Here is a 55189-nt window from a genome sequence, read left to right as displayed (position 1 = left end):
CAGGCGCAGGTTCTCGATGTCGTGGCTGAGCGCGTCATGCAGGGGACTGCGGTGTTCCCCGTGCTCGGTCAGGGTGTCCTCGCTGGAGATCGTCACCAGGTAGCGGGACCGCAGTTCCCGCTGAAGGTCCGGCCAGCCCCGGTACCCCAGGTGCTGGGCCGCGCGGACCACAGTCGAATTGTTGACGTCGGCCCGCTGGGCGATCTCCGCAATATCTGCATAGGAGGAAAGCTGCGGGTTGCGCGCAATAACATCCACCACCCGGCTCTGGGCCTTGGACAGCGGAACGTCCGGAAGCGCATCGCCGAGCCATGCGAGGGAGGGAGTGGCCGCGCCGGTTCCTGTGCTGGCTTCCAGTCCCGCGGTGTTGGCGTTCAAGTCAGGCCTCTTTCTTTGGACAGGATGTGCAGTGTGCGGGATCTATCACCCGGATCGGACTGCAAGGCTGATTGCATTAAATGTACTCTGCAATTTCGTTTGCGAAAAGAGTTTCTTGCGCTGTGACCGGTGGATCCGCTCCGAGCGTCCATTGCAGCGGGGGCCGGTCCGCGCCACCATGGGGGTATGAGCACCGAGATTCCGGGCACAGGGGAGCTGAACCTGCCCCAGGCGTTCCTTCTTCTGGCCACGAATGACAAGGACGGCGAGCCGGAGGTGCCGCAGAGCGTGCTCAGGGCTGCGCTGTCCGGCGCAATCCTGGCCGAGCTGGACCTGCTGGGCGCAATCCAGCTGCAAGGGAAATACGTCAGGGCTACCGGAGCCCCTCCGCAGTCTGACTTCCTCCACCAGTGGGAGCTGATCCACGACAAGTCGCGGCCGCACGGTCCGCGGCGGTGGGTTGTCATGCTGGAAAGCCGCGCCGAACTGCGCCGTGTCTATGAGGGGATGGCTGCTCTCGGCGTCGTGACCCATGTGGGAGAAAAGCATCTTGGCGTCTTCACCACCACGCGCTACCCGGAGAAGGACCATGCTCCGAAGGCGGCACTCCTGGCGAGGATCGAAAGCATACTCAACGGATCGCCGTCGGATCCCAGAACTGCCGCGCTGATCGGCCTGCTGCACGCGGCGGGGCTGATGGACAAGCTTTTCCCGGGGGCGGGGCCCGCCCGGATCCGGGAATTGGCCGGAGACCATTGGCCCTCCCGTGCGGTGCGGGATGAGCTTCGCATGATCCGGCTCGCGGAGGCGGAAGCTGCCACGTAGTGGGCCACTCTCTTGCAGGAAACGCAGGCTGCTGATTTACTGCGAGCACGGTTCCCTAAGCAAACGGGTCCGGGTGCCTAGCGCGCTGCCATCGGGGGACCACCTGTCGGAGGGGTTATGGCTGGGGAACATCGCGACGATTTAGTGATGCAGTCGCTGCTGCTGGACGAGATCGGCCAGTCGGTCATCGGCATGGATGGCGACTGGCGCATCACGTACTGGAACCGCGCGTCGGAGCGGCTGTACGGGCTGGCCGCGGATAAAGCGCTGGGGCTGAAGATCACGGACCTGGGCCTCATCGGCGGTGCCGTAGGGCGGGGCGGAGGCGCCACCGACAGGGAAATCGCGAACAGGGTGGCCCGCGGCGGTGACTGGGCCGGTGAACTGTGGACCCGCCACAGCACGGGCCGCGAATTTCCGGTCCACGCGACAGTCAGCCGGATCAGGGGGCGGCACACCGTACCCGTGGCCGTCGTGGCTATTTCGAAAGACATCACGGACCGCAAGCACACCGAGGCCATCCTGCGCAGGCTCTCCGCCATGGTCGAATCCTCCGGCGATGCCATCATCGGCGCTGACCTCACCGGGAAGATCACCAGCTGGAATGCGGGGGCGGCGAGAATGCTCGGCTGGAGCTCCTGGGAGGCTGTGGGACGCAGCCACGGGCTGGTGACCGCCGACGACGGCGCCTACTTCGGCACGGAGGTCACCACCCGTTCGGGGGACGGGGCGTTCGTCACCGGTGTGGAGGCGCGGTGGCGCTGCAAGGACGGGTCGGTGATCGACGTCGAACTGACCGTATCCCCCGTCTACGACCAGGACGGCATCCGCGTGGGGGCATCCGCCATCGCCAGGGACATCACGGAGATCCAGCGCCTGAAAGCCGCGGCCGATGCCGAACGTGAGCGGCTGCTGGCTGCCCAGGAGATGGCCCACGTAGGAAGCGTCGAACACACGGTGGCCACCGGGGAGACGTGGCATTCGGAGGAATTCGACCGGATCCTCGGAATGCCCGCGGACGGGCCAAAGGACAGGGAAGCCATCCTGGCGCGGACGCACCCCGAGGACCGGAACCGTGTCCGCGAAGTGTGGAAGAGCCTGGACCACGGACTTGGCTTCGCCGACTTCGAGTACCGGATCATCCGGCCCACCGGCGAACAGCGGTGGCTGCACTCGCGGATCAGGAGCATGAAGAGCGTCGACGGCAAACCGATCCGGTTCCTGGACACGGTCCTGGACATCACGGACCGGAAGAACGCTGAACAGATCCTGGAGTGGCAGGCGCGCCACGATGCCCTGACCGGCCTGCCGAACCGGTACATGGTCACCGAGGTACTGCAGGGTTTCCTGAACCGGGCCGCCCGGCCCGTGGTGATGTTCGTCGACGTCGACCGGTTCAAACTGATCAACGACGGCATCGGCCACAGCGCCGGCGACACCATTCTGGTGCTGCTGGGTGAACGGCTGAAGGCCGCCGTCCGCTCTGGCGACACGGTGGGCCGGTTCGGCGGCGACGAATTCGTGGTGATCTGCGAGAACCTGCAGATGGGCGGGGCCCAGGCCCTGGCCGAAAGGATCCGGGATGCGACCCGGCAGCCGTTCGACGTCGACGGCCGGCAGATCTACCTCAACGTCAGCGTGGGGATCGCGCTGGCGGACGGGGAAGATACCGCAGAATCGATGCTGCAGGGGGCCGACGCCGCCATGTACCGGGCCAAATCCGCCGGCGGGGATTCGTCCGCGATTTACGACGTGCGCATGACCGGACGTGCCACCGGGCGCCTGGACCTCGAGTCCGATCTCCGGCTGGCCTTGGAACGCGATGAGCTGTCGCTGAACTACCAGCCAATCATCGACGTTTCCACCGAAGGCTCCGTCGGCTTCGAGGCGCTGCTGCGCTGGCACCATCACGAGCACGGCCCGATCATGCCCGATGCCTTCATCCCCATTGCCGAGGAGACGGGCCTGATCCTGCCGATCGGTGCCTGGGTGCTCCGCGAAGCGCTGCGCCAGGTGCAGCAGTGGCGCACGCAGGTTCCGGGGGCGGAGAACTTCACGGCGGCAGTGAACATTTCCGGCCGCCAGCTCGTGGCCGACGACTTTCCCGACATCGTGGAGGCGGCCATCCGCGACACCGGCATCGACCCGGCCGCCGTCCACCTGGAAATCACCGAAACCGTCCTCATGGACCAGCCGGACCTGCCCAAGGAAACCCTGCAGCGGCTGGCCCGCCTGGGCGTGGGCCTGTCCATCGACGACTTCGGCACCGGATACTCCTCGCTGAGCTACCTCAAGTGGCTCTCGGCCCGCACACTCAAAATCGACCGCACCTTCGTCGAGGAGCTGGGCACCGACCCGCACGGGGCCACCATCATCGAACTGGTCCTCGGCATGGCAGAGAGCCTGCGGCTGGATGTAGTGGCCGAAGGCGTGGAGACGGCCGTCCAGCTGAGCGAACTCCGCCGGCTGGGTGTGCGCCTCGCGCAGGGGTACCTGTGGAGCAAGCCGCTGCCCGCCGAGCGAATCCCGGCCTGGCTGCAGTCCCACCCGGCCAGGCTCCCCGCCGCGATTTCCGCCGCCCAGGCTGCCGCCGTGGGGATGTCCGCGGAGGAGCCGTTGCCACGCGTCGGCTGACGCTAGGTTTCTGCTCCGAGTTTTTGTCCGGATGTTGGCCGCTTAACGCCCGGAAGTCGCGACAAATGGACAAAAACTCCAATGGCGGGGCGCGGTTACAGGTGCGCGGCGAGGTGCTCACCTACTGCGAAGGCCCGGGTGATGGCCGAGCCCAGGGTTGCACCGCCGCCGGGGTAATTATTGCGGAAAACCCCGGCTGAGACGTTGCCCGCCGCGTAAAGTCCGGGGATCGGCTGCCGGTGCCTGTCCAGGACGCGGCCGTCGAAATCGGTATCCAGACCGCCCGAGGTTCCCAGCACGCCGGCGGAAATCCGGACCGCGTAAAACGGAGCCGAGCGGAGCGGCGCTAAGCACGGGTTGGGGGTGTTGGCGGCATCGCCGAGGAAGCGGTCCTGGGGCGTGGCGCCGCGGTGGAACTCCGTGTCCACTCCCTCCGAAGCGTCCTCGTTGAACCTTGCCACCGTGGCAGCCAGCCCGACGGGATCGATGCCCACCTTCCCGGCCAGTTCCTCCAGCGAGGCCGCCGCCGTCATCCAGTCAGCCGGAACGCCCGCGGCGGCACCTGCCACCGGGTACTTCGACAGGTATGCCGCATCGAACACGAGCCAGGCCGGGTTGTTCTGCTTGCGGCCGGTCAGCGGGTCAATGGAGGCGAAGACGCGGCAGGCGTCGTGGTAGTTCAGCGCCTCATTCACGAAGCGCTTCCCTGCCGCGTTCACGGTGATCGAGCCGGGAAGGGTCATTTCCACGTTTCCCATTCGGCCAGACCGCACGCCGTCGTACTCGTGCGCGGCCTCGGAGATCACTGGCACTCCCCAAATGGCGGTCATGTCCGCCACCGCGGCGCCGGCCTTCAGCCCCAGCTCCAGGCCGTCGCCCTCGTTGGACGGTGCGCTGATGGGGGTCACCGGAAACGGCAGGAACGCCTGGCGGAGCCGGGGGTTCCACTCGAAACCGCCGGAAGCGAGCACGACGGCGGCGGCAGACACGGCCCTTCCGGCTGCGGCGCCGCCGAGGGTCACCGCCCACTTGTCCCCATCGCGGGCCAGGTCCCCGACCGGCGCGGAGACCGCAATCTCCACGCCGCGGTCCAGTGCGCTCGCCAGGAGCGACCCCACCAGGGCGCCGCCCATAGTCCGCACGCCCGTGGCGGCACGCCGGGCCAGGAGCTCCGGATCCGCCGCCCGGCCGTTGAGCCGGTCGCGCTCCGTCATGGTCAGCAGCGGAAAATACGACGACGGCCGGATCGCCTCCGCGAGGCCCGGGTACCCCGACGGGTCGAAGGCATCGTTGTCCAGTCCGCGTCCGCCGTCGGCCGCACCCTGCCATTCCATGTGGTAGTCCGGGCGGGCGATCGGCGTCAGCGAAAGCCGGGTTTCGGCGTCGAGATATGCGACGGCGCGCGGAGCCGTGCTGACGTACCACTCCACCTCCGCGCGGGTTAGCACGTGCCCGGCGGCCGCCGTGAGGTAGGCGACGCCGTCCTCGTGGCTGTCCCGGTAACCGGCCTGCCGGGCGAGGTGGTTGTTTGGTGCCCACATCACGCCGCCGCCGGCGGCCGTGGTGCCGCCGAGCAGCGGGGCCTTCTCGGCCACCAGCACCCTCAGCCCGGCGTTAGCCGCCCGGATCGCGGCGACCAGGCCGGCCGCGCCGCTGCCCGCGACCACCACGTCGTAGGCGCCCGAGATGTTCCCGGCGGGGGTGAGCAGCGGGCCTTCCGCTGCGCTGCTCACGCCGCCGCTCACGCCCGCACTCCCGTGAGCGCGTCAGTTCCCGCCTCGTGGGCGGCGTGCGAGGCAAGCATGTCCACCACGATTTTGCCCACCGGTTCGGTGCGGCTGCGCATCAGTTCGAAGGCCTGCTGCAGGTCCCCGAAGCCAAAACGGTGCGTCATCAGGGCCCGGGCCTGGTTCCGGTGGTTGGCCAGCAGTTCCAGCCCGGCCGGGATGAGGTTCAGGCTATTCCGGCTGCCCAGCAGGTCGATCTCCTTGAAGGGGACGGCATTCATGGGGACGGACGCGGTCCGCGCCGAGATCCCCACCTGCACGATCCGTCCGGCGCTCGCCACCAGGCGGATGGCGGTCTCCAGGGAGGACGGAACACCCGTAGCCTCAATGACCAGCTCCGGCCCGGACGTGTCCGTCAGCAAATCCAGACGTACGCCCTGGTCAGCGCCCGGGAAGTCCAAACGGGGATCCACCAGCAGGGTGTCCACGGCCCCGAACACGGAAGCCAGCGCCAGCCGGTCCGGCTGGGTGTCGGCGCAGACGACGTTCACGCCCAGATCCGTCAGGTACAACGTGGCGAGCAGCCCGATCGGGCCGCTGCCCAGCACCAGGGCCGTTTCCCCCGCGGCCGGCCGGCCCCGGTTCACCGCCTGGATGGCGATGGACGCGGGCTCGGCCATGGCGGCGAGATCCAGGTCGAGGCCGTCCGGCACGGGGCACAGTTTCTCCACCGGCACTCTGACAAGTTCCACGAGTGCGCCGTCCGAGTAACAGCCGATGCAGCCGATGTTCTCGCAGACGTTGAACCTGCCCAGCCGGCAGGGGCGGCACTGCCCGCAGTAGAGCATCGGACTGACGGCAACGCGGTCACCGGCGAGGATGCCTGCGTCGTTGGTTCCCACGGACTCCACGACGCCGGCGAATTCATGGCCCTGGATGACGGGCAGCCCGGCCGGATAGTCGTCCTCCCAGATGTGCAGGTCGGTGCCGCAGAGGGTGACGTTGTGGACGCGGACCAGGGCGTAGCCGGGCTCGAGGGCCGGCGCCGGAACGTCCTCGTACCGAATGGTCTCTTTGGCGACGGTGCGCGCGATCAGCATGGCGTGCCCCTAATTCCGCGCGGCGCCGGCGGCTGCGTCGGCACCAAAGAAAATGTTCCACTGCCGGATGCTGCGGTGCTCCACAAGGCCGTTGAGGTAGAACGGGTCCCGGTCCATCAGCGCCTCGGCGTCGGCCTTCGAGTCAGCCTCGATGATCAGCAGCGCGCCCGGATCCTCCTCCGGCCCGAAAGGACCGCTCTTCACCAGCGTGCCGGCGTCGAACTGCTCCTGCAGGAATTCGACGTGACGGGGGCGGTGTTCGTCCCGGCCGGCGGACGAGTTGGCGGCGTAGGCGTAGGTGACGGCGAAAGTTCCCATGGGGTGTGTCCTCATCGTTGAGCGGGTGGATGTTCACTCCATCGTGGCCACCGGGATTGTGCCGCGTCCAACACTTATTTGGTCAATGAGTATGTGCGGAAAACACATAATGTACGACGGCGGGAGGCCGGGTTGGGTGCCTCGGCCGGCCTGGGTGCCAGGCAGTGGAGACCGGCTCAGCCGGACGGCGTCGGGAGGACTTCCTCGGCGACGGCCAGGGCGAGTGCCAAGGCGGGGGACATGCCGGCCGGGTTCCAAGCGAGGCCTGATTCCAGCAGCGGCGCGGTGCCGGTCAGCGGGATGAACACGGTTCCGCCCGGCATGATGCTCGCGACGGAGGAGGGCATGAGGCTCACCCCGACGCCGCCGGCGACGAGCGAGAGCGCGGTGTACGGATCCGTGACTTCCTGTGCCACCCTCGGCCTGAACCCGGCGGCCGCGCAGGCGGCGAAGATGGCCTCGCGGAGAGTGGATCCCTGCGCCGCGCGCATGGTGACAAAACCGTCGTCGGACAGTTCGGCGAGCCCGATCGCCGGCCTTTCGGCCAAAGGGTGGTCCACCGGCACGGTGGCGCCCAGCTGTTCGAGGGCGATGGTGCGGGTGGCCAGTGCGCCTGCATCGAGCGGCAGCCCCACGAACGCGAGGTCCAGCGAACCGTTGCGGAGCTGCTGCAGGGCGTCCTGGGTCAGCAGGCCTCCGGTGAGGGTCAGGTCCAGGGACGGGTAGCGGTGCCGGAGCGCCCGGGTCAGCGGGGGAAGGGTCCGGTGGTTCAGCGCCCCCGAAAAGCCGATGCTGAGCCGGCCGTAGAACGTGCCCGGTTCGGTGACGGCGGAGCGGCGGGCGAGGTCAAGCTCGTCGATGATCCGGCGGGCGTGGGGGAGAAAGGCGACACCCGCCGTCGTCAGGGCGACCGAGCGGGTGCTGCGCTCAAACAGATCCGAGCCGAGTTCCTTCTCGAGCTTCCTGATGGTCTGGCTCAACGGCGACTGGGCCATGCGGAGGCGCTGGGCTGCCCGGCCGAAGTGAAGTTCCTCGGCCACGGCGAGGAAAGCCTCGATCTGCCGAAGCTCCATCCAGTTCCCCCTCTGCTCCCTAAGCGGCAGATGGTGCCCTCAGCAATTTGAGGGCACCATCTGTTCGTACTTTCGCACGGAGTTTTTGTCCAGCTAATGGCCGCTAAAGGGCCTCCAAGTGGCGTTACGTGGACGAAAACTCCAGTCCCGGGCGGCTAGCGGACGGGGTTGCCCAGCTGCCGCAGCGGGGTCTTGTGGGTTTCGCGGGCCCAGTATGCGCCGGCCACCGCCAGCAGGGACGACGCCGCGACGATCCAGGCGGCAGGGCCCCAGTTGGCCTTGTCAGCGCCGACCAGCGCGGTGCCCAGCAGGGGAGTGAAGCCTGCGCAGAGGATGCCGACCTGCAGGCCGATGGCCATGCCCGAGTAGCGGACCTTCACGTTGAACAGCTCAGAGAACCACGCCGGGTAGATGGCGTTGGACATCGAGTAGGTGCCCGCGGTGATAAGGGTGCTGGTGAGGAAGATCATCGGGATGTTGCCGGTGGAGATGACGGAGAAGTAGACGAAGATCATCAGCCCGGATCCCAGCACGCCGGTGATGAACACCGGGCGCCGGCCGAAACGGTCGGAGAGCCGGGCCATCAGCGGCTGGCTGAACACGGCGATGATGTTGCCCAGGATGCTTACCCACAGCATGGTGGAGGCCGGGACGCCGACGGAGACGGCGTAGGCGAGGCCGAAGGACTGCATGAACGTGTTGGTGACGGTTTCGAAGGACATCAGCGCCACCTGGAAGAACTGCGCCGGGTGCGTCTTGAACATCTTGGCGAAGGGGAGCTTCACGAGTTCCCCATGGTCGTGCTTTTCCTCGAAGACCTCGGGCTCCTCGAGGGAGCGCCGGACCAGGTACGCGACCACCAGCACCACGAGGGACAGCCAGAACGGGATGCGCCAGCCCCAGGCGAGGCGGTCCGCCTCGCTCATGGCGGCCACAGGGAGGAAGGCCAGGGAGGCAAGAACGATGCCCGCGGAGATGCCGCTCATGGCGAAGCTGGCGAAGAAGCCGCGGCGGCCTTCCGGTGCCTCCTCGGTGGACAGGGCGGAGGCGCCAGCGGTTTCCGCGCCGGCGGAGAGGCCCTGCATGAGGCGCAGGAGCACCAGCAGGGCGGGCGCCCAGTAGCCGGCGGCGTTGAAGTCCGGGAGCACGCCGATTAGGAACGTGGCCGATCCCATGAGCACCAGGGTCAGGACGAGGGTGTTCTTGCGGCCGATCTTGTCCCCAAGGTGGCCGAAGACGACGGCGCCGAAGGGGCGGGCCACGTAGGCCACTCCGAAGGTGGCAAACGAGGCGATGAGGGCGACCGTGGCATCGCCTGCCGGGAAGAAGATCTTGGAGAAGACCAGCGACGCCGCGGTGGCGTAGATGAAGAAGTCGTAGTACTCCAGCGCGCCGCCAAGGAAGGCGGCGAGGGCGGCCTTCTTGGCGCGCTTGAGCTGGTACTGCTTCGCCTCAGCGGTCTGGGTAGGGGCGAGATCGGTCATTGCAGGGGTCCTTCCGCACTGAAAGACGGGGTCCGAATTGGTAATTGTGCGTATCGCGAACAGGCGTGCGATATGCGACTAGAAAAAAGTCTAGCGCACAGTGAAGTGACTCACAATCCGCATTTGGTGGGCCCGCTCCCGGCGGGGCGGCGGCCCGTATTCTTGATAGGTCAGGAACAGCGCGCAGCTTGAGGTGCAGGAGCCCATGGACGAACAGCCGGCCTACTTTGTGAAATCGGTCGAAAAGGCGTTCGACGTGCTCCGCGCCTTCACTCCGGGCACTCCCCGGCTGACCGTGTCCCAGGTGGCCGCGGCTGCGGACACGACCCGGGCTTCCGCCCGGCGGTTCCTGCTCACCCTGGCCGACCTCGGCTACCTGCGGGCGGACGGGGCGCACTTCGAGCTGACAGCGCGCTCGCTGGACATCGGCCGGTCCTTCCTGGCCAACCTCGAGCTTCCGGCCATCGCCGACCGGCATCTGAAGGCCCTCGCCGCGGAGCTGAACGAAACCACCTCCCTCTGCATCCTCGACGGCGCCGACGTCGTGTACGTCGCCTGCGTGCCCTCGCCCCGGCTCCTCAGCGTCACCATTACCGTGGGCACCAGGTTCCCGGCCTGGGCCACCTCCATGGGGCGCGTGCTGCTTGGGGCCCTGACCGAGACGGATCTGCAGGCCTACTTCGAGACCGTCCGGCTGCAGAAGCTGACAGAGCACTCCGTTGCAAGCCTGGACCAGCTGCGGGCGGAAATCGACCGGGCCAGGTCCAGGGGCTGGGCCATGGTGTCGCAGGAACTGGAAGAGGGGCTGCGCGGCGTGGCCGTACCGGTGTGCCGCGGCCACGACGTGGTGGCGGCCGTCAACGTCTCCCTGCAGACCCACCGTTCCCCTGCCGAGGACATTGAAAAGTCCGTGGTGCCGCGCCTGCAGGAGGCCGCCCGGCAGATCGGCCTGGACTACGGCGGGGACGCGTCCGGGCTGCGGCGGGCCTGATGGCCAACTCGCCCTCCGGCGAATCCGTCATCCAGCGTGTGGTGAAGATCCTGGATGCCTTTTCGAAAGGCAGGCCGCGGATGTCGCTGAGTGAACTGGTCCGCGCCACGGGCATGTCCAGCAGCACCGCGCACCGGTTGGCCAACGACCTGGTGGACAGCGGGCTGCTGAACCGCAGCGAAGCGGGCGACTACGGCGTCGGCATGAAGATGTGGGAACTGGCGTCCCGCAGCAATCCACTGGAGGAATTCCGACGCCGGGGCCTTCCGTTCCTGGAGGGCGTCCACGCCGCCGTCCGGGAACAGGTGTCGCTCTCCATTCCCGACGTCGGTTCCGGCACCGTGCTGTACCTGGAGCAGCTGGACCGGCATGGCACCGCCACCAATCTTGCCGCGGTGGCCGGCCGGCTCCTGATCCACAACACTTCGTCCGGCATGGCCATGATGGCGCACATGCCGCGCGACGTGCAGGAGCGGTTCCTGGCCGGGCCGCTGGAGAAAACCACGACGGCCACGGAGACGGACCCCGCGCGCCTGCGCGCCCAGCTCGCCCTGATCCGGGAACGCGGCTACGTCCGGATGGCGGGCGTCCTGGTGGAAGAAAACACCGCCTACGCCGTCCCCGTCTTTGGTGAGGGCAACAGCGTGATCGGGGCCATCGCCGTCGTAATTCCGACGGCGGACGAGGACCCTAAGGTGGTTCTTCCCGTTTTGGTGGCCGCGGGGCGTGGCCTCTCCCGGACCATGGGCGCGGAGCGCCGGCCTTACGGCACGCGGCCCTGGCTGCAGGGCGCCTGACGCCGGCCTTACGGCACGCGGCCCTGGCTGCAGGGCGCCTGACGCCGGCCTTCCGGGCCCTTTTCCACCCGGCTCCCGGGACAGCAACGTCCCGTTGAATGGGAAATTTCACCGCGGCGCTTTTCCCTGCTCCTAGTGTTTTCCTCCAGAGCGGCAGCCACCGGACACGGTGCACGCCCACCACTTTTGGCCCCACCAACTTCGGTGCCGGCCACCCTGGAAACTCAATGAGGAGAACCTATGGGACACGTCCAGCCCCCAACCCCCGCTGCGGAGACCGCCGTCCTGGAACGCACGGACAGCCACCCGGCGAAGACCCCGCGGAAAGCCGCGCTGGCTTCCTTCCTGGGATCCACGCTGGAGTACTACGACTTCTTCATCTACGGCACGGCAGCAGCACTCGTGTTTCCGAAGATCTTCTTCCCCGGCGGAGACCCGGTGGTTGCCCTGCTCGGGGCGATGGCCACGTTCGGCGTCGGCTACCTGGCTCGGCCGCTGGGCGGCGTCATCATGAGCCACTTCGGCGACAAGATCGGCCGCAAGCAGGCGCTGATGATCACGCTGGTGATCATGGGTGTAGCTTCCCTCGGCATCGGCTTCCTGCCCACCTATGACCAGATCGGCTACTGGGCCACGGCACTCCTGCTGGCGGGCCGGCTGGCGCAGGGATTCTCGGCCGGCGCCGAGGCCGCGGGCGCCTCAACCCTGACCATGGAACACTCCCCGGAGGGACGGCGCGGCTTCTTCACCAGCTTCGTCATGACCGGCTACGCGTCCGGCATGGTCCTCTCCACGGTGGTGTTCATCCCGCTCGCCGCCCTCCCGGAGGAGCAGCTGCTGGGCTGGGGCTGGCGCGTCCCGTTCTGGCTGTCTGCCGTGGTGCTCCTGGTCGCCTACTGGATCCGCACCCGGCTTGAGGAGCCGCCCGTGTTCGAAGAGACCGTGGAGGCGAAGAAGCCCAAGGGCATTCCGGCGGCCGAGGTGCTGAAAACCCAGTGGCGCGACGTCCTGCGCGTGGCCCTGGTGATGCTGTTCTCCGTCATGCAGACCACCTTCACCGTGTACGCGCTGGCCTACGCCACCGGCAAGGGCATCGGCCTGGACCGGACCCTGATGCTCACGGTCAACGCACTCACCATCGGCCTGTCCATGTTCACCATCCCGCTGGCCGGCATCATCTCGGACCGCATCGGCCGCAAGAAGGTGCTCCTGGTGGGTTCCCTCGGTTGCGCCGTCACCTCATTCGGCTACTTCTGGGCCATTAGCGAGCACAACATCGCCCTGATCTTCGTCTTCGGGTTCCTGAACATGTCCGTCTTCTACTCCTGCTGGAACGGCGTCTGGACGGTCTTCTTCCCCGAGATGTTCCCGGCACCGGTCCGCTACTCCGGGATGGCCATCGGCAGCCAGGTGGGCCTCATCCTCACCGGCTTCGCCCCCGCCATCGCCACCGTCCTGGCCCAGCCGGGCCCCGGCGGCTGGATCCCGGTGGCGCTCTTCACCGTGGCCTGCCTGGCAGTCTCCGCCATCGCCATCGCCACCGCCCACGAAACCCACAAGACTCCTCTCGAGGACCTTGGCCTGCCGCGCCAGCGCCGGATGTCCGCCTGACCCGCCCCCACCCGTCCCCGTCCCCGCCCGTCCTGCCCCGCGAAGAATGAAAGTTGGAACCATGACTCCGTCAGCAACCGCCCCCCGAACCTACCGAGCCGGAATCGTGGGCTGCGGCGCCATCTCCCGCAACCACCTCGAGGCCTTCGGCGCCCTGGACAACGTCCAGGTGGTGGGGGTGTGCGACATCGACCTGGAGCGGTCACGTGCCACCGCGCGGGCTTGGAATGTGCCGAATGCGGTGGACACCGTGGAGGAGATCCTGGCGCTGGGCGTGGACATCGTCTCGGTCTGCACGCCCCACCCCACCCATGAGGAGGTGGTGCTCAAGGCCGCGGCAGCCGGGGTGCACGTGCTGTGCGAAAAACCGATCGCCACCCGGATCGACTCGGCTGAGCGGATGGTGGCGGCATGCGAGGAGGCCGGCGTTCAGTTCGGGGCACTGTTCCAGCGCCGTTTCTGGCCGGCCGCACAGCGGATCCGCTCCGCCATCGACGACGGAACGCTGGGCCGCCCGCTCATTGCCCAGTGTTCGGTGATGCTGCACCGCGCGCCGGAATACTACAACCGGGACGCGTGGCGCGGCACCTGGCAGAACGACGGCGGTGGCGTGCTCATGACGCAGGCTATCCACCAGATCGACCTGCTGCAGTGGTACCTGGGCGACGTGGCAGAGGTCTACGGGAAGGTCAACACCTACCGCCACGGCGGCTACATCGACGTGGAGGACTCTGCCACGGCCGTCATCACCTTCACCTCCGGTGCCATGGCAACTCTGGAAGCTTCGACGGCGGTGTCCCCCAACCTGGGCATCCAGCTCCGGATCACCGGCGAAACGGGGGCTTCAGCTTCGCTGACCGAGTTCCCCGAAGGCAGCGACGGCCGGCTGGACCTGTGGGCCGTGGGGGAGAAGATCACCGTGGAGCCCGTCCACCCCGAGGGCGTGGAGCCCAACATTGACCTGTCCACCATCAACGGCCAGCTGATTCCGCACCACACCAGCCAGGTCCGCGATTTCGTGCAGGCCCTGGACGCCGGCACCGAGCCCGCCATCACCGGCAAGGACGCCCTCAAATCGCTGCGGATCCTGCTCGCGGTCTACGAATCCGCCCGCACCGGGCGCCCCGTCCGTTTCGCTGACAGCGAGGTTCCCGCCGGCGTCGAAGTTCCGGCGGACGTCGAAGCCCGCGTTCGAGCGGAAGCGGCGGGCTGACCCATGACCGAGCACAGCACCCGTTACGCTTCCCGCCCGCTAACCCTGGGCCGGAACGGCCGAACCCCGCGGACCCTCCGCAACCGGCTCGCCTCCGCACCGATGGAACGCAACTACGGCACGGTGGACGGGCACATCACCGAGCAGTACATCGACTATCTCGTCACCCGGGCCAGAGCCGGCCTGGGGCTGGTCACCACCGAAGCCACCTACGTGCGGGCCGACGGCAAGGGCCGCACACACCAGCTGGGCCTGCACACCGACGCCATGATTCCCGGGCTGCGCAGGCTCACCGACGCGCTGCACGCGGAAGGTGCGCTGGCCGCCGTCGAACTTAACCACGGCGGCCGGACCGCCCAAACTGCGGTGTCCGGGCACAAGAACGTGGCGCCCTCGCCGGTGCCGTGTGCGGTGGCCGGCGGGGAGGTTCCGCGGGAACTGACCGCCGCGGAATGCCATGACCTGGTGGAGTCCTACGCCGCGGCGGCCCGCCGGGCCGTGGCAGCCGGCTTTGACGTAATCAACATCCATGGCGCCCACGGCTACCTGATTCACCAGTTCATGTCCCCCACCTCCAACCACCGGACGGACGAGTTCGCCGCGCCGGAGCACTTCCTGAACCTGGTCATCGACGCCGTCCGCGATGCTGCGCCCGATGCCATTGTGGGGGTCCGGGTGTCTGTCATCGAGGGGCCGGCGGAGGGCATCAGCGCCGCAGACCAGGTGGCGATCATGGCCAAGGCGCATCTGGACCAGCTTGACTTCCTCGACCTGTCCGCCGGCAGCTATGACGCCGGCGAATGGATCGTGCAGCCCGGGGAGTGGAAGCCGGGCCTGCTCCGCGACCATGCCGCGGCGTACCGGCAGTTCGGGCTCCCGCTCGGCATGGCCGGCAGGCTGAACTCGCCGGCCGTCATCGAGGAGGTCCTCGGCGCCGGCGTCTGCGACTTCGTCAGCCTGGCCCGCGCCATCCACGCGGACCCCGCCTTTGTGGGCGGCGTGCTCCGGGGCGAGGCGTACCGCCCGTGCATCGCGTGCAACGTCTGCATCGACACCCTCGGGCAGGGGCAGGTCACGTGCACCGTCAACCCCGCCGTGGGGCGCTCGCGGGTACCCGTTCCGACGCCGGCCGTGCGGCCGGGTGCCCGGGTGGCCGTGGTGGGCGCCGGGCCCGCGGGCCTCACCGCCGCCCGGGAACTAGCCCTGGCAGGTGCGCAGGTCACCGTGCTCGACGACGGCGCCCGGCTTGGCGGGCAGTTTGCCCTTGCGGAACAGATGAAGTCCACCCCGGACTTCCACCGGTTCACGGACTGGTCCGCGGCCGAGAACGAACGGTTGGGTGTTGACGTCCGGCTGGGCAATCACGTGGATCCCGGCGGCGTAGATGCGCTGGTCCGGGAAACGGGTGCCGATGCCGTCGTGCTGGCCACCGGCGGGACACGCCAGCCGGCAGGTTTCCCGGGCTCCGACCTGCCCGGAGTGACGGACGTCCGGGACTGGCTCGCCGCCCATCCGGAGGTGCTACACGCCGACGGGCCGGCCGGCGGCGACGTTCCCTATGCCGTGACCATCTGGGGCGCCGACTCCGTGGCCATGAGCGTCGCCGATACCCTCGCGGACCGCGGCACTGCCGTGCTGCTGGTGGGACCGCAGGAGGTCCTCGCGCCGGAATCCGGCCGGCGGGCAAAGATCCTTGCCGTACCGCGGCTCGAACAGAATCCGCAGGTCCGGATCCGGCTCGGTGCCACCATCGAGGAATACGACGGCACCCGGATCCGGGTCGCCAGCACGGCGCGGGACGGGTCCGCCTCCGAGTGGCTGGACGCGCCGGGGAGCCTGCTGGTGTCCCCTTCGGTGCTGCCGCTCGACGGCTCCGTCCCGGCGGAGGGCCGCGAAGCAGACATGGCCCAGGCGGCCGGCGTGCCGGTTGCGTTCGCCGGGACCGTGGTGGACCGGGCCCCCGCGATCGCCTCCAACGCGGTGAAGAGCGGGTACGACGCCGCGCAGCACATCGCCACGGCACTTGCCGCCAGCCCCGCTGCGCCCGGGTCCGAACCCGCAGGCCGCCCCTACGAACCCGTCGAACTCAGCATTAACGGAGCAGTATCATGAGCGCACCGCGCCGTCTGCTGGGCCTGGCCCAGCTGTCCCTCCTCAACACCGCCCCGCCGCGGTTGGTGGCCGTGGCCGCGGAAGCCGGCTTCGACTTCATCGGCGCCCGTGTCCGCGCTGTCACTCCCACCGAGCGCCCGTACGACCTTCAGCCCGGGTCCCCGATGCTGAAGGAAACGCTGGGCCGGATGGCCGACACCGGGGTCACGGTCCGCGACATCGAGTTCCTGCTGCTGGATGGCACCGACCAGCGCGATGCCTGGCTGGCCATGATGGAGGCGGGGCAGGCCCTCGGCGCGGCATCGCTGACCGTGGCCGCGTCCGATCCGGACGTCGCACGCCTTGCCGACACCCTGGCCCACATGACCGAGGACGGCCGCAGCTACGGCATCGTCCCCACCCTCGAGCCCATCTCCTACCAGGCGGTGAACTCCATTCCCGCCGCTGTCGCCCTGGCCCGCGCCTCAGGCTGCAGCATCGTGGTGGACGCGCTCCATCTGAACCGCTTCGGGGCGGTCCCGGGGTCCGCGCAGTGGCAGGACCTTGAGGCGAACCTCGGCCTGGTGCCGCTGCTGCAGCTCTGTGACGGCCCGACCGCACGTCCGGCCGACCGTGCGGCGCTGGTGACGGAGTCCCGCTCGGAACGCGGTGTTCCGGGCGAAGGAGACTTTGACTTGGCCGCCCTCGTCAATGCTTTCCCCGCCGATGCTCCGGTGAGCGTCGAGGTGCCGTCGGACAGCACCCTGGCCCGGCTGGGGGAGCCGGCCTGGGCACGGAAACTTAAGGCCGCCGCCGGCGCCGTGCTGCAGGCGGCGGACAACCTTCAGAAAGCAGGAAGCAAATGAGCCGGGAAGTTCAGCAAAGCCATGAAGTCCAGGAAAGCCCGGCAGTACGGGACAGCATGACGGCGGAACTGGCGCCCGGCGTCGGGATTCCCCTCATTGGCCTGGGCACCTGGCCAATGACCGGTGAGGCGGCCGCCGACGCCGTGGCCCGTGCCATCGCCAACGGATACCGGCACATCGATACGGCCGAAAACTACAACAATGAGGAAGCCGTGGGCGAGGGAATCCGCCGCAGCGGCATCGCCCGCGGGGACCTGTTCGTCACCACCAAGTTCAACAGGCAGTGGCACGGCAGAGCTGGTGTGCGAGAGGCCTTCGGCGCGGCAACCCGGCGGCTTGGCACCGAGTACCTGGACCTCTTCCTGATCCACTGGCCGAATCCTGCCCAGGGCCGGTTTGTCGAGGCAGCGGAGGGGCTCACCCGGCTGGCCGGGGAGGGGCTGATCAGGTGCTGGGGTGTTTCCAACTTCAAACCGGCCCATCTGCGGGAGCTGCGGGCGGCAGGACTGGAAATACCGGTCAACCAGGTGCAGATCGATCCCGAACACCAGCAGCCGGACCAACTGGCCTTCCACCGCGAGCACGGCATCGTCACCGCCGCGTACAGCCCTCTGGGCCGCAACGGCGGCTTCCTCTCGGCCCCTGCCGTCACCGGTCCGGCCGGGGAACACTGCAAGACACCGGCGCAGGTGGTGCTCCGCTGGCAGGTCCAGTCCGGCCGGGTTGCCATCCCCAAGTCCGCCGACGACCGGCGGCAGCGCGAAAACCTCGACGTCTTCGGCTTTGCACTCACGGAGGCGGAAATGGCCGGCATCGATGCCCTGGACACAGGCGCGCCGACGCGGCTCGACTCGGACGAATTCGGACACTGAAAGAACCACTGGAGCAAAAAATGACTCACCCGACTGATACGACAGCGCCCTCCGTGGCCGCAGCCAATGCGCCGGCTGGCGAAGACCTGCTTTCCAGCCTGGACTGCGACGTCCTGGTGGTGGGCTCCGGCGCGGGCGGCCTGGCCGCCGCCGTGACGGCCGCCTACCACGGGCTGAAGGTTGTGGTGGTGGAAAAGGCGGACGTGTGCGGCGGTGCCACGGCGTGGTCGGGCGGCTGGGCCTGGGCTCCGGGCAATCCGCTGGCCCGGGCTGCCGGCGTCAGCGAGGACAAGGAGACCTTCCGGGCCTACCTGCGCGGTGTCCTGGGGGCCGACTACCAGGCCGACCGGGTGGACGCCTTCCTGGAGGCGGTCCCGCACATGGTGGGCTTCTTCCACGGGAAGACGTCGCTGCAGTTCGTCCCGGGTGCCAGGATCAACGACATCTATGGTGGCCTGCCCGGTGCCGGGACCGGGCACCGCTCGGTGGGGCCTAAGCCCCTGAATGCCCGGCGGATCCGTCCGGCGGTGCGTGCCAAGCTGCGGCACCAGCTGTATGAAACCTCGTTCCTGGGAATGGGCATCATGGCGGGGCAGGACCTGGGCAGGTTCCTGTCCGCGTCCCGGGGCAACCCGCGCGGTCTCCTCCATGCAGGCTGGCGCTTCGGCCTGCACGTCCTGGACCTGGTGACGCACCGGCGCAACATGCAGCTGGTCAACGGCACGGCCCTGACCGGCTGGCTGCTGCAGTCAGCAGACCGCTTCGGCGTGGACGTCCGCGTCTCCACCCCGGCCCGGCGCCTGCTGACCGACGGGGCAGGCAAGGTGACGGGCGCCGTCGTCGGAACCCCTGAGGGGGAGCTGCGGATCAACGCCTCACGCGGGGTGGTCCTGGCCGCCGGTGGCTTCCCGCAGGATGTGGAGCGCCGGAAAGAGCTGTTCCCGAACACACCCACCGGACGCGAACACTGGACGCTGGCACCGGCGGAGGCTAGCGGCGACGGCATCAGCCTGGGCCAGTCGGTGGGTGCCCGCTTCCGGACTGACGTGAAGTCCGCGGCCGCATGGTGCCCGGTGTCGCTGGTGCCGTACCGCAGCGGCCGCACCGGCACCTTCCCGCACATCATGGACCGGGCCAAGCCGGGCAGTATCGGCGTCCTGCGCAGCGGGAGGCGGTTCGTCAACGAGGCCAACGGGTACTACGACTATGTGTCGGCAATGCTGGAGGCCACGCCGGCGGGAGAGCCGGCGGAGGCCTGGCAGATCGCCGACTCCCGCTTTGTGCGTCGCTTTCCGCTGGGCATGGCCAAGCCGCTGCCCGTGCCGCTTTTCCCCTACCTCCGCTCCGGTTATCTGAAGAAGGGCCGCACGCTCGAGGAACTCGCGGAGCGGTGCGGCATCGACCCCGCCGGGCTGAAGGACACCGTGGAGCGCTTCAACCGCAACGCCGCCGCAGGCGTGGACCCGGACTTCGGCCGCGGCTCCACGCCCTTTAACCGCTATGGCGGAGACGCGTCTGTGAAGCCGAACCCGTCGCTTGGCCCCATCGAGAAGGGTCCGTTCTATGCGGTGCGTGTGGTGCCGGGGAGCTTCGGCACGTTCGCGGGACTGGATGTGGACGGGCGCTCGCGCGCTTTGGACGACGACGGCCGGCCAATCCCGGGCCTCTACGTCACCGGCAACGATCAGGCCAGTGTGATGGGCGGGCACTACCCCGCCGGCGGCATCAACCTCGGCCCGGCGCTGGCGTTCGGATACGTTGCCGGCCGGGATCTGGCCGGCGCCGTGGAGTACGAGGACGACGGGACTGTGCCCGTGGAAGGGATTGTGCCCGTGGACTCCGGCGCTGTGCCCGCGGACTCCGGCATCGGCGTGGGTGCAGCCTGACAGGGAACAGGACAGCCCATTGACACCCTTCACCGGCTGCCATATCCTACAACCAAATGGTTGTAGATCAGCTTAGCGATGCCGAACTTGACCGCCTCTTCCAGGCGTTCGCGGACACCACCCGGCGGGACATCATGCGCCGGGTGACGGTGGGCGAGTACTCGGTGAGCGGCCTGGCAGCCCTCTACGCCATGAGCTTCGCCGCCGTTCAAAAGCACGTGGCGGTGTTGGAGCGCGCGTCCCTGGTCACCAAGGAGAAGCGCGGAAGGGAACAGATCGTGCGGGGCAACCATGATGGCCTGGAGAAAGCCCGCCGGCTGCTTGATGAGTACGAGGTGATCTGGCGGCAGCGCGTCGCCCGGATTGCAGACATCCTCACTGAAGAAGCAGATATCCGCACTGAAGAATAGGAAGGGTCCGGCAATGACGGTTATCAGTTCCACCAAGAACCCCGAGGCGCTCAGCTTCACGCTCGTGGCAGAGTTCGACGCCGATGTGAAGCGCGTTTGGCAGATCTGGGAAGACCCGCGGCAGCTCGAGCGCTGGTGGGGGCCGCCCACCTGGCCGGCAACGTTCAGCCAGTACGAATTCACCCCCGGCGGAGAGGCTTCCTATTACATGACCGGGCCGGAGGGCGAGAAGGCCGGCGGCTGGTGGCGCATCACCGACATCCAGGCGCCCAACCGCCTTGAGTTCGACGACGGCTTCGCGGACGACGACGGCGCACCCGTCGCGGAAATGGGCACTACGCACGCCACCGTCACGCTGGAGGACATCGGCGGCCGTACCCGGATGACCGTCCTGTCCGTTTTCGAGTCCGAAGAGCAGATGAACAAGATGATCGAGATGGGCATGGAGGACGGCATGAAGGAGGCTGCCGGACAGATCGACGCCCTGCTGGCCGAGCACTCCCGCGCCTAGCGCGCGGCCCTTGCCGGCCGGTCAGCCGGCCGCGGCGCAAACGCAAGAGGACGACGGCGGGAAGTTCCGCCGTCGTCCTCTTACGTTTTGTCCGGGGTGCTGCCTAGAGCGCAGCGCCCGCGGTGTTCAGGCTGAGCGTGAAGGTGTTCGGGCCGCTGAGGGTGACGGCGACGTCGCTCTTCTGTGCGTTGGCCCGGCTCGAAAAATCGTGCACCAGCGTCTCCAGCGTGTGGTTCACTGCAGAACGGTCCCAGATCTTGATCGTCATTGATTCGGCGGTTTCGAAGGTCATTTTCTCAGTGCTTTCGTCTCTGGGCATGGCGCCAATGCGATGCCGCGGAACAGGTCGGCCTAGAGAACGCTCGGAGGCCTTAGGCAGCTCGACGAGCTCACCGGTTTGGCCTCATTGCGTCCACCAGGATTTTGTTGTGTTTGAACTTCTAAACCCGATTTCGGAAAGCGTATTACTATCGGGCTTCACTCTATGATGCACAGGCGCGGGAAGGCTTTTCAACCGATTTGGCCGCAAACGGCGGGTGAGGTTTGACACATGCCCCTTCAGCGCCAACGGACACTTGAGGCCCTCAGGAAGCGTTTCCCAAGGGCCTCAAGTGTCCGTTCGCGCAGGTGGGCCGGAGCGGTGCTGCGGCGCCGTCGGCGGCGTCCTCCCCATGATCCTGCGCAGGACCCTTGCTGCGTAAGCAAGAACGACGGCGGGCCGTCCGGCCGTCGTCCATCCGTTGTGTTCGCCGGTTGGCGGCTTAGCCGATGAGTGCCAGGACTGAGCCCGCGGTGATCAGCTCGCCGGGGCCGGCGGCGACGCCGGAGAGCACGCCGTCCCGGTGGGCGGGGACGCTGGTCTCCATCTTCATGGCCTCCAGAACCACCACGGGATCACCGGCGGCCACTTCGGCACCCGGCTCCACGAGCCACTTCACCACGGTGCCGCTCATGGCGGCGCGGAGCTGCGCAGGATCGGAGCCGCCGGTACCGCCGTCGGGGGAGCCGCCGTCTGCCGTCCCCAGACCATCCAGGCCGCCGGGAAGGGCCTGGCCTGACCGGGCCCAGCCGTCCAGCAGGTCCGCCGGAAGCCCCACCGCGAGCCGGCGGCCGTCCAGGTCCACGGTGATGGTGCGCCGGCGGCCGTCGGGGCCGGTGGGGGAGAAGTCCGGATCGGCCGGGATGCTGTCGGCGAAGTCCGTCTCGATCCAGCGGGTGTGGACGTCCAGGCCGGTCTCCGAAGCGAAGTCCGCAGCTTCCACCACCGCGCGGTGGAACGGCAGGACAGTGGCAACGCCGGTGATGCTGATCTCGGCGAGGGCGCGGCGGGCCCGGCGCAGCGCCTGCTGGCGGTCGGCGCCGGTGACGATTAGCTTCGCCAAGAGCGAGTCGAACTGCGGTGCCACGAAGGAACCGGAGCGGACTCCGGTGTCCAGCCGGATGCCGGGGCCCGTGGGTGCGGTGAATTCTCCGATGGTGCCGGGGGAGGGCAGGAAGCCGCGCCCCACGTCCTCGGCGTTGATCCTGAATTCGAAGGCATGGCCGCGCGGGGCGGGATCCTCGGTAAAGCGGAGCCGTTCCCCGGCGGCGATCCGGAACTGCTCCTGGACCAGGTCGATCCCCGTGGTTTCCTCGGTGATGGGGTGTTCCACCTGCAGCCGCGTGTTCACCTCGAGGAAGGCAACCGTGCCGTCGGCGGCGACCAAAAACTCCACCGTCCCGGCACCCGAGTAGCCGGCTTCCCGGCAGACTGCCTTGGCGGCGTCGTAGATCTGGGTCCGCTGACCGTCGCTGAGGAACGGCGCGGGCGCCTCCTCCACCAGCTTCTGGTGCCGGCGCTGGAGGGAACAGTCGCGGGTTCCGACGACGATGACGTTGCGGTGCGTGTCGGCCAGCACCTGCGCCTCCACATGCCGCGGCCGGTCCAGGTAGCGTTCCACGAAGCATTCGCCGCGGCCGAACGCGGCCACCGCCTCGCGCACCGCGGAGTCGAAGGCCTCCTCGACCTCCTCCATGTTCCGGACCACCTTCAAGCCGCGCCCGCCGCCGCCGAAGGCAGCCTTGATGGCAATGGGCAGCCCGTGCTCCTCCGCGAAGGTGCGGGCCTCGGCAGCGGACTCCACCGGCCCGTCGCTGCCCGCCACAAGCGGTGCGCCGGCGCGGACGGCGATCTCGCGGGCCGTGATCTTGTTGCCGAGCTGGCGGATGGCCTCCGGCGACGGCCCGATCCACGCGAGTCCGGCGTCCAGCACCGCCTGGGCAAAATTCGCGTTCTCGGACAGGAAACCGTACCCGGGGTGGACCGCGTCCGCCCCGGCAGCGGCAGCGGCGCCGAGGAGCTTCTCGATGTTCAGGTACGTGTCCGCGGGAGAGTTGCCGCCAAGGCTGAACGCCTCGTCAGCGGCGGTGACGTGCATGGCGTCCGCGTCGATGTCGGCATACACGGCCACGGAGGCCAGCTGTGCGTCGTCGCAGGCACGGGCGATCCGGACGGCGATTTCGCCGCGGTTGGCTATGAGGACCTTGTGCATCAGTTGCTCGCTTTTCTTTGTGGAGTCTGTTCGGGAGAAGTTTCTGCGGGGGAGCCCTCGGAGGCGGCCGTGTTGGGGGCGATGCGGAAGCGGATCCTTCCGCCAATCGGGACCTGGGCGGCCAGGTCGAGCTGATGGTCAACCACCACTCCGATGACCGGGTAGCCGCCCGTGATGGGATGGTCGGCGAGGAAAAGGACGGGCAGGCCCTCCGGCGGCATCTGGATGGCACCCGCCACCGTTCCTTCGCTCGGGAGCTCGCCCGTGCGGCTGCGCTGCAGGGGTGTTCCGTGGAGCCTCATGCCCACGCGGTTGGACTCCGGCTTGACCGTCCAGTCCTGGCCGCACAGGGCGTCGAGGGCGGCCTGGTCGAACCAGTCCGCGCGCGGGCCCGGGACGATGTCCAGCACTGTGACCCCTCCGCTTGGGTAGTCGGGCTGGATTTCCGGGCTGCCGACGACGCCGGACTCGGCCGCGCCGCCAGAGGGCAGCAGTTGGCCGGCGGCCAGTGGCTTCGGCCCGATGCCGGACATGGTGTCCGTGGAACGGCTGCCCAGCACAGGTGGCGCGTCGACGCCGCCGCGGACAGCCACGTAGCTGCGGAAGCCGGCGTCGGGAACCCCGAGAGTGAGGATCTCGCCGTCAAGGAGGGCGAACGGCGCTGCCACGGGAACGGTGCGCTGCCGGTTCGGTGCGTCGCCGTTCTGGATCTCGCCGGCTTCCGGCGCATCAGAGGCCGACGGCGTGGAAACGGTGAGTGCCGACGGCGCCCCCGCAACGGCCAGGACCTGGTCCCCGACGGCCTGGACCCTGAGCCCGCCGGAGACGGTCTCGATAGCTGCGGCCGACGGCGCGTTCCCCACCAGGCGGTTTGCCCTGCGGAGCGAGGCCCGGTCCAGTGCGCCGGCGGCGGAGACGCCAAGGGCCGAATACCCCTGCCGGCCGAGGTCCTGAATGAGGCTGTGGATGCCGGGCGACAGGACGCGGAGGCCTGAGGTGGTTGCCGGGGGTGCCTGCTGGCTGTCGGTTTGCTGGCTGTCCGTGGTTGCTTCGCCGGACGGTTCAGTGGCCAACTGGACCACGTCACGGACCGCGCGGAACTGGACCCGGTGGCCCGGGCTGGCCAGTGCGGGTTCGGGGCGGTCGAGGTCCCACATCTTCGCTCCGGTGCGGCCGATCAGCTGCCAGCCTCCCGGGGACTGCCGCGGGTAGACGGCCGAGTAGTTCCCGGCCAGCGCTACCGATCCTGCCGGGACCGCGGTGCGCGGGGAGCTTCGGCGCGGCACCTCCAGCGCCTGGTTCTCGCCCACCATGTACCCGAAGCCGGGTGCGAAGCCCGCGAAGGCAACGGTCCAGACCTGGCCGGTGTGGACGGCGATCACACCGTCGGCACCGAGGCCGGTCAGCTGCCCCACCTCGGCGAGATCCTCGCCGTCGTACACGGTGTCAATGACCACCAGGCCGCCGGCCTGCTCGGCCGGTGCCGTGAGGTCCAGCTCCAGGAGGGCCTGCCCGATCCGGCGGGCGGCGGCGGGGGATTCGGCCCTGACCATGACTGTTTCGGCGGCCGCCAGGACGTCCTGCTGTCCCGGGAGCGGAGCCTCCAGGAGCGCGGCCTGCAGGGCGAGTACGTCCTGCGTTCCGGAAACTTCCGCGAGGACCGTCCGAGTTCCCACCGGCCGCACCGCGCGCACCCTGCCGGGGCGGGCGGCGCTTGGGCGGGCGTCCGGGGCGGCCTGGCCTGATGATGCGTTGCCCGTGTCCACGTCTGCCATCGGGGTCTGAATCCGTCGCTTCATGGTTAGACGAAGGCTTCGATGTTGATGCCGGCGGCGTCGAGCGCGCGCTTCACGGCCACCGCCATGGCCACCGCACCCGGGGAATCCCCGTGGACGCACACCGATTCCGCACTGATTTTCAGGTCCGAACCGTCGATCGCGCTAATGGCCTCGCCGGTGGTCATCTGCAGGACGCGGGCCGCAACCGCCTCCGGGTCCTCCAGCACAGAACCGGGCTGGGAGCGCGACGTCAGCGTGCCGTCAGGGTTGTAGGCGCGGTCCGCGAACGCCTCGGAGACGGCCCGGAGCCCGGCTGCCTCCGCGAGCCGCAGCACTTCGGATCCGGGCAGGCCAAGGATGGGCAGGCCGGGATCCACCGACTTCACCGCGTCCACCACGGCGCGGGCCTGGGCGGTGTTGCGGACGATGGCGTTGTAGAGGCCGCCGTGCGGCTTCACGTAGCGGACCCTGGTGCCGGCCGTCGCGGCCAGCGCCTGCAGGGCACCGATCTGGTAGACGACGTCGTCGGCCAGTTCGCGGGGATCTACGTCCATGTACCGGCGGCCGAATCCGGCCAGGTCGCGGTAGCCCACGTGGGCCCCGACCACCACGCCGGCCTTGGCGGCCGCCTCGCAGGTGGACCGGATGACGCTGGGATCGCCGGCGTGGAATCCGCAGGCGACGTTGGCGCTCGATACGGAGGCCATCATGGCCGCGTCGTCTCCGAGGCTCCATCGCCCGAAGGATTCACCGACGTCGCTGTTCAAATCTATTGCGTGCATTGTGACCCTCATCTCAACTCGTCCTTATACAAGGATGCACCCTCCGGCAAAAATGTTCAACAATTCAACAATCCAATTGTGGTTGGCTCGTGTAAATTCGGTGTATGGCCACAGTGAATCCGCATGAATCAACGGTGCGAGCAGCATCCGGCGCCGCCCGGCTCCGCGTGGCCGTGCCCTCGGTGGCCACCCGGGTTGCGAGCGAGCTCCGGCTACAGATCGCAGAAGGTGCCCTTCCGCCCGGGACCAAGCTGAAGGAAGAGGCTCTTTCCGAGGAGCTCGGGGTCTCACGCAACACTGTCCGCGAGGCGTTCGCCGAGCTTGCCAGCGAGCGGTTGGTGGTCCGCCAGCCAAACCGCGGCGTCTTTGTCGCCAGCCTCGAGGCCAGCGATATCCACGACGTCTACGCCGTCCGGCGCGCCATAGAGATAAGCGCGGTGCGGGGTGGCGGCAGTGCCGAAAGCATCGCGGCCGTGCGCGCGGCCGTGGAGGAAGGCAAGCGCGCGGCCGAGGCCGGGGACAGTGAACGGCTCGGCAGCGCCAACCAGCATTTTCACGGTGCCCTCGTTGCCATGGCCGGCAGCGAGCGCCTCAACAGCATCATGTCGCAGGTGCTGGCGGAGATGAGGCTGTTCTTCCACAAGGCCTCCATCGACGGCGGTTTCTACCAGGACTACCTGTCCGATAACGAGCAGATCTGCAAGGCGCTGGAAGCCGGGGAGTTTGAGCGGGCGGCTGAACGGCTCCTGGCCTACCTTGACCAGTCCGAAGAGCACCAGACCGCCGTCCACTCGTCGTAGCTGACGCTCCTTACCACTCCACTGGCGCGAACGGACACTCGGGGCCCCATTTCCGGGGGCCATAAGTGTCCGTTCGCATTTAAGCCCCTTGACCCTGTGATCTGCGTCGCGTAGATTGTTCAACACGTTCTGGATTGTTCTACATTTCCACAATCCAACAGAAAACTCCGCTTTCGGCGGTTACCCGGGGAAGCCGCCAACCAACCTCAGTGCCCTCGCCCTGTCATCGTTGCAGGCTGGGTAGACAGGCGAACCAGCGCATCCGTAGCAAGACGGATAGCATCCACACTCTTCATGGAGGAACAAATGGCCAATCAATCCGCAATGGCCTCCGCAGCCCCCAAGCCCGCTGTCGGGCGCAAGGACATGTACAAAGCATTCGCGGCCAGCCTCACCGGGACCGCGCTGGAGTTCTACGACTTCGCGGTCTACTCCGCGGCGGCCGCCATCGTCTTCCCGCTGATCTTCTTCCCGGCGTCGGACCCTGTGACGGGCACCCTGCTGGCGTTCTCGACCTACGCGGTGGGCTACATCTCCCGCCCGGTCGGCGGCATCATCTTTGGCCGGCTGGGCGATGAGATCGGACGCAAGAAGATCCTGGTCTTCACCCTGATGCTGATCGGCGTGGCCACTTTCCTCATCGGCCTGCTGCCCACCTACGGCAACATCGGCATCATCGCCCCCGCCATCCTGGTTTTCCTCCGCTTCGCGCAGGGCGTCGGCGTCGGCGGCGAATGGGGCGGGGCAGTCCTGCTCTCCAGCGAATTCGGTGACCCGCGCCGCCGCGGTTTCTGGGCCTCCGCGGCACAGATCGGTCCGCCCGCCGGCAACCTGATGGCCAACGGCGCGCTCGCCGTCCTCACGCTGACCCTGTCCGAGCAGGCATTCCTGGACTACGGCTGGAGGATCGCCTTCCTGATCTCGGCACTGCTCGTCGCGTTCGGGCTGTGGATCCGCCTTAAACTCGAAGACACCCCCATCTTCAAGGCCATGGAAGCCCGGGGCGAGCAGCCCAAGGCGCCCATCCGCGAACTCCTCGCCACCCAGCGCCGGCCCCTCCTGGCCGCCATGCTCAGCCGCATCGGCCCGGACGTCACCTACGCGCTGTGCACTGTCTTTACCCTGACCTACGGCATCCAGGAGCTTGGCTTCGACCGCGGGCAGGTCCTCCTCGCTGTACTCATCGGCTCGGGCCTGCAGCTCTTCACGATGCCGCTCGCGGGTGCCATATCCGACCGGATCAACCGCCGCCTTCTCTACGGCATCGCCGCCGTGGCTGCGGCCGTGTGGGGCTACCTGTTCTTCATCGTGCTGGAAGGCCGCTCCCCGGTGATGCTCGTCGTGGGCACCGTGCTGGGACTGCTCTGCCACTCCTTCATGTACGGACCGCAGGCCGCATTCGTCGTCGAGCAGTTCTCTCCGCGGCTCCGCTCCACGGGTAGCTCCCTGGCGTACACTTTTGCGGGCATCATCGGCGGAGCGATCGCACCGTTCATGTTCACCCTGCTGCTGAGCACCTTCCACAGCTGGGTCCCGGTGGCCATTTACCTCAGTGTTGCCTGCCTGCTGACGCTGGTGGGCCTGGCCCTGGGCCGCGACTCCAACGTCGCTGAGGACGAGGAATACCTCCGTGCATCCACCGGTGCCGCCGAAAGCGCAGCCCGATGAAGCAGGCGAATGCCCTCCTGGCGCCGGCCGAGGCCCGCCGGCAGTTCCGTGGTGGCCTGGTCACACCCACCTCCGGCTGGAGCGACGGCTATACCCAGGCCAACCTGATCGCCGTGACGGCTGACTACGCGGACGAGTTCCTCGAGTTTTGCCGGCTCAACGCCAAGGCCTGCCCGGTCATCGACGTCATTCCCGCTGGGCAGTACGAAAGCGCCCTTGCTGCAGGATCTGATATCCGCACCGACATCCCTGCCTACCGGGTGTGGAAGGACGGTGAGCTGGCCGCCGAGGTACCGGACGTTCGCACGCTCTGGCGCGACGACATGGTGGGCGTGCTCATCGGCTGCAGCTTCACGTTCGAAGCTGCGCTTGCCGCCGAGGGCATCCCGCTCCGCCACACGGAGACGGGGCGCAACGTCCCCATGTACCGCACGAATGTCGAGTGCGTCCCGGCAGGACGGATCCACGGTCCGATGGTGGTCTCGATGCGGCCCATGCCGGCCGAACTGGTGGAAACCGCCATTCGAGTAACCGCTGAGGTGCCGAAGGTTCACGGCTCGCCGGTCCACGTCGGATCACCCCAGGAGCTGGGCATAGCCGACTTGTCGCGCCCCGACTTCGGGGACGCGGTGGACATCCGGCCCGGCGAGGTGCCCGTGTTCTGGGCCTGCGGCGTGACGCCGCAGAGCGCTGTGATGGCATCCCGGCCTACCTTCGCCATCAGTCACGCTCCCGGGCACATGTTCATTACAGATGTTCCGGAGAGCACGTACCGGGTGCCGGCAGGGCAATAAAGGCAGAACAAAGGCGGGGCAGGGCCACTGAGTGTGGCTCTGCCCCTCGCTTGTTAAAGCCGGCCTAGAAGCTCCTGGCGTTTGCCAGTACGGGCAGCTTTCTGCGGACGTCCGGGATGACGGACGGGTCGACGTCGACCACCGCCAGTTCGGGTTCGCCGCCCAGCGCCACCAGCGGGGAGCCCAGCGGCGAGACCACCGCGCTGTGGCCGATCCCGGTGGGCGCCGCGCCGGCGGACGGCAGCCCCAGTGTTGCCGGATCGCCCTGCCCGCAGGCCACCACAAAGGTGGTGCTGTCCACCGCCCGGGCGCGGACCAGCAGGTCCCACTGCTCCGCCTTGCCTTCGCCCGCGCCCCAGGACGCGCAGACGATGTTGATGGCGGCGCCGGCCCTGGCGTTGGCCGTGAACAGTGCGGGGAAGCGAACGTCGTAGCAGGTGGCCAGGCCGATGGTGGCGCCGTTCAGCTCGAAGGTCACCGGGGCGGTTCCGGCATCCACCGAATCGGACTCGGCGAAGCCGAAGGCATCAAAAAGGTGGATCTTGTCATAGGATGTGTCGAGCCCCGGGCCGGTCACCAGGAGCGTGTTCCGCACCCGCCCGCCCTCCCCGGGCGTGAACATGCCAGCCACGACGGCGATGCCCAGGTCCCGGGCAATTTCCCGGACCGCGGTGGCCCACGGCCCGTCCAGCGGTTCGGCGATGTCCGCCAGCGTATTGCCGAAGGCACGCATGGCCGCCTCGGGGAACACCACCAGCTCCGCGCCGGCTGCCTTTGCCCGGCTGGCGTATTCTCGGATCAGCCCGAGGTTGGCCGTCAGGTCGGCGCCGGTGACGATTTGGGCAACTGCTAAACGCATGGATCTGCTCTTCTCTGTTGTATACCTGATGTATGCGAAAAAGTTCGGGGCCTGCGGCGTCCGGCCGGGAGAAGGCGTACGCCTATCTGCGTGAAAACATCCTGACCGACCCGGAAAGGCAGGGGCGGTTCCTCAACGAGCAGGAGCTGGCCGCCGAGATCGGGGTCTCCCGCACCCCTGTCCGCGAGGCCCTGCTGCTGCTTGTCTCCGACGGCCTGGTGGAACTGATCCCGCAGCGCGGGGCCTACGTTCCCCCGGTGACCGGCCGGGAAATCTCGGAACTGATGGAACTGCGCGGCGTGCTGGAAAGCCATGCCGCCCGCCTCGTCATCGAGCACCGGAGCGTGCCGGCGGACAAGATGCAGGACACCCTCGACCAGCAGTCCACGCTCCCCGAAAACGAGGGGGCGGAAGCGGCCCAGGAGTTTATCCGGCTGGACACCCTCTTCCACCAGCAGCTCATCGACGCTGCCGGCAACGAGCTCATCTCCCGGACCTACAGCAATCTGCACGTCCGGCAGATCGTCGTCGGGGTTTCCGCCCTGTTCCGGACGGGAGGCAGACGCGAGCAGGTGTGCTCCGAACACCAGGACATCCTCGATGCCCTGGTGTCCGGGGACGCCGCGAAGGCGCAGGAGGCCATCGACCACCACCTGGCGGTCACCCGCGACATCCTGCTCCGCACCTGACTCCGCACCTGACGGAGTTTTTGTCCAGAGAATCGGACTTCGGCGGCCTTCGGCGGCCGATATCCGGACAAAAACTCGGAACCACTGGAGGGTGGAGACGCTAGAGGGTTTCGCCGACGCCGGACTGCTGGCGGGCCGAGGCGGAACCTTCCAGGAGCAGCCGGTAGTCGAGGTCCTCCACGGTGTCGTTGTCCCGGCCGAGGGCCAGCCCCACCACGGTGACCGCTGCGGCCACGGCCACGTAGATCGCCACCGGAATCCAGGTTCCAAATTCGGCGAGCAGCAACGTGAACAGCAGGGGTGCGATGGCGCCGCCGATGACGCCCGCGAACGTGTAGGCCAGCGAACTTCCGGTGGACCGGAGCCGCGGGGAGAACTGCTCCACGATGAAGGCTGCCTGCGGGCCGTACATGAAGGAGTGCGCCATCAGGCCCAGCACAATGCCGACGATGAGCATCGGCTGGTTGTTGCCGCCCAGGACGCCGAAGAAGACGAACGTCCACACCGCGCCGACCACAGCGCCGACGCCGTAGACCAGGCGGCGGTTGAAGCGGTCGGAGACGGCGCCGGCCAGCGGGATCATGAACAGCTGGAACGCGGAGCCGATGAGGACTGCGGTGAGCACCTGGTTGCGCTCGTAACCGAGGACCTGGATGCCGTACGTGAGCGTGAAGACCGTGAACAGTGCGTACAGCACGTCCGGACCCACGCGGCACAGAATGGCGGCGATCAGCGGGCGGAGTTCCTTGCTGAAGACCTCGCGGATGGGGGCGTGAGGCTGTTCGCCGTGCGCTTCGATGGCCTTGAAGATCGGGGTGTCCTCCAGCTTTAGCCGGATCCAGAGGCCGAAACCGACCAGCACGGCGGAGACCAGGAAGGCGAGTCGCCAGCCGAAGCTCAGGAACTGCTCCTCGGTGAGTGAAACGGTCAGGACGGCAAGGGCGCCGTTGGCCAGAAGGTTGCCCGCGGGCGGACCCACCTGCGCTGCGGAAGCCCAGAAGCCGCGGCGGTGCGGGTCGCCGTACTCGCTGGAGAGCAGGACGGCGCCGCCCCACTCGCCGCCCACACCCACGCCCTGTGCGAAGCGCAGGACCACCAGGAGGATGCCTGCCGTGGCGCCGATGTTGGCGTACCCGGGCAGCACGCCGATGAGCACCGTGGCCACACCGATGATCATCAGTGTGGTCACCAGGACCTTCTTGCGGCCAATGCGGTCCCCGAGGCGGCCGAAAATGATGCCGCCCACCGGGCGGGAAACGTAGCCGACGGCGTAGGTGGAGAAGGCGAGGATGGTCCCGGTCAGCGGATCGGTCGCCGGGAAGAAAACGACGGGAAATACGACGGCGGCTGCCGCCGAGTAGACGGCGAAGTCGTACCACTCGAGCGCGGTGCCGGTGAGGCTGGCGGCAAAGGCCTTGTACAGGCCCTTGGGGTGGATCGTCTTGTGCGGATGCGGCGCTGTGCCGGGACCCGGAACTGGAGTGTTTGCCATGGTGTTGTCCTCCACGAGGTTTTTCTAGTGACGCCTGTCACGCTGGCGTTAAATGTATACATTACGCATACTGGATGTACATTGGCGACCGTTTCCGGTTTCCGGTTTGTAGAAATTTCCGCAGCAGCAAATGCAAAGGATGGATCCACGATGACGACTCTGAGCTTCGAACTACCGGACGGCCGCACGCAGGATGTGGAGGTCAGGCACCTCCTGAATGCAGGCTACGCAGGGCGTGAGCAGGATGAAGTCCAGGCCCATATCGCTGAGCTCGCTGAGCTTGGCGTTCCGGGCCCGGCTACTACTCCCGCCCTGTATCCAGTGTCCCCCTATCTGGCCCAGCAGGTAACGGAAGTGCAGGTGCAGCATGGGCGGACATCGGGGGAGGCGGAGTGGGCCCTTGTCATCACTGCCGACGGGGTGCTGCTCACCGTCGCCTGCGACCATACTGACCGCGCGCTGGAGGTTCACGGCGTGGCCTGGAGCAAGAACGCGAGCCCGGACGTGCTGGGCCGCAAGGCCTGGCGGCTCGATGACGTGCGGGACCACCTGGACCAGATCACCCTCCGGGCCTGGGTGGGGGAGGGCGACACCCCCGACACCCTCATCCAGGACAGCTCGCTGGAAGCCCTGCTGACCCCGGACTACTGGCTGGACGTCCTCACCGAACGCGGCCTCAACGCCCCCGGAACGGTGCTCATCTCCGGCACCGTTGCCATGACCGGCGGCGTGAACCAGTTCGCCCGCAGCTGGAAGGTGGAGATGGCCGATCCGGTGACCGGAAATTCCGTGGATGTCCAGTACATCGTGGAGCAGATGGCCGAGCCGATCGGCTGACATTTCCAGCCCCAAAGGCAGGACGACGACGGCGGGAACCTCCCGCCGTCGTCCGTCCCTAAGTTGTTTCCGGCCCTCAGTGCGCTGGCCCTAGATGCGCCCGGCCCTGGAAGCCGTTCCCGCCGGGACCTCCCCGTGGGGCCGCCGCTTCCGCACTGTCAGGTAAAGCCGGTGGGCGGTGATTACGAGTGCCAGCCAGGCGGCGCCGAGCGCCCACGCCGCGAGAACGTCGGTGAGCCAGTGATGGCCGAGGTATACCCTGCTCAGGCCCATGGCCGCGGCGAAAACCGCGGCGGCCGCGCCGGTGAGGACGCGGCCCCGGGCCGTCTTCAGCCGCAGGATGATCAGGTAGGCGACGATTCCGGCGATCACCACAGCATTCAGGGAATGGCCGCTGGGAAACGAGGCGGAGTGTTCGTAGGGCGGGACGGCGTCGCTCAGGTCGGGGCGCGTGCGGCCGATCAGCCGCTTCCCGGCGATGGTCATCAGCAGGGAGCCCAGGCCCGCGGTGACAATCAAAATGACGGGCGTCCAGGACCGCCTCCGGTAGGCCAGTGTGCCCATGACGGTCAGTGCCAGGAGGGGCATGCCGATAGTGCCGCCCACGTCGGTGAAGGCTGTGATGGCCACATCAAGGCCGGGGGAGCGCAGGGTCTTGCCGGCTGCGAGCACGGGATGGTCCAGGCCGGCCACCCCGTCGGCGCGGACCACCGACTCGTACACCTCGGCAAAGGCGGCAGTCAGGACGGCGGCGATGACCGCACCCAGCATCAGGGTCAGGACCAGGGCGCCGTGCGGTCCCAGGATCTGACTGATCCGCTGGGCGGCTCCGACCAGCAGGCGGCCGAAGCGGCTCTGCCAGCGGGTGAGGTCCCTGCCTCCGACGGACGTGTCCTGGCGGAGTTCGCCGCGCACGCCGGTTTGCAGTGTTCCCTGTTTGTCGGTCAGAGGCCCGTAGGGCAGCGGCTTGTCGGTCAACGGTTCGTCAGCCAATTCGGGTCCCGTCTCTCATCGTTCGCCGCGAACTCAGCAGCAAGGCGTTTAGTAAGTAACCTTACTTGTTGCCTCCCAGGCCGTCCACGGGAACTGGCGGGCCATGGAAGGGACCGTGCTCAGGCGCTCAGTTCGTCCGGGCCGTGGTGGGCGTTGCCGGACATGGCGCGGGCACGGCCGGCCTTGGCCCGGTACGAGGCCAGGAAGGTGGCGATGCGGCGAACAGCCTCACGGATGTCGTCCACGGCGGGCAGGATGACGAACCGGAAGTGGTCCGTGGCGTGCCAGTGGAAGGCCGTCCCGTGCGAGACCAGGATTTTCTGGTCCTGCAGCAGGTCAAGGACAAACTGCTCATCATCCACGAATGGGTACATCTCCGGATCCAGCTTCGGGAACAGATACATCGCGCCGGCCGCCGGCACGCAGCTCACGCCGGGAATCTCGTTGAGCAGCCGGCAGGCAAGGTCGCGCTGCTCCCGCAGCCGCCCGCCGGGCCGGATCAGGTCCGTGATGCTCTGGTAGCCGCCAAGCGACGTCTGGATCGCGTGCTGCGCGGGAACATTGGGGCAGAGCCGGAGCGAGGCCAGCAGCTCCAGCGATTCCCGGTAGGCCGCAGTGGCCCAGCGCGGACCGGAAACCGCCACCCAGCCGGCCCGGTAACCCGGCATCCGGTAGGCCTTGGACAGGCCGGAGAAGGTCAGCACCGGAATGTCCCGGGCCACGGAGGCCGTATGGATGTGGACGTTGTCCTCGAACGTGATCTTCTCGTAGATTTCGTCGGAGAACAGCACCAGGTCGTGGCGCCGGGCCAGATCGGCGAACCCCTCCAGGATGTGCCGGGGATAGACGGCCCCGGTGGGGTTGTTGGGGTTGATGAGCACTATGGCCCGCGTGCGGTCGGTGATCTTCGCCTCGACGTCGGCCATGTCCGGCCACCAGTTGTTCTCCTCGTCGCACGTGTAGTGCACGGCGTTGCCGCCGCACAGCACGGTGGCGGCTGTCCACAACGGATAGTCCGGTGACGGAATGAGAACCTCGTCACCGACCTCCAGGAACGCCTGCAGCGTCATGGAGATGAGCTCGCTGACCCCGTTGCCGATGAAGATATCCTCGACGCCGATCTCCATCAGGCCCTTGGTCTCGTAGTACTGGGAGATGGCGGTCCGGGCGGAGAAGATGCCCTTCGAGTCGCTGTAGCCCTGCGCCTCACGCAGGTGATGGATCATGTCCACCACGATGGACTCCGGCGCATGCAGGCCGAACGGCGCCGGGTCCCCGAGGTTCATGCGCAGGATGCTGTGGCCTTCTGACTCCATTTTTTTCGCCGCATGCTGCACCGGACCCCTGAGGTCGTACCGGACATCTTGCAATCGGCTGGAATTCTGCATGGCGCGCATGAGGCATGTTTTCACAGCTCCGCCGGTCCGGACAATGTGGCGAACCGGCGGGGGCGACGACCGCGGGGACGAACCGCCATCGGCGGCCGTCTGCGGGCAGGGTCAGAGTTCCGGAACGCATTCCCCGCGGCCCAGGATGGCCAGGCCGGCGAGGTCGCCTGCGGCGAACTCGGTGACGTCGGCGCCTTCCGGGTTCATCAGCTGGGTGGGGTCGTTCACGTGGTCCAGTCCCACGACGTGGGCGAGCTCGTGCATGATGACGGCACGGGCGTACCGGCGTCCGTCCGGCCACTGCAGGATCTCGGCGAAATCGGGGGCGTCCAGTGCCACCTGGCCCGCCACCAGGACATACGGCTGCCCGTCCATGTACGCGTAGGCGCTGCCGCCCAGGCCGTCGACGTCCCCGGCCAGGTCAGGGCTCTCCGCAGGGTTGGACCAGGCAATGAGCATGGAAGCCCACCGCTTGCCGTAGAGGTCCGGCTGGAACATCTCGCGTTCCTCGCTGGGCGCCTCCGAGGTGGGGCCGTCATAGACAAACCTCAGGCCGGTGGCGGCCGAAACTTTGGCGACTGCCTCCTGGATCATCTGCTCGGCACCGGGCGGGGCGTTGTCGGGACGGACCACGTAATGCACCGGGCGGCAGGGATCGTAGGCGGCGAAGGGCTGCCCGGGATCGGGGGATTCCTGCAGCACGTACGCCTTTGACCCCGTGGTGGCGGGCGGCCGCCCGAGCGGGGATGCCGCAGCCTCGAATCCAGGCGGCGGCACCGGCGCTCCGGGGAGGTACGGCAGGACTGCGGGCAGCACAAAGCGCTCGAACACCATCGGCACGGAGGACAGGCCCACGAGCAGGGCGACGCCTGCGCCGATGGCCCACTTGCGGCCGTGCCCCCTCACGCCGGGGCGCCTGCCGCGCCGGCGTGAGGGCGGGCCCGGAGGTGGCATGTGGGCTGAGGGTCCCGAACGCCACGGGCCCGGGTCGGGCTGCGTCCCGAAGGCCTCGTCGATGGCCCACTGCGGAATCCGTCCGCTCGCGGACCGTCGGACGCCCGGCGGCAACCCCTCGTCGGGCACGCCAAAACCTGGTGGCGGCGGGCTCTCCCGCCAGTTGGAATCCGGACGCAACAGTGCCCCCTGGTTGTTGCATGTCGCCATCACGAGACATGGATCACTCAAAGCATAACGGCGCACAGCAACAATAGCGTCCATCATTCTTCGGCGGCGGTCACCGCTATTTCTCCGGCGAAGCCGGCCGCCGTTGCCGTGGCCACGGGACCTGACGTAGCTTCGGGGAAGAGCATGCTTGGCAGATGGCCAGAAGGAGAGTTGAGGATGTCCCTGCTTAAAGGACTTGTGAACGGAGCGCTCGCCGGCGCCGCCGGAACCACGGCGCTCAATGCCGTCAGCTATCTGGACATGGCGTGGCGCGGCCGGGCCGCGAGCACCACGCCCACCGACTCAGTGGAGCGGCTGGCGGACCGGGCAGGCGTGACGATCCCCGGAAACGAAGCCCAGCGCGGGAACCGGATCGAGGCACTGGGTCCGCTGCTCGGAATAGCCACCGGCATGGGCCTGGGTGCTGTGCTGGGGGCGGCCGGATCATTGGGGGTCCGCACCGGGCCTGTCCGGTCAGTGGCGGTGGCCTCCGTCGCTGCCCTGCTCGTCTCCAACGTTCCGATGACCGCCCTGGGTGTGACTGATCCGCGGACCTGGAGTGCCGCGGACTGGGTCAGCGACCTCGTGCCGCACGCCGCCTACGGTGCGGTCACCGGGCACCTGCTGGAGCACCTGCCCAAGTAGGTGGCTGTTCACAAAGACACCGAAAGGGATGCAGTGACCGACCCGGACGTCCCGCAGAAGGCGGAACCCGCTGCCCCGCGGAGTGCCGGAGGCCAGGCGCCGCCGGAGCCGGAGCATTCCCGGCCGGACAGCCGGAAGGCGCGCTGGGGCACCCGCTGGGCCACCGTCGTCGCCATCCTCCAGCGCCTGCTGTACGTAGCCATCACCGCCGCCGTGGGCTGGGCCGTCTATTTCTTCCTGCTGGCCCGGCTGGCCAAGGGACCGGAGCAGGTGTGGGTTTTCCTCCCCGTCTGGCTGATTGCTGCCTACGCCTTCCTGCCCCGCGTCCACAAGATCCTCAGCAGCCTGTACCTGCCGAATTACTTCATCGGGCGTGCCCGTACCGGCGACGGCGTGCTGGGGGATCCGGTCAATCTCGCCGTCATCGGCCCGGCGGACGAACTGCACACCGCGATGCTCACGGCAGGGTGGATTGAGGCCGATCCCGTGACCCTGTCCACGGCCTGGCGCACCCTTGCCGCGACGCTTCTGGGCCGGAGCTATCCGAAGTCGCCAGTCAGTGCCCTGTACGTCTTCGGCAACAGGCATGACATGGCCTTCCAGCGCGAAATCGATGGCAACCCGCGCAAGCGGCACCATGTGCGGTTCTGGAAATGCCCGGACGGCTGGATGCTTCCCGGCGGCTTCGCCGTCGACTGGGTGGGTGCCGGAACCTACGACAAAAGCGTGGGACTCTCGCTCTTCACGTTCCAGATCACGCACAAGATCGCCGACGGGACGGACGAGGAGCGCGACTTCATCATCGGCACGCTGCAAACAGCCAATGCCGTGGAATCCGTGCACATCATCCGGCATTTCTCCTCCGGGTACCACCACCGCAACGGCGGCGGAGACAGCATCCGTACGGACGGGCACCTTCCCATCATCGATCTCCGACCGCCCGGCGAGGCGGACCAGGTCCGGCCAAGTTGACCGGATCGGAACAGGCAATCGGAACAGGCAAGCGGACGACGGCGGGACGCACCCGCCGTCGTTCTCCTGCGTTTGGCACAATGGCCGTGGGAATTGGGCAGTGGAAGATATTGGGCAGTGGAGGATAAGGACGGCATGAACAAGGCAATTATCAAATGCCCCCATTGCGGCCAGGCCAACCGCGTGCCGGCTGCTGCCGAGGGCCGGCCCCGGTGCGGAAAATGCCGCCGCGACCTGCCGTGGGTGGTGGAAGCCGGCGACGACGACTACGCCGTGATTGCCGAACAGTCCCGCGTGCCGGTGTTGGTGGACTTCTGGGCGGCCTGGTGCGGGCCCTGCCGCACGGTCAGCCCCGTGCTGGACCAGCTGGCGCATGAGCGGGCGGGAGAAGTGAAGCTGGTGAAAGTGGATGTGGACAATGCGCCCCGCCTGTCCGCCCGCTTCGCCATCCAGGCAGTCCCGACGCTGATGGTGATCGTGGAGGGGAAGGTCGTGGCCCGCCAGGCAGGCGCGGCGCCGGCCCCTGTGTTGGGCCGCTGGCTGAGGGAGGCGCTGGCGTGAGCGCTGCCGGCCTTCCCGCCGTGGACACTGCTGCGGCCGGGCTTTTCTGGTCCGAATATGCCGCCGCCTGCCCCGACGCTGTCCGGCTTTGTGCGGACTACACCGTGGAGCGGTTCGGGGATTCCGCCGTGCTGGCCGACGGGCTGTTGCGGGCAGTGACGGAGGGGGCCAAGCGGGCCACCTCTGAGCTCGCCGACGAATTCCTTGTGGCCGGGGACTGCCTGCCCCGCATCGGGTCGCACTGGATAGCGTGTGACGGCGCCGGCGTCCCGCGCGTCGTGCTGCGGACCGTCGAGCTGCGGCTCGGCCCGTTCGCCAGCGCCGATGAGGCGTTCGCCCGGGATGAGGGAGAAGATGACCGGTCTCTGACGAGCTGGCAGGCGGAGCACCGGAAGTACTGGACCCGCGTCCGGGCCCGCCGCGGGCAGGCATGGACGGAGGGCGACGAGATTGTTTTCGAGCGGTTCCGGGTGGTCTGGCCGCCGGAGCTGGCGGACCCTGCCTAGGGTCCGCCAGCTCAGCCCGTTGGAGCATGGCTCCGCCCGTCCGAGCCTGGCTCCGGTGGTCGGGCCTCAGATGGTCCGCGGAGCCTTCGCCAGGTTCCCGGCGAGCTCTGCCGCGTTCTGCCGGACCACATAGGCCGGGCGGTCGCGTTCGACGCGCCAGCTATCGGCCAGGGGGCCGATGTTGACGGTGTCGAAGCCGAACTCGTCGTAGAGCTTCGCCACCAGCTCACTCGCCTCCGGGTAGTCGCTGGCGGTGGCCAGCGCTCGGCGGTTTGCCGTGCCGGGCGGGGTGCCGTCCGAGGTGATCTGCTTGGCCATGATGTGGTTGAATCCCTTGGCCACCTTGGACTCCGGAAGGTGTTCCTGCAGCAGGCCGGACGTGGTGGCTTCCCCGTTTTCCAGCGCCGGGAAGCGGCCGTCCCGCTCCCAGTAGTAGTTGTTGGTATCGATCACGATCTTTCCTGCCAACGGCTCCACCGGGATTTCCCGGTAGTTCTTGAGCGGAACGGTGACGACGGCGAAATCGCCCGCCGCCGCAGCCCCCGCCGCGGTTGCTGCCTTGGCCCGCGGTCCCAGCTCCGCAACCAGAGCGTCCAGCGTTTCCGGCCCCCGCGAGTTGCTGATGACCACGTGGTAGCCGAGCTCCACAGCCTTCCGTGCGACCGCGCTTCCAATGTGTCCTGCACCGATGATTCCGATTGTTGTCATGTCCGCGCAACAGCGGGCAGCCTGCAGGTATTTCGCACGTTACGCCAGACGTCGGCGGACTGCCGGAAGTCCGCGAGTGCCCAAGTAGCGGCTGCAGCGCAAAATCGAGTACCTGCTACGGATGCCGCATCCCCGCTGTGGCACATAGGGTTTGAGGTATTGGGTGGTGGAAAGCGTGCCGGAACCACCAATTACCGGCACGCACTGGGCTGGGACGGCCGCCACGGTTGTTGTGGGACCGGCCGGTCCTCCCCGGCTGATCCGGCACGTCGGTGATCGCCGTGTCATCAGACGCAGGGCCCGGAAAGCCCCGTCTGGCGGCCGGCAATCATAGTTAAGTACCCGGTCCGGCCTTAAGTTGCCGCCCCACCTGCGAGGGCTCCATGAAGATTCCGAGGTCTGAAATCCCCGTCATCACGGCGGCTGTGAACACGGCACCTGTGAACGCAGCACCTGTGAAGGCGGTGCCCGAGCATCCTGCGGGCCCGGCCGCAGCCGCCCCCGGCGCTGCCGGTACACGGCCGCAGGGCGACGAAGCCGCCGCCGTTCCGGCACGTGCGGATATCGGCAACTGGCCAGATCCCATGTAATCGGGCTCCCGCTGCGGCGGACACCGGCTGGACCGGACACTCGCTGCAGCGGACACCCGCTCCAGGGGACGACGGCGGGAGGTCCCGCCGTCGTCATTCCGGCCGGTACTTGCCTGGTTCCGCCCGACGCTTCCGTTGAAGACTCCGGTGCCCGCCGGAATACTGGAAACGGGACAATGTCCGGCGGTAAGGGGCGGTGACAAGGTGACGGGTGCGGCAAACGGCAACTTCAGGCGGAGGGTGGAGCGTGCGGCCGAACTCCGTGCCCTCCGGTCCTCCGGTGGGACAGCAGAGGACGACGCGGAGCTGTCCGCCGCGGAGACTGAACTGCGGGAAAAACGGCGGAAGGTCAGCGACGCAGCCCGGGCCGAGTACCTGATCCGGGATGCGATGGCGCAGGGAAAGTTCGACAACCTGAAATACTCCGGCAAACCGATTCCCGCACTCGGGGACGGATATGACCCCGACTGGTGGGTCAAGGGCCTCATCCAGCGGGAGCACCTCAGCGGACTGGGACCGAAGGCGATCCTGCTGCGCACCGAGGACGCGGAGCTGGACGCCAAACTGGACACCCAGTTCACGGAAAAGCAGGTGCGCGACATCATCGAGGATTTCAACGCCAGGGTCGTCGACGCCCGCCGCCAGCTGCAGGGCGGGCCGCCGGTGATCACCAAAACCCGTGACACCGACGCCGAGGTGCAGCGGTGGCATGAACGGCGTGCCGCGGCAGCCGCGGCTGCGCCGGAACCGGTCCCGGAAGCCAAGCGGCCCTGGTGGCGGCGTCTGCTCCAGCGCTCCTCCTGAAGCGCTCCTCCTGAGGTGCCCGCAGGTGGCACGATAAAGGAATGGTGGCTGTTCTGCTGGGCTGGAACCCGGGCGTAGGCGATACCTGGCCGGGTTATTCGCGGGTTGTGGATGAGCTGGGCGCTGCCGGCGTGCACCGGCGCGCGTGGCCCACCGGAACCGGCACCCCGCCGGCGCCGGGAGCCGATGCCTGGCTCCTGCTGCACGGAAAAACAGGAAGCGGGCTGATCGGCCACGGTGTGGTCGCTTCCGCGCCATATCCGGTTGCCGGGCCCGAGCCGGAGCGCGGGACCCGGGCATGCATTGACGTGGACTTCGACATGCTGCTGCCGCTCGGAGACCAGGTCCCGGTGGACATCCTTGCAGCCCGCGCGCCGCTGACGGACTGGGCTGCTGCCGTGACCATGGGCGCATGCCAGCCGGTCCCGGAGGAACAGGCGCGGGCTATCCGGGAGCTCTGGGCAGAGTGCCTGCCGGCCGACGAGATCGATCCTGTTCTTCCGGTGCCCGGCACGCTGCCGCAGGACGCCCTGTTCCGGGTGGCCGTGAACAGGTACGAGCACAATCCGCACGCCCGCCGCGTCTGCCTGGCGCACCACGGCACCTCATGCGCCGCCTGCGGGTTTTCCTTCGAGGCCGCCTACGGGCCGGAAGGCGAAGGCTTCATCCATGTCCATCACCTGGTGCCGGCCGCCCAGCTGGGACCCGGCTACGAGCTGGATCCTGTGGGGGACCTGGTTCCGTTGTGCCCCAACTGCCACGCCATGGCGCACCGCCGCAGCATTCCGTACACCGTGGCGGAACTGCGGGCCATGAGGTCCCGCGCGGGCTACATCAGCGGCTCCGTGGTTTCACAGCAGGAACTGGACGCACAGGCCGACGCCCGCCGCATCCTGGGCAGCACGTGAGCCGCGCCCGGCCAGGAGGAGCTACGGGGACCAGAGCCAGTCCCGGTTGAAGTCAGGATGATCACTGTAGGGGACAGCGAGCGCATTCAGTGACAGGGTGGTCCATTCCAGCGCCTGCGGAATCCACTCGGTGTCGTCGCCGAAGGGGTCGCTCACGAGTGTGGCCAGCGCAGTCTGCCTGGCCGCCTCGACGATGCCGATCAGGCGCCGCTTGGCTTCGCACTCCAGCAGCAGGCGGCGTTCGTACCACCTGCCCGATTCCGACGTCATGCGGTCGCCGAGCAGCTTGCGGGCCACGGCCTCGTCTTCAGCGATGCGCGCAGACAGGAACTCCACAATGTCCACTGTCTGAGCGTACAACTGCCGCAAAGCGGGCACACGGGCTACACCGCGGCCCGCAGGTCCACCGCGGCGCGCAGGTCCACGGCAGTGCTGAGGTCCAACGCAGTGCTGAGGTCCGCCGGGGACAGCGGCAGGTAGTAGGCGGAGCGGTAGCGGACGATCACCGTGCGCCCTGCCATGAGCCGCTCAAGACCGCGCATGACGTACTGCTCGGAGATGGCGTCCAGGCCGGACGTTGGTTCATCGAGGATGACGATAGGTGTGTCGCGGACCAGCGCGCGGGCGATCGCAATGCGCTGGCGCTGCCCGCCGGAGAGAGTGACGCCCCGCTCGGCCACCGGGGTGTCGTACCCCAGGGGCAGATTGCGGACGAACTCGTCCACGTGGGCTGCCTCGGCCGCGGCCAGGACCTGTTCCCGGCTGACGCCCTCCGCGCCGTAGGCGATGTTGTCGTAGATGGTCCCGCGGAACAGGATCGATTCCTGCAGCACGATGGATATTTGCCGTCGCACGGTGCCCACCCGCAGGTCCCGCACATCGATGCCGTCAAGGAGAGCTTCCCCCTCCGATGCGTCGTAGAGCCGCGGAATGAGGCTGACGACGGACGACTTTCCGGCGCCGGTCGGGCCCGTGATCGCCACGACGCTGCCGGGGGCCACCTTGAGGTTTATCCCGTGCAGCACTTGGCGGTCCCCCTGGTAGCCGAAGCTCACCGAGCGCAGTTCCACTCCGCCGACCAGCGGCGGAGCCGGCCGTGCTCCGGGCAGGTCCGAGATGGCCGGCGCGGTGTCCAGGATTTCCTGGATGCGCTCGGCGCTGGCCTGGCCGCGGCTGATGACGGTGGTGAGCTTGGCCAGCGACTTCATGGGGGAGTACAGGGCCTTGAGGTAGGCGAGGAAAACCAGCAGCAGGCCCAGCGTCAGGGTCCCGTCCAGCACGCGCTGGGCGCCGATCCAGAGGACCAGCACCGTGCCCACGGTCGCGATGATGTCTATCAGCGGCGAGAACATGGACTGCAGCCGGATGACCCTCAGGCCGGCGTCGCGCCGTCCGTCATTCCGGGTGTGGAACTCCTCCTCGTGGCGCGACTCGCTCGTGTAGGTCTGCATCACCCGGACCGAGGAGAACGTTTCCGACATCGCCGCAGCGATGTCGCTGTCCCGGCTCCGGGCCTCCTTGGACGCACCCTTGATGCGGCGCCGGTAGAACAGCACCGTGATGAACAGCAGCGGTGACACCGCCAGGCCGATCAGCGCAAAGGTCGGGTCGATCAGCACGCAGACCGTGATCACGAACCCCAGGATGAACACATTGGGCAGCAGCACGGACAGGATTGACACCATGAGGGCACGCACGTAGTCGACATCGGTGGTGGTGCGGGTGACGAGGTCGCCCAGCCGCTGCTTGTCGTGGAAGGCTAAAGACAGCCGCTGCAGGTGGGTGAAGACTTCGGCCCGGATCGTGGCCATGGCCCGCTCCCCGACGCCGTTGAGCAGGCGCGTGCCGACGTAATCTGCTCCGGCATTGAGCACTGTCATGGCGAGCAGGGCCGATGCGGCGAGCAGGAGCAGCTGGAGCTGGCTCAGGCCGGCCAAGCCGAGGAATGCGGGCATCGTGTGGAGTTGGGAACCGCCCGTTGGCTGCAGGACATCGTCGACAATGATTTTCATGGGCCACGGCAGGGCCACTTCCATGGCGGCGACGAACACCACCAGCAGGGCACCTCCGGCCAGCGCCCAGACATGCGGGGCTATCGCCCCGCGGAACCGCCAAAAGGTTTGAAACATCTCTCCCCCTAAGAACCAGGCGGTCGCGGGCATCGCCCGAACGCTGTGCGTTGGGCGGTGCTCTGAGACCGTCCAGGGATAATCCCTGGTCAGGCTCGCTATTTCCTAAAGAGCTTTGGGAAAACCCTCCCGGAGCTTGGGGAAAACTTGCTGGCCGTTCTGAGCACGACGGCGGCAGCACTGTTTGGGGGGCTTACATCCGGGCTGTCACGGACTACCGTTTGCAAGTAAAGGCACTTCCAGCCCGCACGGCAGCAAAGGAGACCCCATGGGTGACGTGTGGATCCGCACGATCAGCCACAGCCTGGTGCGGGCCGACAGGGTCACGGAGATTGCCTCGTCCCGCGGATCCGTCCACGAGGAGCGCGGGTATTCGATCAGGGCGGTGGCCGAGGGCAAGGCCTATATTCTCATCGACAACAGCGACCTCGAAGGCAGCGCGAACGCCAGGTTCGGGCATGCCCGGCGCATGCAGGCGGCACTGCTGCTCGCCATGGACGCGGCAGGCACTGCCGCCGCGTCCATGGTGATCAGTTACGAACAGGACGGGGAGCGGTGGATCCTGACCCCGGCGTCGGAGATTGCGGGCGTGTCTGTGCCGTCTGCACCTGGAACGGAAAGCACTTAGACGGGCCGTTTTTAGTCCACGAGCTGCAGTTCGGGGCCCCTGGTCTCTCCGGAATTAAGTCCTTCTCCGGCACCGAGTTCCGCGGCGAAGCGGGTCGCGTGCGCGCTCAGCTCGGCCTCGGCCAGGCCGCGGGCTGCGGCGGCGTCGGGGGTGACCACGGTGGGGGCGAAACGGACGTGCGTGGCTTCCGTGAGTCCGATGAAGTCCAGCCAGTCGGCAAAGAAGGTGCTGCTGAAGTCGGAACCGAACGCCGCAGGAACGCCCGGGGCATACACGCCGCTGGTGTGGATCGCCAGCACCGGTTTTCCGGTGATGAGTCCGAAGTAGCCGGCGGCGGGATCGAACCCGAAGCTCCAGCCCGGCTGGGTCACCAGGTCGATCCACTGCTTGAGCGCGTACGGGACGCCGGCATTCCACATCGGGATGTTGAAGACGTACGCGTCCGCTGCGGCGAACTGGTTGAACACGGCCCGGGCGTTCTCCCACGACTGGAGCTGCTCCGCCGTCTGTTCCACGCCCGAAAATACGGCCATCTTGGCGGCAGCAGCGGTGCGGCCGAACTCGGGGAGGGCGCCGGGGTCGAACACGTTCAGTGTCTGGACGTCAATGCTGCTGTCCCCGGTGGACTGGACGGCGGCAAGAAAGTGGCGGGCCAGCTGCAGGGAATCGCTGCGGGAACCCCGCGGTGAGGCGTTGACGTGGAGAATCGTGGGCATGATGGTCCTTTCGCGGGCTGCGCCGGACGGCGTCAGCCAGGGATGGTGTGTCGGGGAGAGGGGCCGGCTTTGGCCGCCCTTTTGATCCTCGCCGCCCCCGGCGGGACGGCGGAAGGACGCACTTTGACCTGCCTAGGGCACGTGGAGGTTCCCTGCTGCGCATGGGTAGGCTGGTGCCTGTTGGTGTGCAGGAGGGGGACGGCATGACACTTACGGCGGAGCAGAAGCGCCTCGCTGCGCGGGAGGCATACAACGGCGGGCTCGCCCAGTGTCCGGCGCGCCAGCTCCTGGAAACCATCAGCAGCAAATGGGTAACCCTGGTGATGCTGGCCCTTGCCGGCGGGCCGCAGCGGCCCAGCGAACTGCGCCGGCAAATACCCGGGGCCAGCCAGAAGATGCTGACTTCAACGCTGCGGGCACTCGAACGCGACGGCCTGGTTTCGCGGCTGGTGACCGTGTCCGTTCCGGTGCGGACCGACTACGAGCTGACGCCCGCGGGCCATTCGCTGCTGGGCGTGGTGCACGGACTGAAGGCCTGGGCTGAGGAAAACATGGACGGCGTGGCCCGTGCCCGCCTTGACTACGACCGGCACCGCCTCGAGTTTGGGGACTGAACCGGCAGGCCGGCGTCTAGCGTGCCGCCCCGGTGACGTCCTCTGGGCCCACGAAGTTGCAGGAGCCCTGGTGGCGTTCGGGCAGGATGCAGGTGCGTCCGGTGGCCAGGTGCACATTCCCGCAACGGCCCGTCAGGGCAATGTCCTCGCGTACGTGAAGGCTTCGCAGATCGGGCCGTTCCCCGCCGCTGACGGGTAGGGCCGTGGGTGCCGGCCTGCTGCTGTCGTCGGAATGGTTCATGCTGGCAAACTCCTCGTTGAGTGGCTGCCCCAAGACGCAAGGCCAGTCTGCGGATCCAAGATCTCCAGTGTCCCGCCCCCGGATTAACGGCGGGTTACGGGGCTGTTAGATCCGTTTGCCAAAATGGTCGCCACCGGGGTCAGCCGGGTCAGCCGAGAAGATCGTCCACATAGCACCACCGCCAGTCCTCACCCGGTTCGATGCTCCGCATGACCGGGTGGCCGGTCGCCCTGAAATGCCGGGACGCGTGGGTGGCGGGCGAGGAATCACAGCAGGCCACGTTCCCGCACTCCAGGCACATCCGCAGGTGGACCGTGACAGTGCCTTCCCGGACGCAGGCGTCGCAGCGCGCGTCGCGGGGTACCTCGGGATCGGTTGCTGCCTCCAGATGCTCGCAGTCGCCTCCCGGCCTGGCGACCGCCCTGGAACCGGAAACGTCGGCCTCCTCGATGACGGCGTCCAGCATCGATTCTTCGACGTCGAGCCGCTCCAGGACATTGCTGAGCACTTCATGAGGGTAGTTCCCGCCGCTTCTGAGCTCGAGGACCTTCGCGCGCTCCGCCTCGAGCATGGCGAGCCGCAGCTGGGCGTAGCGCTGGCTGGGAGTGGCGGCTTCCGACGTGGGCCTGCCCAGGCGTTCCCACGCTGCCAGCCCGCGTTCCAGCGTCCTCCGCTTGAGCATGGCCACCACCTCCGGAGGATCATCGTCGCTCCGGAGTTCGTGCAGCCGCTCCACTCCAGCGGCCGTGGCCTGCTGCGTCAGCGATGCCTGGGCCAGGGCGTCCTCGCCCGGATCGGGTCCCTGCACGCGGAGCAGCCGCACCAGGGCGGGCAGCGTGAACCCCTGCAGCGCCAGCGTGCCGGCCACCACCACCATCGCCGCCAGGATCAGGACAGTGCGGTGCTCCAGGTCCTGGGGCAGGGTGAGGACTGCGGCGAGGCTGACCACGCCGCGCATGCCGGCCCACGAGATGATGGCCGGGTATTGCCAGGGCGGCGCGGGGTCCTTCCGGGCCACGGCCGGGATGAGCCGGGGCAGGTAGGTGGCCGGAAAGACCCAGACAGGCCGCAGCAGCAGCACGGCCAGCAGGATCACCGCGCACCCGGCCCAGATTCTGGCGGCTCCGAGCGAATCGTCCTGGACGCCCTCGATAATGGTCCGCACCTGCAGTCCGATGAGGAGGAAGACCGAGTTCTCCAGCAGGAACTGCACTGTCTCCCAGTTGCTCCGCTGGCTCTGCCGGGCGGCCCCGTTCGGCATGGAGGGAGCCTTGGTCCCCATGATCAGGCCGGTGACCACCACGGCCAGGACCCCTGAAGCGTGGATTGCCTCCGCCGGCAGGTAGGCCACGAAGGGTGCCATCAGCGACGTCGAGGTATTGATGGCAACGTTGCGGATCCGCAGGCGCAACTGGGTGAGGACGTAGGCGGCGGCGAGTCCCACCACCAGCCCGCCGCCGGCGGCCAGCAGGAAGTCGGCGCCGATCTCCAGCACGGAAACGGTCCCTGCGAGCGCGGCGACGGCGGCGCGCAGGCACACCAGGGCGGTTGCGTCGTTGACCAGCGATTCGCCCTCCAGGATGCTGACGATCCTGCGTGGCATCCCCACCTTGCGTGCAATGGCCGTGGCGGCCACCGCATCCGGCGGGGCCACCACGGCAGCGAGCGCGATGGCCGCGGCGAGCGGTATCTCCGGGAACAGCCACCAGACCACCAGGCCCACCACGATGGTGCCGAAGATGACGTAGCCCACCGAGAGCAGCCCGATGGCGCGGCGGTTGGAGCGGAAATCGTACAGCGATGTCCGCAGGGCGGCCGCATACAGGAGCGGCGGCAGCAGCCCCACGAGGACCAGCTCAGGGTTGAGCTCGACGCGGGGCACGAACGGGAGGAAGGAACCGGCCACCCCGGCCATCACCAGGAGCAGCGGGACCGACACATCCAGCTTGCGGCCCAGTGCGCTAACCGCGCACACAACGGCGGCGAGCGCCAGCAACCCCAGGGCGACGTCCATGCGGCTATTCTCTCAACTGCCGCGGACTGGCCGACGGCGGGTGGGGACGGGGACTCCGGTCAGGATGTCTCCGCACGCCGGGGCGCGGGTTCGACGACGTCGTCAGCACCTTCGGCCGGATCCTGCGAATGCATGCGGATGTCGGTGGGGTCTGCCGTTTCATCCCCTTCGGCGGGGGCCTCGCTGTGGATGCGCTGCAGCGACTCCGGGGTCTCGCTCATGACTGCCGCTCCTCTGTTGCGGTTGTGTGCTGTGGGCCATCGCTTAACGTTCATCTAGCTACCGCACCAGTCAGACTGTCAAGGACCGGCGCCTCCGCTCTGGCCGGGGATGCTGTTCTGTGTTGAACTGTTGGGGTTGCACCCGGAATGCCCTGCGGCCGCCAGCCGCAGCACTGCCCTTAGCACCGTCTACCCAGCCGGTCCGCACCGGCTGTTGGGAAGGAACAGCACTATGGCAACGCACAAGATCGGCTATTTCGTAGGGAGCCTGGCCAGCGGCTCCATCAACCGGACCCTCTCCAAGGCCCTGATCAAGCTGGCCCCCGGGGACCTTGAGTTCACCGAGATTCCCATCAAGGACCTGCCCCTGTACAGCTACGACTACGACGCCGAGTTCCCGCCAGAAGGCCGGGCACTCAAGGAAGCCATCGAAGGCTCTGACGGCATCCTCTTTGTCTCGCCGGAATACAACCGGTCCATTCCCGGGGCGCTGAAGAACGCCATCGACTGGGGCTCCCGGCCCTGGGGCACCAACTCGTTCGCCCGCAAGCCCACCGGCATCATCGGCGCCTCGCCCGGGAGCATCGGCACGGCGGTGATGCAGTCCTCCATGCGCGCCGTTCTGAGCTTCCTCGATGCCCCGCAGCTGAACGCCCCTGAGGCCTACGTCAAGTTCAACCCCGACGTCTTCGGCAGCGACGGCGAGGTCAAGGACGAATCCACTGAGGCCTTCCTGCGGCACTACATGGAGGAGTACTGCGCCTTCGTGCAGCGGGTCCTGGCAGCCAATGCACCGGGCCACATCGGCGACCCGGAGCCCGACACCCAGAAGCTCTCCCGCTAGCCGCCTTCTCCCGAAATTTTGTCCAGATATTGGCCGCTCGGAGGCCCAGAAGTCCCATTATCTGGACAAAAACTTCTCGAGGGGGCGCTTAGAGAGTGGCGGCGCTAGAGGGGACGGGGACGGGGCCGCCGAGGTTGCGGTACTTTTCGAGCCGCTGCGGGAGGAGTTCGGCCACGCCGGCGGCCGAGAGCACAGCCAGCTCGTACTCGATCGCCTGGCCTAGGCGCTGGCAGAACGCCCTGCCCTCGAGGGCGGCATCGCCCCGTTCGTCCACGATGTGCTCCACCATGCCGTGCGCATAGAGTGAGGCGACGTTGACGCCCTGCGCCTCGGACATGGCCGGGGCGAACTCGGTGCTGCGGTGCACGATGGCGCTTGCCCCTTCGGGCGGTAGAGGGGAGAGCCAGGCGTGCTGCGCAGCGATGGTTCGGTCGGCCGGAAACAGTGCCAGGGCGCCGCCGCCGGTGCCCTGGCCCATCAGCACGGATACCGTGGGGGAGTTGAGCCCGATGAGGTCATGGAGCGACCGTGCGATTTCGCCGGCCAGTCCGCCCTCTTCCGCTTCCTTGGACAGCGCCGCGCCGCCGGTGTCGATCACCGTGACCAGGGGCAGTCCGAGTTCCCCGGCCAGCAGCATGCCGCGCCGGGCTTCCCGCAGGGACGCGGGCCCCATGGCGGTCTGCTGCGAGGGCCGGGGCCGGGTGTGCCCGATCACCACGCAGGACTTCTGCCCGAAGCGGGCCAGTGCCAGCAGCAGCCCCGGGTCCTTTTCGCCCTGGCCGGTGCCGTTGAGCGGAAGCACGTCACGGGCCCCGTAAGCCAGCAACTGCCCCAGGTCCGGGCGGCGCGGGTTCCGGGAGATTTCGATCGATTCCCAGGCTCCGGCGCCGGACGGTTTCACCGACAGCGTCCGCGGCGGATGGACCCGCGCCGGCGGGCCGGCGACCAGGATGCTCAAGGCGCGGTCGACGACGTCGGATAGCTGCCATGGCGGGACCACCGCGTCCACGAGCCCCTTGTCGAAGAGGTTCTCGGCCACCTGGACGTTCTCCGGAAAAGGGGAACCGTACAGCGCCTCGTAGACCCGCGGCCCCAGGAACCCGAGGAGGGCGCCCGGCTCGGCCACGGTGATGTGGCCGAGGGAACCCCAGGACGCCATGACGCCGCCGGTGGTGGGATGACGGAGGTAGACGAGGTAGGGCAGGCCGGCCTGCCTGTGCGCCCGGACGGCAGCGCTGATCTTTACCATGGAGAGGAACGCGATGGTGCCCTCCTGCATGCGCGTGCCGCCCGACGCCGGTCCGGCCAGGAGCGGCAGCCCCTCCCGGGTGGCGCGTTCGACGGCGTTCACGATCCGTTCCGCTGCAGCGAGGCCGATGGAGCCGGCCAGGAAGCGGAATTCGCTGACAATGACAGCCACACGCCGGCCGCGGATGAGGCCTTCACCGGTGAGGACGGACTCGTCCACGCCGGTCTTCTCCCGGGCGGCGGCCAGTTCCTGCCGGTACCCGGGGCTGGGGTCGGGGTCCACCACAGGGGAGTCCCAGGAGCGGTAGGAGCCGGGATCGAGCACCGCGCTGATGAGTTCGGTGGCGTCCAGGTGCCGGACCTTCTTCCGGGCGGTGTCTGTGCCCATGCTCACCGGCCCTCCCCGGCGGAGCCGGCGCCGGCAGCGGCGGTGTCGGCCGGCACAAGTCCGAGCCATTGCCTGATCTGCTCGCCGTCCTGGTCCAGCAGCGGCGGAGCCGTGTGGGCCTTGAGCGTGGTTTCCGCGGTGTCCGCGGCGCTGAAGAAGCGCAGCGGCGGCCCCGGCAGGGTGACGTTCCCGAGGATCTTGTGGTCGACGTCGATCACCAGGCCCTGCGAATGGACCTGTTCCCATGCGTAGACCTCGTCCAGGGTGCGGACCTTGCCCGCCGGGATCCCGGCCTCGTTCAGCATGGCGAGCAGCGGTTCCGCCTCGTGCCCGGCGAATGCGCGCTCCACCTCCTCGATGACTTTTTCCCGGTTCCGGACGCGCTCGGCGTTGGAGGCGAATTCCGGACGGTCGGCGTCTATGCCGAATGCCGAGGCAAACGTGCGCCACAGCTTCTCGCTGCCCACGCTGATCTGCACGCGGCCCTGCCGGCAGTGGAACAGGCCGTAGGGGGCGATGGACGGGTGGTGGTTGCCCTGGGCTTTGGGGATCTCGCCGGCAACGGTGGCGCGCGTGCCTTGGAACGCGTGCACCCCGATCAGGGCGGCAAGCAGCGAGGTCCGCACGATCTGTCCCTGGCCCGTCCGTTCGCGCTGCAGCAGCGCCGCGAGCGTGCCGAACGCCCCGTACATGCCGGAGAGGAGGTCTGCGATCGGCACACCCACCCGCTGGGGGTCGTCCGGGCCGGAGCCGGTCAGGGACATCAGCCCGGCCTCACCCTGCAGGATCTGGTCATAGCCGCTGCGGCGCGACTCCGGGCCGTCATGCCCGAAACCGGTGATGGACAGGACCACCAGCGAAGGGTTCAGGGCGTGCATCTGCGCGGCGGAGAACCCGAGCCGGTCCAGCACGCCGGGGCGGAAGTTTTCAATGACGACGTCGGCGCGTTCCAGCAGTTCGCGCAGAACCGTCCGCCCGTCGTCGCTCTTCAGATCCAGGGCGATGGATTCCTTGTTGCGGTTGCAGGAGAGGAAGTACGTGGCCTGGGGATCGTCCTCGGGGCCGACGAACGGCGGCCCCCAGCCGCGCGTATCGTCGCCGGTGCCGGGATTCTCAACCTTGATGACCCGGGCGCCGAGATCCGCGAGCATCATGCCGGCGTGCGGTCCGGCCAGGGCCCGGCTCAGGTCCACCACAAGGTAGCCGGCGAGGGGGCCTTCGGGCTGGGGCGTGGAGTCATGGTTCATACTGGGTGTTCCTTCTCTTGCTGGGAGGGGCTGCTGGTGCTGCTCGGGCCGGCTACATCCAGCCGGGGAGCACCATGACCAGCCAGGCGATGGCGGGGCCCGCGATGACGACGATGCCGCTGTAGGCCAGGATCTGCTTGTAGAACCTGTCCTTGTCCACGTCCTCCGGGGCGTTGGCCAGAACCAGCGCACCGTTGGTGGAAAACGGCGAGACGTCAACGATCGTGGCGGCGACGGCCAGGGCGGCGATCACGCCGACCGCACCGATTTCGCCCGTGGACAGGAACGGTACGGCCAGCGGGATGAGGGCGGCCAGGATGGCGGTGGAGGAGGCGAAGGCCGAGACCACGGCGCCGATGTAGCAGATCAGCAGGGCCGCGAGCAGCGGCATCCCGAGGTGGGCGACGCCGTCGGACACGAACTTGATGGTGCCGGCTTCCTCAAGGACGCCCACGAAGGTGAGCATGCCGCAGATGAGCAGGACGGTGGACCAGCTGATCTTGTTGATGGCGCCCTTCTGGGCGGCGGGTGAGACGAGGGCCAGGACCATGGCGATGGTGATGGAGACGAACCCGACGTCCACCTTGAAACCGAGTGAGATGACGGCCAGGGCGATCAGGCCGGCAATGGTGACCAGCTGCGGAACCGTGGCGCGCGCACCGCCGGCATCGGCGGACTTGGCGGCAGAAGAGGAGCCGGAGGTTCCTTTGGCTGCGACGCCGGAGGAGGAGATGTCGGTGCCGGAGCCCCGCAGGGTGGCACCGGCGGCGCGGGCGCCGACGCTGACAGACATCCTGGACTCCGCGGCCTGCTCCACGAGCCGGCCGGTCTTGGTGGAGAGCAGTTTGCTGCCGCCCAGGACGATGAAGAGCACGACGGCGATGGCGAGGTTGAAGACAAAGCTGGCGAGGAAGATCGCCATGGGGCTGGCTTCAAGGTCCGTCTTGGCGATGATGCCGTTGACCGTGACGCCGTAGACGGCGATCGGGGAGAAGCCACCGGCCTGCGCCCCGTGGATCACCATCATGCCCATCATGAGGGGGTTGATCCTGTGCTTGGCGGCGAAGCTCAGGGCGATGGGAGCGATGATCGCGACGGCGGCGGGGGACAGCGCGCCGACGGCGGTGATGAGCGCCGTGATGGCGAACATGACCCAGGGGATAAGGGCCACCTTGCTGCCCACCAGCCGGACCGCGCCGCGGACCAGTAGGTCGATGGTTCCGTTGTTCTGGGCGATCGCGAAGAGGTAGGTGACGCCGACGATCGTCAGAAACAAGCCGCCGGGGAAGTTGGCGAGAATGTCGCTGGTGGACATTCCCAGAACCACCGAGCCGAGCAGGAAGGCGCCTACGAAGGCCAGGGCACCCATGTTGAGAGGCAGCACCGTGGCCAGCAGGAACATCACCGCCAGGATGATGATGGACAGGACAGGAGCGGACATCGTTGTTCCTCCGGGGTGAGAGTTGATGTGATGTGGCTTACAGGCTCACTGGCCTAGCCTCCTAGACACTAGGTGACTTTGTCAATATTCCTCCGCTAAGCTGATGCAAGAACGCCGGAAGGATGCGCATGCCCAGGAAAACCGCAACGCAACAAATTTCCCGCGTCGCGCGCCCGCGCCTCTACGAACAGCTCGTAGAGCAGTTGATGGACTTCATCGAGTCCGCGCAGCTGGGGCCCGGCGACACCCTCCCCGCGGAGCGGGACCTGGCCGAACGGCTGGGCGTCTCGCGGGCGACACTTGCCCAGGCCCTGGTGGCCCTGGAAGTCCTGGGTGTCATCGACGTCCAGCACGGCACCGGAGCGGTCCTTGTCTACCGGCCCAACGTTCCCTCGGTGCTCAAGGGACTGCGCGAGCACCGGAGCCGCCTTCCCGAGATCGTCGAAGCCCGCAGCACGCTCGAGGTGAAGCTGGCTGAGCTGGCTGCCGCGCGGCGCACGGACGGGGACATGCAGGCGATCGACCAGGCGCTGGAGGTCATGGCGGAGGAAGTCGCCTCGGGCGCGAAGGGGGCCCACGGCGACGAGTTGTTCCACCAGGCCATCACCGCCGCCGCGCACTCCGGCGTGCTGGCCCAGCTGATGTCCTTCATTGCCGGGATGATCCTCGAAACGCGGCTCGAGTCGCTGGGGCAGCCCGGCCGGCCGGAGCAGTCACTTGCATCCCACCGCAAGATCGCGGACGCCATCCGGGCCCAGGATTCGCAGGCCGCCGCGGCGGCGATGCTTGACCACATCACCCTCGTGTCCGACGTCGCCCTGCTGAAGTAAGCACATGAAGCCGTTTCTGCTGCTCGCTTCGCGGGCCGAGGACGTCGCCGCGGAGGACGAATACGAGGCATACCTGCGCTTTGGCGGGCTGGAGCCGCACCAGCTGAACCGGATCCGGATGGAGCGCGCGCCGCTGCCGGAGCTGGACCTGGACGATTATTCCGGCGTCATCGTGGGCGGCAGCCCGTTCACCTCGAGCGATCCTGCCGACAAGAAGAGTGAAGCCCAGCACCGGGTGGAGCGCGAACTGTCGGGGCTGCTGGACCGGATCGTGGCAGAGGATTTCCCGTTCCTGGGTGCCTGCTACGGAGTCGGCACCCTCGGCCTGCACCAGGGCGCAGTGATCGACAGGACCTACGGCGAGCAGCTGGG

General features: G+C 67.9%; 54 protein-coding genes (2 of these 54 running past the window's edge). 29 read left to right on the top strand and 25 right to left on the bottom strand.

What is annotated here, in order from left to right:
- A protein-coding gene (locus tag AC5RWD_RS13075) for a MurR/RpiR family transcriptional regulator (RefSeq protein WP_494020410.1) crosses the window boundary here: on the bottom strand, nucleotides 1–378 show its 5' end (the start). Its footprint begins 516 nt before the window's first position; only the first 378 of its 894 coding nucleotides appear in the window; the start codon lies at nucleotides 376–378; the stop codon falls past the left edge of the window.
- Between the two features lie 186 nt (nucleotides 379–564).
- On the opposite strand from AC5RWD_RS13075, the gene AC5RWD_RS13070 reads away from it, so the two are divergent.
- Both AC5RWD_RS13070 and AC5RWD_RS13065 read left to right on the top strand, forming a co-directional pair.
- The gene (locus tag AC5RWD_RS13070) at nucleotides 565–1203 is read left to right on the top strand and encodes a GOLPH3/VPS74 family protein (RefSeq protein ID WP_494020409.1); all 639 of its coding nucleotides are present in this window, start codon (nucleotides 565–567) and stop codon (nucleotides 1201–1203) included.
- Between the two features lie 147 nt (nucleotides 1204–1350).
- Entirely contained in the window at nucleotides 1351–3837 is a 2487-nt protein-coding gene (locus AC5RWD_RS13065) for a sensor domain-containing protein (RefSeq protein ID WP_494020408.1), read from the top strand.
- Between the two features lie 95 nt (nucleotides 3838–3932).
- Here the strand turns inward: AC5RWD_RS13065 and AC5RWD_RS13060 are convergent, their stop codons facing one another.
- The 5 genes from AC5RWD_RS13060 to AC5RWD_RS13040 all read right to left on the bottom strand — a co-directional run bounded on the left by AC5RWD_RS13060 (nucleotide 3933) and on the right by AC5RWD_RS13040 (nucleotide 9539).
- The gene (locus tag AC5RWD_RS13060) at nucleotides 3933–5582 is read right to left on the bottom strand and encodes an FAD-dependent oxidoreductase (protein WP_494020407.1); all 1650 of its coding nucleotides are present in this window, start codon (nucleotides 5580–5582) and stop codon (nucleotides 3933–3935) included.
- Nucleotides 5579–6664, bottom strand: a complete 1086-nt coding sequence (locus AC5RWD_RS13055) for a zinc-dependent alcohol dehydrogenase (protein WP_494020406.1) — start codon at nucleotides 6662–6664, stop codon at nucleotides 5579–5581. The genes AC5RWD_RS13060 and AC5RWD_RS13055 overlap by 4 nt, the downstream gene beginning before the upstream one ends.
- A gap of 9 nt (nucleotides 6665–6673) precedes the next feature.
- Nucleotides 6674–6982 (bottom strand): YciI family protein, encoded by a 309-nt coding sequence (locus AC5RWD_RS13050; protein ID WP_494020405.1) that lies wholly within the window; start codon nucleotides 6980–6982, stop codon nucleotides 6674–6676.
- Between the two features lie 176 nt (nucleotides 6983–7158).
- Complete coding sequence (locus AC5RWD_RS13045) at nucleotides 7159–8055, bottom strand: LysR family transcriptional regulator (RefSeq protein ID WP_494020404.1); 897 nt, start codon at nucleotides 8053–8055, stop codon at nucleotides 7159–7161.
- Between the two features lie 155 nt (nucleotides 8056–8210).
- On the bottom strand, nucleotides 8211–9539 hold the full coding sequence (locus tag AC5RWD_RS13040; protein ID WP_494020403.1) for an MFS transporter: 1329 nt from the start codon (nucleotides 9537–9539) through the stop codon (nucleotides 8211–8213).
- 205 nt (nucleotides 9540–9744) lie between these two features.
- Here AC5RWD_RS13040 and AC5RWD_RS13035 point away from each other — a divergent pair, with 205 nt between their 5' ends.
- The 10 genes from AC5RWD_RS13035 to AC5RWD_RS12990 all read left to right on the top strand — a co-directional run bounded on the left by AC5RWD_RS13035 (nucleotide 9745) and on the right by AC5RWD_RS12990 (nucleotide 20787).
- The gene (locus AC5RWD_RS13035) at nucleotides 9745–10530 is read left to right on the top strand and encodes an IclR family transcriptional regulator domain-containing protein (RefSeq protein ID WP_494020402.1); all 786 of its coding nucleotides are present in this window, start codon (nucleotides 9745–9747) and stop codon (nucleotides 10528–10530) included.
- The gene (locus tag AC5RWD_RS13030) at nucleotides 10530–11327 is read left to right on the top strand and encodes an IclR family transcriptional regulator (protein ID WP_494020401.1); all 798 of its coding nucleotides are present in this window, start codon (nucleotides 10530–10532) and stop codon (nucleotides 11325–11327) included. The genes AC5RWD_RS13035 and AC5RWD_RS13030 overlap by 1 nt, the downstream gene beginning before the upstream one ends.
- Nucleotides 11328–11567: 240 nt before the next feature.
- Nucleotides 11568–12938, top strand: a complete 1371-nt coding sequence (locus AC5RWD_RS13025; protein WP_494020400.1) for an MFS transporter — start codon at nucleotides 11568–11570, stop codon at nucleotides 12936–12938.
- Nucleotides 12939–12999: 61 nt separating this feature from the next.
- Complete coding sequence (locus AC5RWD_RS13020; RefSeq protein WP_494020399.1) at nucleotides 13000–14151, top strand: Gfo/Idh/MocA family protein; 1152 nt, start codon at nucleotides 13000–13002, stop codon at nucleotides 14149–14151.
- Nucleotides 14152–14154: 3 nt separating this feature from the next.
- A complete protein-coding gene (locus tag AC5RWD_RS13015) occupies nucleotides 14155–16263 on the top strand; it encodes an oxidoreductase (RefSeq protein WP_494020398.1) in 2109 nt (702 codons plus the stop codon).
- Complete coding sequence (locus AC5RWD_RS13010) at nucleotides 16260–17108, top strand: sugar phosphate isomerase/epimerase family protein (RefSeq protein ID WP_494020397.1); 849 nt, start codon at nucleotides 16260–16262, stop codon at nucleotides 17106–17108. Before AC5RWD_RS13015 ends, AC5RWD_RS13010 begins: the two co-directional genes overlap by 4 nt.
- Entirely contained in the window at nucleotides 17105–17980 is an 876-nt protein-coding gene (locus tag AC5RWD_RS13005) for an aldo/keto reductase (RefSeq protein ID WP_494020396.1), read from the top strand. Before AC5RWD_RS13010 ends, AC5RWD_RS13005 begins: the two co-directional genes overlap by 4 nt.
- Nucleotides 17981–18000: 20 nt before the next feature.
- Complete coding sequence (locus AC5RWD_RS13000) at nucleotides 18001–19866, top strand: FAD-dependent oxidoreductase (RefSeq protein ID WP_494020395.1); 1866 nt, start codon at nucleotides 18001–18003, stop codon at nucleotides 19864–19866.
- Between the two features lie 56 nt (nucleotides 19867–19922).
- Nucleotides 19923–20276 carry an ArsR/SmtB family transcription factor gene (locus AC5RWD_RS12995; RefSeq protein WP_494020394.1) on the top strand — a complete coding sequence of 118 codons (354 nt, stop codon included), beginning with the start codon at nucleotides 19923–19925 and terminating at the stop codon, nucleotides 20274–20276.
- 13 nt (nucleotides 20277–20289) lie between these two features.
- A complete protein-coding gene (locus tag AC5RWD_RS12990) occupies nucleotides 20290–20787 on the top strand; it encodes an SRPBCC family protein (protein WP_494020393.1) in 498 nt (165 codons plus the stop codon).
- A gap of 103 nt (nucleotides 20788–20890) precedes the next feature.
- Here AC5RWD_RS12990 and AC5RWD_RS12985 read toward each other — a convergent pair whose 3' ends face one another.
- The 4 genes from AC5RWD_RS12985 to AC5RWD_RS12970 form a co-directional block, all read right to left on the bottom strand.
- Nucleotides 20891–21079, bottom strand: a complete 189-nt coding sequence (locus tag AC5RWD_RS12985) for a hypothetical protein (RefSeq protein ID WP_476906956.1) — start codon at nucleotides 21077–21079, stop codon at nucleotides 20891–20893.
- A gap of 469 nt (nucleotides 21080–21548) precedes the next feature.
- Entirely contained in the window at nucleotides 21549–23318 is a 1770-nt protein-coding gene (locus AC5RWD_RS12980) for an acetyl/propionyl/methylcrotonyl-CoA carboxylase subunit alpha (RefSeq protein WP_494020392.1), read from the bottom strand.
- On the bottom strand, nucleotides 23318–25117 hold the full coding sequence (locus tag AC5RWD_RS12975; protein WP_494020391.1) for a 5-oxoprolinase subunit B/C family protein: 1800 nt from the start codon (nucleotides 25115–25117) through the stop codon (nucleotides 23318–23320). The genes AC5RWD_RS12980 and AC5RWD_RS12975 overlap by 1 nt, the downstream gene beginning before the upstream one ends.
- Before the next feature lie 2 nt (nucleotides 25118–25119).
- Nucleotides 25120–25878: a LamB/YcsF family protein gene (locus AC5RWD_RS12970; protein WP_494020419.1), complete on the bottom strand. Its 759-nt coding sequence runs from the start codon at nucleotides 25876–25878 to the stop codon at nucleotides 25120–25122.
- A 104-nt stretch (nucleotides 25879–25982) separates the two neighbouring features.
- Here AC5RWD_RS12970 and AC5RWD_RS12965 point away from each other — a divergent pair, with 104 nt between their 5' ends.
- From AC5RWD_RS12965 to AC5RWD_RS12955, 3 genes are all read left to right on the top strand, one after another.
- Entirely contained in the window at nucleotides 25983–26678 is a 696-nt protein-coding gene (locus AC5RWD_RS12965) for a GntR family transcriptional regulator (RefSeq protein WP_494020390.1), read from the top strand.
- A 306-nt stretch (nucleotides 26679–26984) separates the two neighbouring features.
- Nucleotides 26985–28346, top strand: a complete 1362-nt coding sequence (locus AC5RWD_RS12960; RefSeq protein ID WP_494020389.1) for an MFS transporter — start codon at nucleotides 26985–26987, stop codon at nucleotides 28344–28346.
- Entirely contained in the window at nucleotides 28343–29140 is a 798-nt protein-coding gene (locus tag AC5RWD_RS12955; RefSeq protein WP_494020388.1) for a putative hydro-lyase, read from the top strand. Before AC5RWD_RS12960 ends, AC5RWD_RS12955 begins: the two co-directional genes overlap by 4 nt.
- A 64-nt stretch (nucleotides 29141–29204) precedes the next feature.
- On the opposite strand, the gene AC5RWD_RS12950 is transcribed toward AC5RWD_RS12955, so the two are convergent.
- Nucleotides 29205–29999 (bottom strand): carbon-nitrogen hydrolase family protein, encoded by a 795-nt coding sequence (locus AC5RWD_RS12950; protein WP_494020387.1) that lies wholly within the window; start codon nucleotides 29997–29999, stop codon nucleotides 29205–29207.
- Between the two features lie 32 nt (nucleotides 30000–30031).
- Here AC5RWD_RS12950 and AC5RWD_RS12945 point away from each other — a divergent pair, with 32 nt between their 5' ends.
- A complete protein-coding gene (locus tag AC5RWD_RS12945) occupies nucleotides 30032–30688 on the top strand; it encodes a GntR family transcriptional regulator (protein WP_494020386.1) in 657 nt (218 codons plus the stop codon).
- Nucleotides 30689–30788: 100 nt separating this feature from the next.
- On the opposite strand, the gene AC5RWD_RS12940 is transcribed toward AC5RWD_RS12945, so the two are convergent.
- A complete protein-coding gene (locus tag AC5RWD_RS12940) occupies nucleotides 30789–32180 on the bottom strand; it encodes an MFS transporter (RefSeq protein WP_494020385.1) in 1392 nt (463 codons plus the stop codon).
- A gap of 150 nt (nucleotides 32181–32330) precedes the next feature.
- Here AC5RWD_RS12940 and AC5RWD_RS12935 point away from each other — a divergent pair, with 150 nt between their 5' ends.
- Complete coding sequence (locus AC5RWD_RS12935) at nucleotides 32331–33017, top strand: DUF2848 domain-containing protein (protein ID WP_494020384.1); 687 nt, start codon at nucleotides 32331–32333, stop codon at nucleotides 33015–33017.
- Nucleotides 33018–33107: 90 nt separating this feature from the next.
- Here AC5RWD_RS12935 and AC5RWD_RS12930 read toward each other — a convergent pair whose 3' ends face one another.
- From AC5RWD_RS12930 to AC5RWD_RS12920, 3 genes are all read right to left on the bottom strand, one after another.
- Nucleotides 33108–34010: a phosphatase PAP2 family protein gene (locus AC5RWD_RS12930; protein WP_494020383.1), complete on the bottom strand. Its 903-nt coding sequence runs from the start codon at nucleotides 34008–34010 to the stop codon at nucleotides 33108–33110.
- A gap of 119 nt (nucleotides 34011–34129) precedes the next feature.
- Nucleotides 34130–35407 carry a pyridoxal phosphate-dependent aminotransferase gene (locus tag AC5RWD_RS12925; RefSeq protein ID WP_494020382.1) on the bottom strand — a complete coding sequence of 426 codons (1278 nt, stop codon included), beginning with the start codon at nucleotides 35405–35407 and terminating at the stop codon, nucleotides 34130–34132.
- Nucleotides 35408–35509: 102 nt separating this feature from the next.
- Complete coding sequence (locus AC5RWD_RS12920) at nucleotides 35510–36304, bottom strand: matrixin family metalloprotease (protein WP_494020381.1); 795 nt, start codon at nucleotides 36302–36304, stop codon at nucleotides 35510–35512.
- A gap of 435 nt (nucleotides 36305–36739) precedes the next feature.
- Between AC5RWD_RS12920 and AC5RWD_RS12915 the strand changes: the two genes are divergently transcribed.
- The 4 genes from AC5RWD_RS12915 to AC5RWD_RS12900 all read left to right on the top strand — a co-directional run bounded on the left by AC5RWD_RS12915 (nucleotide 36740) and on the right by AC5RWD_RS12900 (nucleotide 39246).
- The gene (locus tag AC5RWD_RS12915) at nucleotides 36740–37207 is read left to right on the top strand and encodes a hypothetical protein (RefSeq protein ID WP_494020380.1); all 468 of its coding nucleotides are present in this window, start codon (nucleotides 36740–36742) and stop codon (nucleotides 37205–37207) included.
- 33 nt (nucleotides 37208–37240) lie between these two features.
- Nucleotides 37241–38179 (top strand): LssY C-terminal domain-containing protein, encoded by a 939-nt coding sequence (locus AC5RWD_RS12910; RefSeq protein WP_494020379.1) that lies wholly within the window; start codon nucleotides 37241–37243, stop codon nucleotides 38177–38179.
- 135 nt (nucleotides 38180–38314) lie between these two features.
- Nucleotides 38315–38740, top strand: a complete 426-nt coding sequence (gene trxA / locus AC5RWD_RS12905; protein ID WP_494020378.1) for a thioredoxin — start codon at nucleotides 38315–38317, stop codon at nucleotides 38738–38740.
- Nucleotides 38737–39246 carry an ASCH domain-containing protein gene (locus AC5RWD_RS12900; RefSeq protein ID WP_494020377.1) on the top strand — a complete coding sequence of 170 codons (510 nt, stop codon included), beginning with the start codon at nucleotides 38737–38739 and terminating at the stop codon, nucleotides 39244–39246. Before trxA ends, AC5RWD_RS12900 begins: the two co-directional genes overlap by 4 nt.
- Before the next feature lie 66 nt (nucleotides 39247–39312).
- On the opposite strand, the gene AC5RWD_RS12895 is transcribed toward AC5RWD_RS12900, so the two are convergent.
- Complete coding sequence (locus AC5RWD_RS12895; RefSeq protein ID WP_494020376.1) at nucleotides 39313–39954, bottom strand: NADPH-dependent F420 reductase; 642 nt, start codon at nucleotides 39952–39954, stop codon at nucleotides 39313–39315.
- 440 nt (nucleotides 39955–40394) lie between these two features.
- On the opposite strand from AC5RWD_RS12895, the gene AC5RWD_RS12890 reads away from it, so the two are divergent.
- The 3 genes from AC5RWD_RS12890 to AC5RWD_RS12880 all read left to right on the top strand — a co-directional run bounded on the left by AC5RWD_RS12890 (nucleotide 40395) and on the right by AC5RWD_RS12880 (nucleotide 42256).
- Nucleotides 40395–40544 (top strand): hypothetical protein, encoded by a 150-nt coding sequence (locus tag AC5RWD_RS12890; RefSeq protein ID WP_494020375.1) that lies wholly within the window; start codon nucleotides 40395–40397, stop codon nucleotides 40542–40544.
- Between the two features lie 204 nt (nucleotides 40545–40748).
- On the top strand, nucleotides 40749–41348 hold the full coding sequence (locus AC5RWD_RS12885; RefSeq protein WP_494020374.1) for a DnaJ family domain-containing protein: 600 nt from the start codon (nucleotides 40749–40751) through the stop codon (nucleotides 41346–41348).
- 41 nt (nucleotides 41349–41389) lie between these two features.
- The gene (locus AC5RWD_RS12880; protein ID WP_494020373.1) at nucleotides 41390–42256 is read left to right on the top strand and encodes an HNH endonuclease; all 867 of its coding nucleotides are present in this window, start codon (nucleotides 41390–41392) and stop codon (nucleotides 42254–42256) included.
- A gap of 21 nt (nucleotides 42257–42277) precedes the next feature.
- Here AC5RWD_RS12880 and AC5RWD_RS12875 read toward each other — a convergent pair whose 3' ends face one another.
- Together AC5RWD_RS12875 and AC5RWD_RS12870 are read right to left on the bottom strand one after the other, a co-directional pair.
- A complete protein-coding gene (locus tag AC5RWD_RS12875; protein WP_494020372.1) occupies nucleotides 42278–42601 on the bottom strand; it encodes a DUF6221 family protein in 324 nt (107 codons plus the stop codon).
- A gap of 38 nt (nucleotides 42602–42639) precedes the next feature.
- A complete protein-coding gene (locus AC5RWD_RS12870; protein WP_494020371.1) occupies nucleotides 42640–44385 on the bottom strand; it encodes an ABC transporter ATP-binding protein in 1746 nt (581 codons plus the stop codon).
- A 268-nt stretch (nucleotides 44386–44653) separates the two neighbouring features.
- Between AC5RWD_RS12870 and AC5RWD_RS12865 the strand changes: the two genes are divergently transcribed.
- Complete coding sequence (locus AC5RWD_RS12865) at nucleotides 44654–45013, top strand: hypothetical protein (RefSeq protein WP_494020370.1); 360 nt, start codon at nucleotides 44654–44656, stop codon at nucleotides 45011–45013.
- A gap of 11 nt (nucleotides 45014–45024) precedes the next feature.
- On the opposite strand, the gene AC5RWD_RS12860 is transcribed toward AC5RWD_RS12865, so the two are convergent.
- Nucleotides 45025–45729, bottom strand: coding sequence for an FMN-dependent NADH-azoreductase (locus AC5RWD_RS12860; RefSeq protein ID WP_494020369.1), 705 nt, complete (start codon nucleotides 45727–45729; stop codon nucleotides 45025–45027).
- A gap of 203 nt (nucleotides 45730–45932) precedes the next feature.
- Between AC5RWD_RS12860 and AC5RWD_RS12855 the strand changes: the two genes are divergently transcribed.
- A complete protein-coding gene (locus AC5RWD_RS12855; protein ID WP_494020368.1) occupies nucleotides 45933–46343 on the top strand; it encodes a winged helix-turn-helix transcriptional regulator in 411 nt (136 codons plus the stop codon).
- 16 nt (nucleotides 46344–46359) lie between these two features.
- Here the strand turns inward: AC5RWD_RS12855 and AC5RWD_RS12850 are convergent, their stop codons facing one another.
- From AC5RWD_RS12850 to AC5RWD_RS12840, 3 genes are all read right to left on the bottom strand, one after another.
- Nucleotides 46360–46584 carry a hypothetical protein gene (locus AC5RWD_RS12850; protein WP_494020367.1) on the bottom strand — a complete coding sequence of 75 codons (225 nt, stop codon included), beginning with the start codon at nucleotides 46582–46584 and terminating at the stop codon, nucleotides 46360–46362.
- 148 nt (nucleotides 46585–46732) lie between these two features.
- A complete protein-coding gene (locus AC5RWD_RS12845; RefSeq protein WP_494020366.1) occupies nucleotides 46733–48598 on the bottom strand; it encodes a Na+/H+ antiporter in 1866 nt (621 codons plus the stop codon).
- A gap of 59 nt (nucleotides 48599–48657) precedes the next feature.
- A complete protein-coding gene (locus AC5RWD_RS12840) occupies nucleotides 48658–48819 on the bottom strand; it encodes a hypothetical protein (protein WP_494020365.1) in 162 nt (53 codons plus the stop codon).
- A 232-nt stretch (nucleotides 48820–49051) separates the two neighbouring features.
- Here AC5RWD_RS12840 and AC5RWD_RS12835 point away from each other — a divergent pair, with 232 nt between their 5' ends.
- Nucleotides 49052–49663, top strand: a complete 612-nt coding sequence (locus AC5RWD_RS12835; protein WP_494020364.1) for an NADPH-dependent FMN reductase — start codon at nucleotides 49052–49054, stop codon at nucleotides 49661–49663.
- A gap of 88 nt (nucleotides 49664–49751) precedes the next feature.
- Here AC5RWD_RS12835 and AC5RWD_RS12830 read toward each other — a convergent pair whose 3' ends face one another.
- The 3 genes from AC5RWD_RS12830 to AC5RWD_RS12820 are packed head-to-tail and all read right to left on the bottom strand — an operon-like array spanning nucleotide 49752 to nucleotide 53987.
- On the bottom strand, nucleotides 49752–51299 hold the full coding sequence (locus AC5RWD_RS12830; protein ID WP_494020418.1) for a carboxyl transferase domain-containing protein: 1548 nt from the start codon (nucleotides 51297–51299) through the stop codon (nucleotides 49752–49754).
- Nucleotides 51300–51301: 2 nt separating this feature from the next.
- Nucleotides 51302–52546, bottom strand: coding sequence for a CaiB/BaiF CoA transferase family protein (locus AC5RWD_RS12825; protein ID WP_494020363.1), 1245 nt, complete (start codon nucleotides 52544–52546; stop codon nucleotides 51302–51304).
- 52 nt (nucleotides 52547–52598) lie between these two features.
- Nucleotides 52599–53987 (bottom strand): SLC13 family permease, encoded by a 1389-nt coding sequence (locus AC5RWD_RS12820; protein ID WP_494020362.1) that lies wholly within the window; start codon nucleotides 53985–53987, stop codon nucleotides 52599–52601.
- 128 nt (nucleotides 53988–54115) lie between these two features.
- Between AC5RWD_RS12820 and AC5RWD_RS12815 the strand changes: the two genes are divergently transcribed.
- Both AC5RWD_RS12815 and AC5RWD_RS12810 read left to right on the top strand, forming a co-directional pair.
- A complete protein-coding gene (locus AC5RWD_RS12815) occupies nucleotides 54116–54817 on the top strand; it encodes a FadR/GntR family transcriptional regulator (RefSeq protein ID WP_494020361.1) in 702 nt (233 codons plus the stop codon).
- A gap of 4 nt (nucleotides 54818–54821) precedes the next feature.
- Nucleotides 54822–55189 carry the 5' portion of a glutamine amidotransferase gene (locus AC5RWD_RS12810; protein WP_494020360.1) on the top strand. 364 nt of this gene lie beyond the right edge of the window, so the window shows 368 of its 732 coding nt (coding positions 1–368); the start codon lies at nucleotides 54822–54824; its stop codon lies off the right edge, out of view.

The organism is Arthrobacter sp. CMU6, assembly GCF_059090205.1.
Note: the sequence above shows the minus strand (reverse complement) of the source record. Positions and strands in the feature narration are given on the sequence as shown.

What these genes read in the sequence shown, in the direction of transcription:
- AC5RWD_RS13070 (WP_494020409.1), top strand. Translation starts at nt 565, where the DNA reads ATGAGCACCGAGATTCCGGGCACAGGGGAGCTGAACCTGCCCCAGGCG.
- AC5RWD_RS13065 (WP_494020408.1), top strand. Translation starts at nt 1,351, where the DNA reads ATGCAGTCGCTGCTGCTGGACGAGATCGGCCAGTCGGTCATCGGCATG.
- AC5RWD_RS13055 (WP_494020406.1), bottom strand. Translation starts at nt 6,664, where the DNA reads ATGCTGATCGCGCGCACCGTCGCCAAAGAGACCATTCGGTACGAGGAC.
- AC5RWD_RS13050 (WP_494020405.1), bottom strand. Translation starts at nt 6,982, where the DNA reads ATGGGAACTTTCGCCGTCACCTACGCCTACGCCGCCAACTCGTCCGCC.
- AC5RWD_RS13045 (WP_494020404.1), bottom strand. Translation starts at nt 8,055, where the DNA reads ATGGAGCTTCGGCAGATCGAGGCTTTCCTCGCCGTGGCCGAGGAACTT.
- AC5RWD_RS13040 (WP_494020403.1), bottom strand. Translation starts at nt 9,539, where the DNA reads ATGACCGATCTCGCCCCTACCCAGACCGCTGAGGCGAAGCAGTACCAG.
- AC5RWD_RS13035 (WP_494020402.1), top strand. Translation starts at nt 9,745, where the DNA reads ATGGACGAACAGCCGGCCTACTTTGTGAAATCGGTCGAAAAGGCGTTC.
- AC5RWD_RS13030 (WP_494020401.1), top strand. Translation starts at nt 10,530, where the DNA reads ATGGCCAACTCGCCCTCCGGCGAATCCGTCATCCAGCGTGTGGTGAAG.
- AC5RWD_RS13025 (WP_494020400.1), top strand. Translation starts at nt 11,568, where the DNA reads ATGGGACACGTCCAGCCCCCAACCCCCGCTGCGGAGACCGCCGTCCTG.
- AC5RWD_RS13020 (WP_494020399.1), top strand. Translation starts at nt 13,000, where the DNA reads ATGACTCCGTCAGCAACCGCCCCCCGAACCTACCGAGCCGGAATCGTG.
- AC5RWD_RS13015 (WP_494020398.1), top strand. Translation starts at nt 14,155, where the DNA reads ATGACCGAGCACAGCACCCGTTACGCTTCCCGCCCGCTAACCCTGGGC.
- AC5RWD_RS13010 (WP_494020397.1), top strand. Translation starts at nt 16,260, where the DNA reads ATGAGCGCACCGCGCCGTCTGCTGGGCCTGGCCCAGCTGTCCCTCCTC.
- AC5RWD_RS13005 (WP_494020396.1), top strand. Translation starts at nt 17,105, where the DNA reads ATGAGCCGGGAAGTTCAGCAAAGCCATGAAGTCCAGGAAAGCCCGGCA.
- AC5RWD_RS13000 (WP_494020395.1), top strand. Translation starts at nt 18,001, where the DNA reads ATGACTCACCCGACTGATACGACAGCGCCCTCCGTGGCCGCAGCCAAT.
- AC5RWD_RS12995 (WP_494020394.1), top strand. Translation starts at nt 19,923, where the DNA reads ATGGTTGTAGATCAGCTTAGCGATGCCGAACTTGACCGCCTCTTCCAG.
- AC5RWD_RS12990 (WP_494020393.1), top strand. Translation starts at nt 20,290, where the DNA reads ATGACGGTTATCAGTTCCACCAAGAACCCCGAGGCGCTCAGCTTCACG.
- AC5RWD_RS12985 (WP_476906956.1), bottom strand. Translation starts at nt 21,079, where the DNA reads ATGACCTTCGAAACCGCCGAATCAATGACGATCAAGATCTGGGACCGT.
- AC5RWD_RS12980 (WP_494020392.1), bottom strand. Translation starts at nt 23,318, where the DNA reads ATGCACAAGGTCCTCATAGCCAACCGCGGCGAAATCGCCGTCCGGATC.
- AC5RWD_RS12975 (WP_494020391.1), bottom strand. Translation starts at nt 25,117, where the DNA reads ATGAAGCGACGGATTCAGACCCCGATGGCAGACGTGGACACGGGCAAC.
- AC5RWD_RS12970 (WP_494020419.1), bottom strand. Translation starts at nt 25,878, where the DNA reads ATGCACGCAATAGATTTGAACAGCGACGTCGGTGAATCCTTCGGGCGA.
- AC5RWD_RS12965 (WP_494020390.1), top strand. Translation starts at nt 25,983, where the DNA reads ATGGCCACAGTGAATCCGCATGAATCAACGGTGCGAGCAGCATCCGGC.
- AC5RWD_RS12960 (WP_494020389.1), top strand. Translation starts at nt 26,985, where the DNA reads ATGGCCAATCAATCCGCAATGGCCTCCGCAGCCCCCAAGCCCGCTGTC.
- AC5RWD_RS12955 (WP_494020388.1), top strand. Translation starts at nt 28,343, where the DNA reads ATGAAGCAGGCGAATGCCCTCCTGGCGCCGGCCGAGGCCCGCCGGCAG.
- AC5RWD_RS12950 (WP_494020387.1), bottom strand. Translation starts at nt 29,999, where the DNA reads ATGCGTTTAGCAGTTGCCCAAATCGTCACCGGCGCCGACCTGACGGCC.
- AC5RWD_RS12945 (WP_494020386.1), top strand. Translation starts at nt 30,032, where the DNA reads ATGCGAAAAAGTTCGGGGCCTGCGGCGTCCGGCCGGGAGAAGGCGTAC.
- AC5RWD_RS12940 (WP_494020385.1), bottom strand. Translation starts at nt 32,180, where the DNA reads ATGGCAAACACTCCAGTTCCGGGTCCCGGCACAGCGCCGCATCCGCAC.
- AC5RWD_RS12935 (WP_494020384.1), top strand. Translation starts at nt 32,331, where the DNA reads ATGACGACTCTGAGCTTCGAACTACCGGACGGCCGCACGCAGGATGTG.
- AC5RWD_RS12925 (WP_494020382.1), bottom strand. Translation starts at nt 35,407, where the DNA reads ATGCGCGCCATGCAGAATTCCAGCCGATTGCAAGATGTCCGGTACGAC.
- AC5RWD_RS12915 (WP_494020380.1), top strand. Translation starts at nt 36,740, where the DNA reads ATGTCCCTGCTTAAAGGACTTGTGAACGGAGCGCTCGCCGGCGCCGCC.
- trxA (WP_494020378.1), top strand. Translation starts at nt 38,315, where the DNA reads ATGAACAAGGCAATTATCAAATGCCCCCATTGCGGCCAGGCCAACCGC.
- AC5RWD_RS12895 (WP_494020376.1), bottom strand. Translation starts at nt 39,954, where the DNA reads ATGACAACAATCGGAATCATCGGTGCAGGACACATTGGAAGCGCGGTC.
- AC5RWD_RS12880 (WP_494020373.1), top strand. Translation starts at nt 41,390, where the DNA reads ATGGTGGCTGTTCTGCTGGGCTGGAACCCGGGCGTAGGCGATACCTGG.
- AC5RWD_RS12870 (WP_494020371.1), bottom strand. Translation starts at nt 44,385, where the DNA reads ATGTTTCAAACCTTTTGGCGGTTCCGCGGGGCGATAGCCCCGCATGTC.
- AC5RWD_RS12865 (WP_494020370.1), top strand. Translation starts at nt 44,654, where the DNA reads ATGGGTGACGTGTGGATCCGCACGATCAGCCACAGCCTGGTGCGGGCC.
- AC5RWD_RS12860 (WP_494020369.1), bottom strand. Translation starts at nt 45,729, where the DNA reads ATGCCCACGATTCTCCACGTCAACGCCTCACCGCGGGGTTCCCGCAGC.
- AC5RWD_RS12855 (WP_494020368.1), top strand. Translation starts at nt 45,933, where the DNA reads ATGACACTTACGGCGGAGCAGAAGCGCCTCGCTGCGCGGGAGGCATAC.
- AC5RWD_RS12850 (WP_494020367.1), bottom strand. Translation starts at nt 46,584, where the DNA reads ATGAACCATTCCGACGACAGCAGCAGGCCGGCACCCACGGCCCTACCC.
- AC5RWD_RS12845 (WP_494020366.1), bottom strand. Translation starts at nt 48,598, where the DNA reads ATGGACGTCGCCCTGGGGTTGCTGGCGCTCGCCGCCGTTGTGTGCGCG.
- AC5RWD_RS12840 (WP_494020365.1), bottom strand. Translation starts at nt 48,819, where the DNA reads ATGAGCGAGACCCCGGAGTCGCTGCAGCGCATCCACAGCGAGGCCCCC.
- AC5RWD_RS12835 (WP_494020364.1), top strand. Translation starts at nt 49,052, where the DNA reads ATGGCAACGCACAAGATCGGCTATTTCGTAGGGAGCCTGGCCAGCGGC.
- AC5RWD_RS12830 (WP_494020418.1), bottom strand. Translation starts at nt 51,299, where the DNA reads ATGGGCACAGACACCGCCCGGAAGAAGGTCCGGCACCTGGACGCCACC.
- AC5RWD_RS12825 (WP_494020363.1), bottom strand. Translation starts at nt 52,546, where the DNA reads ATGAACCATGACTCCACGCCCCAGCCCGAAGGCCCCCTCGCCGGCTAC.
- AC5RWD_RS12820 (WP_494020362.1), bottom strand. Translation starts at nt 53,987, where the DNA reads ATGTCCGCTCCTGTCCTGTCCATCATCATCCTGGCGGTGATGTTCCTG.
- AC5RWD_RS12815 (WP_494020361.1), top strand. Translation starts at nt 54,116, where the DNA reads ATGCCCAGGAAAACCGCAACGCAACAAATTTCCCGCGTCGCGCGCCCG.